This window comes from Rhizobium indicum (assembly GCF_005862305.2).
GTDB lineage: Bacteria > Pseudomonadota > Alphaproteobacteria > Rhizobiales > Rhizobiaceae > Rhizobium > Rhizobium indicum.
Genome location: NZ_CP054026.1, coordinates 55,642 through 113,312, shown reverse-complemented (window position 1 = coordinate 113,312; position 57,671 = coordinate 55,642). Strand labels below are relative to the sequence as shown.

Annotated in this window: 51 protein-coding genes and 1 pseudogene (2 of these 52 only partly in view); 26 read left to right on the top strand and 26 right to left on the bottom strand. The window is 60.5% G+C overall.

Annotation, left to right across the window (positions count from 1 at the left end; genetic code table 11):
* The 7 genes from FFM53_RS35345 to FFM53_RS35315 form a co-directional block, all read right to left on the bottom strand.
* Positions 1-1,138, bottom strand: the 5' portion of a protein-coding gene (locus FFM53_RS35345) for a GH39 family glycosyl hydrolase (protein ID WP_138390275.1). 728 nt of this gene lie to the left of the window's left edge; only the first 1,138 of its 1,866 coding nucleotides appear in the window; the start codon lies at positions 1,136-1,138; its stop codon lies beyond the left edge, outside the window.
* 69 nt (positions 1,139-1,207) lie between these two features.
* Complete coding sequence (locus FFM53_RS35340) at positions 1,208-2,041, bottom strand: 5-deoxy-glucuronate isomerase (RefSeq protein ID WP_138390273.1); 834 nt, start codon at positions 2,039-2,041, stop codon at positions 1,208-1,210.
* A complete protein-coding gene (locus tag FFM53_RS35335) occupies positions 2,041-3,099 on the bottom strand; it encodes an ABC transporter ATP-binding protein (protein ID WP_171599981.1) in 1,059 nt (352 codons plus the stop codon). Before FFM53_RS35335 ends, FFM53_RS35340 begins: the two co-directional genes overlap by 1 nt.
* Complete coding sequence (locus FFM53_RS35330; protein ID WP_138390269.1) at positions 3,099-4,148, bottom strand: ABC transporter ATP-binding protein; 1,050 nt, start codon at positions 4,146-4,148, stop codon at positions 3,099-3,101. The genes FFM53_RS35335 and FFM53_RS35330 overlap by 1 nt, the downstream gene beginning before the upstream one ends.
* The gene (locus FFM53_RS35325) at positions 4,138-5,271 is read right to left on the bottom strand and encodes an ABC transporter permease (protein ID WP_138390267.1); all 1,134 of its coding nucleotides are present in this window, start codon (positions 5,269-5,271) and stop codon (positions 4,138-4,140) included. Before FFM53_RS35325 ends, FFM53_RS35330 begins: the two co-directional genes overlap by 11 nt.
* A gap of 12 nt (positions 5,272-5,283) precedes the next feature.
* On the bottom strand, positions 5,284-6,270 hold the full coding sequence (locus tag FFM53_RS35320; RefSeq protein ID WP_138390265.1) for an ABC transporter permease: 987 nt from the start codon (positions 6,268-6,270) through the stop codon (positions 5,284-5,286).
* Between the two features lie 102 nt (positions 6,271-6,372).
* A complete protein-coding gene (locus FFM53_RS35315; protein WP_138390263.1) occupies positions 6,373-8,298 on the bottom strand; it encodes an ABC transporter substrate-binding protein in 1,926 nt (641 codons plus the stop codon).
* A 193-nt stretch (positions 8,299-8,491) separates the two neighbouring features.
* Between FFM53_RS35315 and FFM53_RS35310 the strand changes: the two genes are divergently transcribed.
* Both FFM53_RS35310 and FFM53_RS35305 read left to right on the top strand, forming a co-directional pair.
* Positions 8,492-9,499 (top strand): LacI family DNA-binding transcriptional regulator, encoded by a 1,008-nt coding sequence (locus FFM53_RS35310; protein WP_138390261.1) that lies wholly within the window; start codon positions 8,492-8,494, stop codon positions 9,497-9,499.
* A gap of 90 nt (positions 9,500-9,589) precedes the next feature.
* Complete coding sequence (locus tag FFM53_RS35305) at positions 9,590-10,927, top strand: alpha-L-fucosidase (RefSeq protein WP_138390259.1); 1,338 nt, start codon at positions 9,590-9,592, stop codon at positions 10,925-10,927.
* Between the two features lie 93 nt (positions 10,928-11,020).
* Here the strand turns inward: FFM53_RS35305 and FFM53_RS35300 are convergent, their stop codons facing one another.
* The 3 genes and pseudogenes from FFM53_RS35300 to FFM53_RS35290 form a co-directional block, all read right to left on the bottom strand.
* The gene (locus FFM53_RS35300; protein WP_171599983.1) at positions 11,021-11,761 is read right to left on the bottom strand and encodes a DUF4231 domain-containing protein; all 741 of its coding nucleotides are present in this window, start codon (positions 11,759-11,761) and stop codon (positions 11,021-11,023) included.
* A gap of 157 nt (positions 11,762-11,918) precedes the next feature.
* A pseudogene (locus tag FFM53_RS36980) lies at positions 11,919-12,074 on the bottom strand (hypothetical protein); the annotation flags it as partial.
* A gap of 55 nt (positions 12,075-12,129) precedes the next feature.
* On the bottom strand, positions 12,130-13,272 hold the full coding sequence (locus tag FFM53_RS35290) for a M24 family metallopeptidase (RefSeq protein ID WP_138390253.1): 1,143 nt from the start codon (positions 13,270-13,272) through the stop codon (positions 12,130-12,132).
* 122 nt (positions 13,273-13,394) lie between these two features.
* Here FFM53_RS35290 and FFM53_RS35285 point away from each other — a divergent pair, with 122 nt between their 5' ends.
* Positions 13,395-14,693: an alpha/beta fold hydrolase gene (locus FFM53_RS35285; RefSeq protein WP_138390251.1), complete on the top strand. Its 1,299-nt coding sequence runs from the start codon at positions 13,395-13,397 to the stop codon at positions 14,691-14,693.
* Positions 14,694-14,722: 29 nt separating this feature from the next.
* Here the strand turns inward: FFM53_RS35285 and FFM53_RS35280 are convergent, their stop codons facing one another.
* Positions 14,723-15,427, bottom strand: coding sequence for a GntR family transcriptional regulator (locus FFM53_RS35280; protein ID WP_138390249.1), 705 nt, complete (start codon positions 15,425-15,427; stop codon positions 14,723-14,725).
* A 151-nt stretch (positions 15,428-15,578) separates the two neighbouring features.
* On the opposite strand from FFM53_RS35280, the gene FFM53_RS35275 reads away from it, so the two are divergent.
* Positions 15,579-16,490, top strand: coding sequence for a dihydrodipicolinate synthase family protein (locus tag FFM53_RS35275; RefSeq protein ID WP_003538660.1), 912 nt, complete (start codon positions 15,579-15,581; stop codon positions 16,488-16,490).
* 50 nt (positions 16,491-16,540) lie between these two features.
* Here the strand turns inward: FFM53_RS35275 and FFM53_RS35270 are convergent, their stop codons facing one another.
* The 5 genes from FFM53_RS35270 to FFM53_RS35250 all read right to left on the bottom strand — a co-directional run bounded on the left by FFM53_RS35270 (position 16,541) and on the right by FFM53_RS35250 (position 22,744).
* Positions 16,541-17,641 carry an ABC transporter ATP-binding protein gene (locus FFM53_RS35270; RefSeq protein WP_138390247.1) on the bottom strand — a complete coding sequence of 367 codons (1,101 nt, stop codon included), beginning with the start codon at positions 17,639-17,641 and terminating at the stop codon, positions 16,541-16,543.
* Positions 17,642-17,650: 9 nt separating this feature from the next.
* The gene (locus tag FFM53_RS35265; RefSeq protein ID WP_138390245.1) at positions 17,651-19,594 is read right to left on the bottom strand and encodes a glycoside hydrolase family 127 protein; all 1,944 of its coding nucleotides are present in this window, start codon (positions 19,592-19,594) and stop codon (positions 17,651-17,653) included.
* Between the two features lie 27 nt (positions 19,595-19,621).
* Complete coding sequence (locus FFM53_RS35260; protein ID WP_131665702.1) at positions 19,622-20,491, bottom strand: carbohydrate ABC transporter permease; 870 nt, start codon at positions 20,489-20,491, stop codon at positions 19,622-19,624.
* Positions 20,491-21,414: a carbohydrate ABC transporter permease gene (locus FFM53_RS35255; protein WP_064654374.1), complete on the bottom strand. Its 924-nt coding sequence runs from the start codon at positions 21,412-21,414 to the stop codon at positions 20,491-20,493. The genes FFM53_RS35260 and FFM53_RS35255 overlap by 1 nt, the downstream gene beginning before the upstream one ends.
* 82 nt (positions 21,415-21,496) lie before the next feature.
* A complete protein-coding gene (locus FFM53_RS35250) occupies positions 21,497-22,744 on the bottom strand; it encodes an ABC transporter substrate-binding protein (protein ID WP_138390243.1) in 1,248 nt (415 codons plus the stop codon).
* A 179-nt stretch (positions 22,745-22,923) separates the two neighbouring features.
* On the opposite strand from FFM53_RS35250, the gene FFM53_RS35245 reads away from it, so the two are divergent.
* Positions 22,924-23,940 (top strand): LacI family DNA-binding transcriptional regulator, encoded by a 1,017-nt coding sequence (locus FFM53_RS35245; RefSeq protein WP_138390241.1) that lies wholly within the window; start codon positions 22,924-22,926, stop codon positions 23,938-23,940.
* A 41-nt stretch (positions 23,941-23,981) separates the two neighbouring features.
* Here the strand turns inward: FFM53_RS35245 and FFM53_RS35240 are convergent, their stop codons facing one another.
* Positions 23,982-25,040 carry a LacI family DNA-binding transcriptional regulator gene (locus FFM53_RS35240; RefSeq protein WP_138390239.1) on the bottom strand — a complete coding sequence of 353 codons (1,059 nt, stop codon included), beginning with the start codon at positions 25,038-25,040 and terminating at the stop codon, positions 23,982-23,984.
* Between the two features lie 140 nt (positions 25,041-25,180).
* Between FFM53_RS35240 and FFM53_RS35235 the strand changes: the two genes are divergently transcribed.
* The 5 genes from FFM53_RS35235 (at position 25,181) to FFM53_RS35215 (ending at position 31,572) form a co-directional block, all read left to right on the top strand.
* Entirely contained in the window at positions 25,181-27,502 is a 2,322-nt protein-coding gene (locus FFM53_RS35235; RefSeq protein ID WP_138390237.1) for an alpha-L-rhamnosidase, read from the top strand.
* Positions 27,503-27,539: 37 nt separating this feature from the next.
* Positions 27,540-28,823, top strand: coding sequence for an ABC transporter substrate-binding protein (locus tag FFM53_RS35230; RefSeq protein ID WP_138390235.1), 1,284 nt, complete (start codon positions 27,540-27,542; stop codon positions 28,821-28,823).
* A gap of 64 nt (positions 28,824-28,887) precedes the next feature.
* The gene (locus tag FFM53_RS35225) at positions 28,888-29,766 is read left to right on the top strand and encodes a carbohydrate ABC transporter permease (RefSeq protein WP_138390233.1); all 879 of its coding nucleotides are present in this window, start codon (positions 28,888-28,890) and stop codon (positions 29,764-29,766) included.
* Complete coding sequence (locus FFM53_RS35220; protein WP_138390231.1) at positions 29,763-30,590, top strand: carbohydrate ABC transporter permease; 828 nt, start codon at positions 29,763-29,765, stop codon at positions 30,588-30,590. The genes FFM53_RS35225 and FFM53_RS35220 overlap by 4 nt, the downstream gene beginning before the upstream one ends.
* A gap of 4 nt (positions 30,591-30,594) precedes the next feature.
* Positions 30,595-31,572: an ABC transporter ATP-binding protein gene (locus FFM53_RS35215; protein WP_138390229.1), complete on the top strand. Its 978-nt coding sequence runs from the start codon at positions 30,595-30,597 to the stop codon at positions 31,570-31,572.
* 87 nt (positions 31,573-31,659) lie between these two features.
* Here FFM53_RS35215 and FFM53_RS35210 read toward each other — a convergent pair whose 3' ends face one another.
* The 4 genes from FFM53_RS35210 to FFM53_RS35195 all read right to left on the bottom strand — a co-directional run bounded on the left by FFM53_RS35210 (position 31,660) and on the right by FFM53_RS35195 (position 35,161).
* On the bottom strand, positions 31,660-32,058 hold the full coding sequence (locus FFM53_RS35210; RefSeq protein WP_138390227.1) for a type II toxin-antitoxin system VapC family toxin: 399 nt from the start codon (positions 32,056-32,058) through the stop codon (positions 31,660-31,662).
* The gene (locus FFM53_RS35205; protein ID WP_128411101.1) at positions 32,055-32,306 is read right to left on the bottom strand and encodes an AbrB/MazE/SpoVT family DNA-binding domain-containing protein; all 252 of its coding nucleotides are present in this window, start codon (positions 32,304-32,306) and stop codon (positions 32,055-32,057) included. Before FFM53_RS35205 ends, FFM53_RS35210 begins: the two co-directional genes overlap by 4 nt.
* Positions 32,307-32,467: 161 nt before the next feature.
* Positions 32,468-33,760 (bottom strand): NAD(P)/FAD-dependent oxidoreductase, encoded by a 1,293-nt coding sequence (locus tag FFM53_RS35200; protein ID WP_138390225.1) that lies wholly within the window; start codon positions 33,758-33,760, stop codon positions 32,468-32,470.
* A 3-nt stretch (positions 33,761-33,763) separates the two neighbouring features.
* Positions 33,764-35,161 (bottom strand): aminotransferase-like domain-containing protein, encoded by a 1,398-nt coding sequence (locus FFM53_RS35195; RefSeq protein ID WP_138390223.1) that lies wholly within the window; start codon positions 35,159-35,161, stop codon positions 33,764-33,766.
* A 239-nt stretch (positions 35,162-35,400) separates the two neighbouring features.
* Here FFM53_RS35195 and FFM53_RS35190 point away from each other — a divergent pair, with 239 nt between their 5' ends.
* From FFM53_RS35190 to FFM53_RS35115, 16 genes are all read left to right on the top strand, one after another.
* Positions 35,401-36,483, top strand: coding sequence for an ABC transporter ATP-binding protein (locus tag FFM53_RS35190; protein WP_138390221.1), 1,083 nt, complete (start codon positions 35,401-35,403; stop codon positions 36,481-36,483).
* 48 nt (positions 36,484-36,531) lie between these two features.
* Complete coding sequence (locus FFM53_RS35185; RefSeq protein WP_138390220.1) at positions 36,532-37,581, top strand: ABC transporter substrate-binding protein; 1,050 nt, start codon at positions 36,532-36,534, stop codon at positions 37,579-37,581.
* Between the two features lie 69 nt (positions 37,582-37,650).
* Positions 37,651-38,907, top strand: coding sequence for an ABC transporter permease (locus tag FFM53_RS35180; protein WP_138390219.1), 1,257 nt, complete (start codon positions 37,651-37,653; stop codon positions 38,905-38,907).
* Entirely contained in the window at positions 38,907-39,728 is an 822-nt protein-coding gene (locus FFM53_RS35175; RefSeq protein WP_017958323.1) for an ABC transporter permease, read from the top strand. Before FFM53_RS35180 ends, FFM53_RS35175 begins: the two co-directional genes overlap by 1 nt.
* 15 nt (positions 39,729-39,743) lie before the next feature.
* Complete coding sequence (locus FFM53_RS35170) at positions 39,744-40,100, top strand: RidA family protein (protein WP_138390218.1); 357 nt, start codon at positions 39,744-39,746, stop codon at positions 40,098-40,100.
* A gap of 193 nt (positions 40,101-40,293) precedes the next feature.
* Positions 40,294-40,518, top strand: a complete 225-nt coding sequence (locus FFM53_RS36770; protein WP_246413417.1) for a phosphatase PAP2 family protein — start codon at positions 40,294-40,296, stop codon at positions 40,516-40,518.
* On the top strand, positions 40,446-40,736 hold the full coding sequence (locus FFM53_RS35160; protein ID WP_138390217.1) for a hypothetical protein: 291 nt from the start codon (positions 40,446-40,448) through the stop codon (positions 40,734-40,736). The genes FFM53_RS36770 and FFM53_RS35160 overlap by 73 nt, the downstream gene beginning before the upstream one ends.
* 48 nt (positions 40,737-40,784) lie before the next feature.
* Positions 40,785-41,411, top strand: coding sequence for an SIS domain-containing protein (locus FFM53_RS35155; protein ID WP_138390295.1), 627 nt, complete (start codon positions 40,785-40,787; stop codon positions 41,409-41,411).
* A 17-nt stretch (positions 41,412-41,428) separates the two neighbouring features.
* The gene (locus tag FFM53_RS35150) at positions 41,429-42,667 is read left to right on the top strand and encodes a glycosyltransferase family 2 protein (protein WP_138390216.1); all 1,239 of its coding nucleotides are present in this window, start codon (positions 41,429-41,431) and stop codon (positions 42,665-42,667) included.
* Positions 42,668-42,686: 19 nt separating this feature from the next.
* Positions 42,687-44,657, top strand: coding sequence for a hypothetical protein (locus FFM53_RS35145; RefSeq protein ID WP_138390215.1), 1,971 nt, complete (start codon positions 42,687-42,689; stop codon positions 44,655-44,657).
* Positions 44,654-45,598 carry a lysylphosphatidylglycerol synthase transmembrane domain-containing protein gene (locus FFM53_RS35140; protein WP_138390214.1) on the top strand — a complete coding sequence of 315 codons (945 nt, stop codon included), beginning with the start codon at positions 44,654-44,656 and terminating at the stop codon, positions 45,596-45,598. Before FFM53_RS35145 ends, FFM53_RS35140 begins: the two co-directional genes overlap by 4 nt.
* Positions 45,599-45,645: 47 nt before the next feature.
* The gene (locus tag FFM53_RS35135) at positions 45,646-46,587 is read left to right on the top strand and encodes an SDR family NAD(P)-dependent oxidoreductase (RefSeq protein WP_138390213.1); all 942 of its coding nucleotides are present in this window, start codon (positions 45,646-45,648) and stop codon (positions 46,585-46,587) included.
* Positions 46,577-48,526 (top strand): HAD-IIIA family hydrolase, encoded by a 1,950-nt coding sequence (locus FFM53_RS35130; RefSeq protein ID WP_138390212.1) that lies wholly within the window; start codon positions 46,577-46,579, stop codon positions 48,524-48,526. The genes FFM53_RS35135 and FFM53_RS35130 overlap by 11 nt, the downstream gene beginning before the upstream one ends.
* On the top strand, positions 48,523-49,503 hold the full coding sequence (locus FFM53_RS35125) for a GHMP family kinase ATP-binding protein (protein ID WP_138390211.1): 981 nt from the start codon (positions 48,523-48,525) through the stop codon (positions 49,501-49,503). The genes FFM53_RS35130 and FFM53_RS35125 overlap by 4 nt, the downstream gene beginning before the upstream one ends.
* A 9-nt stretch (positions 49,504-49,512) precedes the next feature.
* Positions 49,513-50,730 (top strand): NAD-dependent epimerase/dehydratase family protein, encoded by a 1,218-nt coding sequence (locus FFM53_RS35120; protein WP_138390210.1) that lies wholly within the window; start codon positions 49,513-49,515, stop codon positions 50,728-50,730.
* On the top strand, positions 50,727-52,256 hold the full coding sequence (locus FFM53_RS35115) for an FAD-dependent oxidoreductase (RefSeq protein ID WP_138390209.1): 1,530 nt from the start codon (positions 50,727-50,729) through the stop codon (positions 52,254-52,256). Before FFM53_RS35120 ends, FFM53_RS35115 begins: the two co-directional genes overlap by 4 nt.
* Positions 52,257-52,368: 112 nt before the next feature.
* On the opposite strand, the gene FFM53_RS35110 is transcribed toward FFM53_RS35115, so the two are convergent.
* From FFM53_RS35110 to FFM53_RS35090, 5 genes are all read right to left on the bottom strand, one after another.
* Positions 52,369-53,823: an NAD-dependent succinate-semialdehyde dehydrogenase gene (locus tag FFM53_RS35110; protein WP_138390208.1), complete on the bottom strand. Its 1,455-nt coding sequence runs from the start codon at positions 53,821-53,823 to the stop codon at positions 52,369-52,371.
* A gap of 10 nt (positions 53,824-53,833) precedes the next feature.
* Entirely contained in the window at positions 53,834-54,913 is a 1,080-nt protein-coding gene (locus FFM53_RS35105; RefSeq protein WP_138390207.1) for an ABC transporter ATP-binding protein, read from the bottom strand.
* A complete protein-coding gene (locus FFM53_RS35100; RefSeq protein ID WP_138390206.1) occupies positions 54,910-55,710 on the bottom strand; it encodes an ABC transporter permease in 801 nt (266 codons plus the stop codon). Before FFM53_RS35100 ends, FFM53_RS35105 begins: the two co-directional genes overlap by 4 nt.
* A 1-nt stretch (position 55,711) precedes the next feature.
* Entirely contained in the window at positions 55,712-56,584 is an 873-nt protein-coding gene (locus FFM53_RS35095; RefSeq protein WP_138390205.1) for an ABC transporter permease, read from the bottom strand.
* Between the two features lie 113 nt (positions 56,585-56,697).
* On the bottom strand, positions 56,698-57,671 hold the 3' portion of the coding sequence (locus FFM53_RS35090; protein WP_138390204.1) for an ABC transporter substrate-binding protein. Its footprint extends 37 nt past the window's final position; 974 of the gene's 1,011 nt are visible here — the last part of the coding sequence; its start codon lies off the right edge, out of view; the stop codon is at positions 56,698-56,700.

Sequence of the window (57,671 nt, the reverse complement as noted above, 5' to 3'; positions counted from 1 at the left end):
AAACGGTATCGCCAAGCGTTGCCAGCAGTTCCATCGATGTGAGGCCGGGCTTCTTGATGATGTCGAAGGGCGGCGCGCTGTCGACATCCGTGACCAGCATATCCAGATTGGTCTTGTGCTCCCACTGCGCCTTGGTGAAATTGCGCGAACCGAAATAGGCAAAGATCGTGCGCTGGCTCCAGCCGCCGATAAAGGCGTGGTCATTGCTGAGAAAGGTGAAATTCGCCGCTTTCGGGGCGATGATGCGCCGGTCGTGCTGTTCGATGATGCGGGCGATGATGCCGGCATAATAGGCTTTGCCGTGCCAGCTATGATGATCGCTCCAGCCGAGCTGCGGATCGCATTCATCGTTGATGATGGGCAGGCCCGCCAGGCGCGGGTGATGCTCCTTGAGATAGTCGACGACGAGCAACGTGCGGTCGACGATGGCGTTGGTTTTCGGAGTCAGGTCTTCCTTGCTGCCGTTGACGCCCTTTTCATGGATCGAGATGTAATCGATGCGCGGCGGGCCGTCACCGCTGAGGCAGCTCGTGCCGCTGTCGCAATGGGCCATGAGGGCGCGAAAGATCGGCGAGAGCGTGCGGGCGGTGCCAGGCCCGCCCATCGGCAGGCTGGGATCGATGGCATCGAGCCCGGCGACGCAGGCGTCGTAGTAGTTGGTGTAACCCTTGATCCCGTAGGTCCACCAGCCGGAGTCGGCCTCATTCGTCGTTTCGAAATACCATGTCCGCAACTCGTCCATGCCGTAACGCGCGCCATAACGGTCGACTGTTGCCGTCACGAGATCCCGCCAGCGCTTGACCTGATCCATGTCCTCATAATCGGTGAACAGGCCCGACGGGTTGCCCATCAGCTCGAAGAACGGCTTCAGCCGGTGTTCGATCATCACGTCGAGCGCGCGGTCGAGCAGCGACCAGTCGTAGCCGGCCTCGCCCTTCGCGCTCAGCAGGTTGTAGAGATAATGCACGCGCAGGAACCGGATGCCTTCATTCGGCAGGCCGCCAATATAGGCAAGCATCTGGCGCATCTCGGGCTCGAGCAGAAGCTCGGCGGGTGAAAAGCCGGTGCCCCGCCAGAAGCGGTTGAACGGGCGCACCGCTTCACTGGCATCAACGTTTATTCGCGTACGTTCACGCATGGGTCGTCTCTCCTTGGGCGGACGTTTGGCAGTGCGCCGCAATGCCGGCGCACGAGGCCAGGAGCCGGATTATTTGAACTTGTCGCGCATCGCATCGATGCCGGGGATGGTTTTGGTCAGATGCTGATGGGCGGGATCGAAGCGCTGGATCAGCCCCCGACGATGCTTGCCGACGAGAATGGTGAAGATATAGCCCCGGTGCCCCGGCGAGGTGACTGTCGGGTGGTAACCCCGGTCGACCAGGACAGTGTCGCCGTTGCGGGTCATGAGGATCTTGACCGGACCGTCTTCGTCATAGGTGATCTGGCTGCCGAAACCGGTCTCGGGCTGGAAGCGGTAGTGATACAGTTCTTCGTGCCGGGTCTCGACATCACCGTCTTCGGTATCGTGTTTGTGAGGGGGATAGCCGGACCAGCATCCCTCGCCGGCATAGAGTTCGCTCACCAGCAGGTTACCGCAGCGCCCGTTCTGCCGTTGGCCGAGCAGATGGACGATCCGCCGCTGGCTATGCGTGTCCGACGAGCCGACATTGACCGCGTCGACCTCATCCGGCGTGATGCGAAACGGGGCGTAGTGCGTGTCGCAGAGGCCGCCCGCGATGGCCACTTCCGCTGCCGCGCCACGAGCCGATATCCGGACATTGGCGCCGACGGGCGCGTAAACCGAGTCCGCATCGCCTCCCCAGATATCGGCTCGCCGGCCCACCGCTTCGAACATGATGCCATCCACCTCGATATCCACCTGACCCGACAGCACGACGTAGAGGCTTTCGTGCGCGGGCAGCAGCCGGATGTCCTGCTCGTTGGAGGCGAGCGTGACGAGATCGAAGTAGATGAGATCGAGCGTCGTGGAGGAGGTATCCACAATGGGACGCTGCTCGGAGCGTGGAATGAATTCGGGCATCAATTGAACTCCGGAACGGTACGGTCGGCGAAGGGATTAAGCGACAAGGATTCGGCATGATGGCAGGCCACTGCGTGCCCATCGGCCGTGACGGTGCGCAAGCCCGGCACCTCCTGCCTACACAGCTCGGTGGCGTAGCGGCAGCGCGGATGAAATGCGCAGCCGGGCGGCGGGTGGGCGGGATCGGCAACCTCGCCCGCCAGCCGGATGCGCTGGCCGTGGCGGCGCATCCTCGGATCGGCAATCGGCACCGCCGAGAGCAGCGCTTCGGTGTAGGGATGGAGCGGGCGCGAAAAGATCTGCTCCGTCGGCGCCTTTTCGACGACCCGACCGACATACATGACGGCGATATTGTCCGAGATATGCCGGACAACCGAGAGGTCGTGGGCGACGAAGAGATAGGTCAGACCGAACTGTTCCTGCAGGTCCTGCAGCAAGTTGATGGTTTGTGCCTGCACGCTGACATCGAGCGCCGAAACGGCCTCATCGGCGATCACCAGCCGCGGATTGGAGGCCAGCGCCCGGGCGATGCCGATGCGCTGCCGCTCGCCGCCGGAAAACGCATGCGGATAGCGGTGCATGTATTCGGGCCGCAGGCCGACGCTCTGCATGAGGTCGGCGACCCGGTGCTCGAGTTCCCGGCCCTTGGCGATGCCGTTGACACCAAGCACCTCGCCGATGATGTCGATGACGGGAAGGCGCGGATTGAGTGAGGATTGCGGATCCTGAAACACGATGCGCAGGTCGCGATGGATTTCGTCGAGGGCAGACCCCGACAAGGCCGCGAGATCGACCGTGCCGCCGCTGCGGTTGCGATAGCGGATTTCACCGCTCGTCGGCTGATAGATGCGCAGCACCGTGCGGGCAAGCGTGGACTTGCCGCAGCCCGATTCCCCGACAATGCCGAGTGTTTCGCCATCCTCGACACGAAGCGAGACACCATCGACCGCCTTGACGTGTCCGACCACACGCCGGAATGCGCCCTTGCGAATGGGGAAATGCATCCTGAGATCGGTCAGCTCGAGCAGCGGGCTTGGTTGGGTTATGGGATCAGCCATCATTGTCTTCCTTCGTAAAGCAGACAGCTGGCGACATGCCCGTCGCCGATCGTAACGGGCTGCGGATCCTTTTGGTCGCACAGGCCGGCCCTCGCCTCTTTGCATCGGGGATGAAAGCTGCAGCCCTGGGGCCGGTTGAAACGCGAGGGCACCATGCCATCGATGATCGCAAGCCGTTCGGTGGGTTGCCCGTGCATGCGCGGCACCGATTGCAGCAGCGCCTTGGTGTAGGGATGAACAGGCGCGTGGAAGATCGTGTCGACATCGCCTGCCTCCACGACCCGGCCGACATACATGACGACGACTTCGTCGGCGATTTCGGCCACCACACCGAGATCATGGGTCACGAACAGCACCGAGAGCCCGAATTCGGCCTGCAGCGAGGCCAGCAGATCGAGGATATTGGCCTGGGTGGTCACATCGAGCGCCGTGGTCGGTTCGTCGGCGATCAGCAGCTTGGGGCGGCAGGCGAGCGCCAAGGCGATACAGACGCGCTGGCGCATGCCACCGGAAAACTGGAAGGCATAGTTTTCCATACGCTCGGCCGGCCGCGGAATGCCGACCAGAGCCAATGTCTCGATGGCATGTTCGCGCGCCTCCTTCTTTCCCATCTTCAGATGCAGGCGGATCACTTCCACCATCTGGTTGCCGATCGTATGAACGGGGGAAAGTGCGGCCATCGGCTCCTGGCTGATCAGGCCGATCTGGGCACCGCGGATCGCCCGCATGTCGTGGCCGCGCGGATCGAGCGCCGCCAGGTCGACGGAGGGTGCTGCCGGATCCGGCCGGTAGCGGATTGCCCCCGAGACGATCCGCCCTCCCCTGGGAACCTGATTGAGGATCGAGCGGCCGGTGATGCTCTTGCCCGAACCGGATTCGCCGACGACACAGACCGTCTTGCCGCGCGGGATGGAAAAGGAGACGCCGTCGACCGCCTTGATGGTGCCCGCAACCCCGAAGAAATGGGTCCTGAGATCATCGACCTCGATCAGCGGGTCGCGATCCCTGTGCCGGCCGCCGGCTGCGGCAAAATTGGGATCAGTATTCATAGGGATCTGCAGCATCGCGTAATCCATCACCGAGGAAATTGAGGGCGAGCACGGTGACGATCACCGCGAGACCGGGAAGAAACAGCCAGGGTGCGCTCGAGACGGCAAGAATGTTCTGTGCCTCCTGAAGCAGCACGCCCCAGCTCACCACCGGCGGGCGCAGGCCGATGCCGAGGAAGGAGAGCGCGGTTTCTGCGAGGATCATCGTCGGAATGGCAAGCGTCACCGAGGCGATGATGTGGCTCATGAAGGACGGCACCATGTGCCGCCAGATGATGCGCATCTGCGAGCAGCCGTCGAGACGGGCGGCTATGACGAAGTCTTCCGTCTTGAGCGACAGGAAGCGCCCGCGCACCACCCGTGCCAGGTCGGTCCAGCCGATCAGCGACAGGATGATCGTGATCCAGAGATAGACCAGGAGCGGATCGGCGCTGATCGGAACGGCAGCCGCAAGGCCCATCCACAACGGGATGGTCGGGATAGAGTTGATGAGTTCGATGGAGCGCTGGATGACATCGTCCACCCAGCCGCCGTAGAGCCCCGAGATGCCGCCCAGGATGATGCCGAGGATGAGGCTGATTGCCACCCCGATCAGTCCGACGGACATAGAAACGCGGGTGCCGTGGACCGTCCGGCTGAAGACGTCGCGACCCAGCCGGTCGGCGCCGAACAGGTAGAATGGTTTGCCCATCTCGATCGGGCCGATCAGGTGCCGGTCGAAATTAAACAGCCCCCAGAGCCGGTAGGGTTCGCCCTTGACGAAGAAGCCGAGGGGGATGACGACGGCCGGATCGGGCACGTAATTGCGGCTGAGCGCGATCGGGTCAACCTTCATCGAATAACCGTTGACGTAGAGCGGATGAAACTGCCCGGCCGCGTCGTAGCCGGCGAACCTGATCTGCTGCGGCGGCGCATAGGTGTAGCGGGAATCGTAGGTCTGCGACGAAACCGGGGCGAGAACCTCGGCAAACAGGGCGACCAGGTAGATCAAAAAGATGACGACGCCGGCCGCCAGCGCCAGGCGATGGCGACGGAAGCGCCGCCAGATGAGCTTCCACTGCCCGGCGACCGCGTCGGAATTCTGGATCCGTTCGGGTGATAGCGCGATGGCTTGATCGGTCATTGGTCTCGTCCTTCAGCCGTTGCGAATGCGTGGATCGAGCCAGGCGAGCAGCAGGTCCGAAATCAGTGTGCCGATCAGCGTCAGCATGCTCATCAGCAGGATGAACGTGCCGGCCAGATACATGTCCTGGGCAAAGAGGGCGTTGAGCAGCAGTGGCCCGGTGATCGGCAGGCTGAGAACGATGGAGACCACCACCGAGCCGGAGACGAGGTGCGGCAGCACCCAGCCGACGGTCGAGACAAAGGGGTTGAGCGCCACCCGCACCGGATATTTCAACAGCAGCCGGATTTCACTCAAGCCCCGGGCGCGGGCCATGTCGACATAGGGCTTGTTGAGCTCGTCGAGCAGGTTGGCGCGCATGATACGGATCAGCGCTGCCGTCGCGCCGGTGCCGAGAACGACGACCGGGATCCACATATGCGACATGAGATCGCCGAGCTTGGCCCAGCTCCAGACCGCATTTATATAGGCGGGCGAAAACAGCCCGCCGGTACTTTGGCCGAAATATTGAGCCGAAACATACATCAGCACCAGCGCCAGCAGGAAGTTCGGGATGGCAAGGCCGAGGAAGCCGAAGAAGGTGGCGACGTAATCTCCCACCGAATATTGCCGCACGGCCGAATAGATGCCGATCGGAAAGGCCACCGCCCAGACGAAGAACAGTGTGGTGACCGAGACCACCATCGTCAGGCCCATGCGGCCCCAGATCAGCTCGCTGACCGGCTTGTTCCAATCGAGGGACTGGCCGAAATCGCCGCGCAGCAGGATGCCGCTGATCCATTTCCAGTATTGGACCGCCCAGGGCTGATCGAGGCCGTAACGTTCACGCAGGCCGGCGATGACGCCGGGATCGATCGTTTCGTTCTGGGAGGCCAGACGCGCCGTCATCGCGGTCAGGAAGTCGCCGGGCGGCAGCTGGATGATGATGAAGGTCACGACTGATATCGCGAACATCATCGGGATCATGTAAAGCAGACGTCTGATGATGAAGCCGGCCATGGTCAAGCTCCTTCAATCGGCGATCGCCGATCGGATGATTGGGACTGGGCTGGTGTTGATGGGGTGGCGCCCGTAGACGCCAGCCCTGTAGGTCGCGTTCCGTTATTGCTGGTAGTAGAAGGTCTCGGGCTTTGCCGGTCCCGGCGTCATGTAGAACGATGTGCTGGGAATGACCTTCGGGACATTGCGCATATTGGTCTTGACGATGCCGACGCGATCCGGCTCCAGGTTGGTGCCGATGACGTAGAATTCGTCACGGGTGATCGCCAGCAGTTCCTTCATCTCGGCCAACTGCTTTTCGAGCGTCGGCGCTTCCTGCACCTGCCGGTAGAGATCCATCTGCTTCTTGGCAGCGGGGCTCGGTTCTTGCGCGTTCGGATCCTTGGGGTTCTGGTAATAGAGGCCCCAGGCCGTCGCGAAGCTCGACTCGTATTCGTGCGGGAAATACCATTTGGGATCCAGCAGGCCGAGGAAGTCGTAGCCACCGCCGCCGACCCATCCAAGGCCGTCATTCTCGTTGTTCTGCAGGCGGGAGAAGATCAGCGAACGTTCGGCCGGGCGGGGCTGCATGTCGATGCCGACAGCCCGCCAGTAGCGCTGGATCATCTCGAGGGCATCCACCTGGATCGGGCTTCCGGTCAAGGCGTCGATCGCGAAGGTGATCCGCTTGCCGTCCTGACCGAGGCGATAGCCTTCGGCGTCATGTTTGGTAAGGCCGGCCTTGTCGAGATACTGATTGGCGAGATCGACATTATATTCCAGATACTGCGTCGCCATCTTCTCGTCATAGAGCGCGGTGCCTTCACGCGGTGCCGCCTGATAAGGCTTGGCCTGTCCGGCATAGATCAGCTGGTTGAGCTCTTCGCGGTTGATGGCGTAGCTGAGGCCGATGCGGAAATCCTTGTTGGAAAAGACAGCACGCAAGGCCGGATTCTTGTGGGTCTGATTGAGGGTGATCAGCAGGGCGTTCGACCACGCCGGCCGGGCAATGAACAGGCCGTAGCCTCCTTTCTCCTGGTTCTGCACGATCACCGTACGGGCGTCCGTCGTCTCGATGAAGCGGTTCTGCATGTCGATTTCGCCGCTGATCGCCTTCAGGATGATGGCCTGCGTATCCTGCATCACATCGATGGTGATCCGATCGAAGTAAGGCAGCTGGTTTCCTGCGGTATCCACCTTGGCATAGTATGGATTGCGTTCTCCAACGACCTGGGTGGTGCCGTTATAGGGCGCGGTCAACACCCAGGCATCGAGCGTTGGACGGCCGAGATCGCGCCAGCGGCCGGGAAACCCGATCTTGTTGTTGAAGAGCTGGACCCAGTCGGTTGCACCGGCTGCCTTCACCAGGGCATCGACGCCGTCGGGATTGAAATCCTTGTGGAATTGCTTGAGGTAATGGGCCGGTGCGGCTGCCAGAATATCGGAGCCGCGAACGGTCGCCATATTCATCAGGAACAGGCCGTTCGGCGCGGCAAATTTGAAGACGACCTTGTCGGCGGCGAGCTTTTCGACCTTGACGGTCTCTCCGCCTGCGGTCAGCCAGTCGGGTGCTGCAGGCGTGATCTTGGTGTTGCGCAGCACGTTCTCGTTCCACCACACCAGATCGTCCGCGGTAAAGGGCTCGCCGTCCGACCAGCGTGTGCCTTCACGCAAGGTGAAGGTATATTCGGTGGCATTGGCATTGACCTCGACGCTCTTGGCGAGATCGGGGATCACTTCGGTCCATTCCGGATTCCAGCGGACCAGTCTCGTATAGCCGATTGAACGTTCGATCTCGCTGTCGCCACCGCCAAAGGTGGCCGTGCGCCAGGTGCCGCCATAGGTACCAACCGATTCAAGCGGCGTGAGTACCAGCGGCTCCTTGGGCAGCCGCTTTTCGACCGGCGGCAGCTTGCCGGCATCGACCAGCGCCTTCAGTTCCGGCGACTCCTCAAAGCCGAATGCGGCACCGGCCCAGCCGGCACCCATGAGGATCGCCGCGGCAACGGTCGAGACAACCTGCCGTCTTAAGATTCTGACGTGTTGCATTCTTTCCTCCCAATGTTCCGCTCTAGGTTATCGTTAACGTATTCTCCTCTTTTGTGAACGTTATCGTTACCGTTCAATCTTGTCAAAAAGATTCTTGGCGCCTCATCTTTACCCATAGCAGCCTTGGCTTCCCCGGAAATTGTGTTAGTTATCGTTATCGTAAATTCCCGCAAATTTTAATGAGACGATCCAATTGAGCCGCTCCAAAGAGCCAGAATCCAAAATAACCATCGCCGATGTCGCCCGCGCCGCAGGGGTGTCGCCGATGACGGTATCGCGCGTGCTCAATGATCGGGGCGGAGCCAGTGCGGAGACCAGTCAGCGGATTATCTTAGCGGCGAGCGAACTCAACTACCGGCCCAATCCCTTTGCGCGCGGATTGCGGTCCGATCGATCGAAGGCCATCGGCCTTCTCGTTCCCGACATCACCAATCCGTTCTTTCCAGAAGTCATCAGGGGAGCCGAGGATGCCGCGAGCGCTGCCGGCTACAACCTGCTTCTGTCCAATGTCGTCGAGAACAGCAAGCGGGAGGAAGAACTCATCGAAACGCTGCTGCGGCATCGGGTCGACGGGATCATCGTCTGCAGCCCGCGACTGCCCGACGCTGCGCTTCACAAGGCGCTTGCGCCACACCGTGCCGTGGTGCTCATCAACCGCGAGGCGCCCAACGAGGTCGCGGGGACGATCGTCACCGACTACGAGACGGGCGCGTCGCGTGCCATCGACCATCTGGTCGAGCGCGGGCGCCGCAAGATAGCGATCATCGCCGGGCCGCGCAGTTCGTTTGGCGGCAAGAGCCGTCTTGTCGGCTTTCGCAAGACGCTGGCCGCCCACGGGCTCAAAGCGCAAGGCATCGTTTATTGCGATCCGACCGCGGCAGGCGGGCAAACAGCGGCCGCGCAATTGCTGGCGGAGACGCCCGGCATCGATGCCCTTGTCTGCTACAACGATCTCAATGCGATCGGCGCCATGAAGGCCTGCAGGGCCGCCGGCATTTCTATCCCCGGGCAAATCGCCTTGATCGGTTTCGACGATATTCCGACTGCCGAACTGCTGTCCCCGGCGCTCACCACCCTGCGGGTGCAAAAACGCGAAATGGGGGAGGAAGCCGTGCGCCTGCTGCTCAGCCGCATCGCCACCAGAAACCGCCAGCACGGCATCGTCATCGTGCCGGAGCTCATCATCCGCGAAACGACCTGAACGCCCCGGAGCATGATGCCGAAAAGTGTGAGCGGTTTTCGGACGACATCATGCTCCAACTCTTAAAGTTTGGAACAGGAGGAATATCCGATGGATATCAACAATCTGCAGTCGCTGGCCCTGCCTGAGGAGAAGAAGGCCTGGTTCGTTCACGACCGGTTCGGCATGTTCGTGCACTGGGGGCTTTATGCGCTGCCGGCACGCCATGAATGGGTCAAGAGTCGCGAAGAGCTGAACGACGCCGACTACCAGAAATATTTCGATCATTTCGATCCCGATCTCTACGACCCGCGAGAATGGGCCAGACGCGCGAAAGCTGCGGGCATGAAATATGTCGTGCTGACGACCAAGCACCATGAAGGCTTCTGCCTCTGGGATACCAAGGCGACCGACTTCAAGGTGACCAACACGCCTTATGGGCGGGATCTGGTGGGTCCATTCGTCGACGCCTTCCGTGCGGAGGGCCTGAGGATCGGGTTCTACTATTCGCTGATCGACTGGCATCATCCGGACTTCACGGTCGATCCACGCCATCCGCAGCGCAATCATCCAGATGCGCTGAAAATCAATGAAGGCCGGGACGTGCAGCGCTATGCCGCCTTCATGCGCGAGCAGGTCCGCGAACTGCTGACGGACTTCGGCCAGATCGACATCATGTGGTTCGACTTCAGCTATCCGCAATGGAAGCTCGGAGAACTGGTCGGAAAGGGCCATCAGGATTGGGAAAGCGAGAAACTCGTGCGCCTGGTGCGCGAACTCGCCCCCGACATCATCATCAACAACCGGCTCGATCTCGCCGGCTTGCAGCCCGATATCGTCACGCCGGAGCAATATATGCCGCGCGCCCGGCCACTCCGCGATGGCAGGCGCGTCGTCTGGGAAGCGTGCCACACGCTCAGCGGTTCCTGGGGCTATCACCGCGACGAGGACACCTGGAAAAGCACAGAACAACTGGTCCAGATGCTTGTCGGCACCGTTGCCATGGGTGGTAATCTGCTGATGAATGTCGGGCCGACGGCGCGCGGCACACTCGACCACCGCGCGATTGCAGCCCTTGCCGCTTATGAGGAGTGGATGGCACTGCACGAGCGCAGCATCGTCGGCTGCACCCAGTCCGACTTCACCGCTCCGGCCGACTGCCGCCTGACCCAGAATGGCGATCGTCTCTATATCCACCTCTTCAACTGGCCCTATCGCCATCTGCATTTCGATGCGCTGGCGGGGAAAGTCGAATATGCGCAATTCCTGCATGATGGCAGCGAGGTCACCTGGCTGCGCCCGTCCGCCAATACCTTGTGGGCGAACACCCAGTTCCCCGTCGGTGATGATCAAATGACATTCGTCCTGCCGGTGCGCCGACCTCAGATCGTCGTCCCGGTCATCGAAGTTAAGCTCAAGGCGGGGAGCACCTCCGGCATTCAGGATTAAAGGGCGGCGGATGATTGCGCAGCTGAGATAGATTGCCTGAGCGGGCGGGGCATATGCCCGCTCTGATAAACCCCGCCATATGCCGACAGTGGCTTACGGATTGGCTTCGGTGGTTTCCACGAAGAGCTGGTTGAGCTGTTTCATCTCGAGCGCATGGGCGCGCTTTCTGAGGGCGGCTGCCTGTTTGAGCGTTGCAAGATTGTCTGTTGTCTCGATGAGGTGAGCATCGGCGACGAGCACCTCCGCTTCAATCCTTCCCTGCTCTCTCAATTGCCAGACATCCCTGACGCGAAATTGAACCATTATCACGCCGAAAAGTGCCACGAGCGCGGAAGCTGTCATTGGCAGCCAATTGGGGACAACCGGGCCATAGGCGGAAAACAACGATGCGAGACCGCTCAAAACGATGATCCCCAATGTGAGAAAATTCCAGAGATATTGATTGACCTTGGAGGAGCGCGCATAGCCGTTTCGATGTGTTCGAAGGTCACGCAAAGCCTGCCTTTTGATCTCGGCTGCGTCCGACGGAAGCATGCTTTCGGCCGTCTCTTGCTCGATCTCCCGCCTTGCCGCCAAAATCACGTTGATGACGGCGATCGTGATCCCGAAGGTAATCATGAACCAGGCGATGTAGTGCAAAGGGACGTCATCGAGAATGACGTTTGACAAAAACGCAGGTTGAAAAAACTCAATTAAAGCGCCAATCGATATCAAGAATATAGACAGGGCAACCACTGCTATCGAAAGCATCGCCGCTATATTTCTATATCTGCCATTCAGTGTCATTTTCTTCAGTTGAGCGTGGTCATCCCCCTCCCTTCTGAACAAATCCATCATCCTATCCTCGAGACTATGGGGTTAACCATAGTCAACCTTTTACCACGCCAGAAAGCAAGTAACGTTTGTGAAGTAATACTTGACGGATCGAATTTCCGGCACCCCTCGCCAATGTGCGGGCCGGGGCAGCCTCCGCCTCTTCAATCCAGTCGCTTCAGGCTATGCTGATCGCCAGCGGCCGGCCGAGATCGCGGGCAATATAGTCCTGGTTCTGTCGGACGATCTGCGCGGCGTGAGCGATCGTCAGCCGGTGGGCCTGCTCGGCGTCGCCAGCCTTGATCGCGGCGATGATCTCCTCATGCTCGTCCAGCCTGACAGCCACTTGAAAACCGGCGCGGCCTGATCGGGCAGGAGATGGTGACCGCTCAGGAGAAAGGCTCGGTCGGTCCCGCCGCCGGATTGGTCAGCCAGCACGGTCCCTCGGCGGTCATGTACATATGGTCTTCCAGCCGGATCCCGAATTTCCCGGGGAAGACGATCATCGGTTCGTTGGAAAAACACATGCCGGCGGCAAGCGGCGCGTCGTTGCTGCGAACGATGTAAGGTTCCTCATGAATCTCGAGCCCGAGGCCATGACCGGCGCGATGCGGCAAACCTGGCAAGCGATAGTCGGGGCCGAGGGAGTGTTTGGCAAGCACCTTTCGGGCCGCATCGTCGAGGCTCGAGCAGGCGGCGCCGATCCGGGCTGCGTCGAAGACGGCCTGTTGCGCCTCGCGCTCGATCCACCAGGCCCGTTCGAACGCGCTTTCGCCGCCCTCCAGCATATAGGTCCTGGTGATATCGGAATGATAACCGTCGATCCGGCAGCCGGTATCGATGAGAATGACGTCGTCGCGACCAAGGACCTGATCGCCGTCGGCGCCATGCGGAAGCGAGGTCGCCGCGCCGAAGGAGACGATGCAGAATGTCGAGCCGGCATCGGCGCCGGCCTGGCGATGCTGCCGGTCGATGAAATCGACCACCTCGGATGATTTGATGCCCGGCTTCAAAAGCCCATGCACTTGCCTGTGGACGTTAAGCGTCAGGTCCATCGCATACTGAATGAGGGCAATCTCCGCGGCCGATTTGATGCAACGCAGGTCGCGGATCAGCCGCCCGCCATCGGCAAGCCTCGCCGCGCCCATCTCCGCTGCCAATGCATGATAGAAGAAAAGCGGCAAACCATCGTCAAGGGCAAGTCTGCCGCCCTGGGCAACAAGGCGGGCGATGAGAGCGGCGCTGCTCTCCTCCTCTTCCCAGACCAGGATTTCCCCCGGCAGATGCGGCAGCGTTTCGACACGGCTGCGCTCGAACCCTGGAACGATGTAGGAAATGGTCGCAGGCGTGACGAGCGCGCCGAGGAACCTCTCGCTCGGATGCCAGACCAGCCCCGTGAAGTAATGCAGGCTTTCGGTCGGCCCAAGAAGCACGGCAGCCAATCCTTCGGCTTCGATCATTTTGCGAAGCCTGGCGAGGCGTGTCTGCCGTTCGTCCTCAGTGATGCGGGGTACGGGGTGCTGCCATGACATGTTGTTTTCCTGCTTTTCCTGCGCTTCCAGATCGATGAACCCCTCGCCTTGCAGCGGGGATCTTGAACCGACACTAATGCCGCTGTAGGCAATATGTCGACATGAAAAATGAGGAGATAGCGATGGCGGTCGAATACACCATACCGGGCATGCTGATACGCGATCATATGGTCGACGCTCCCCTGGATTGGTCGAAGCCGGAGGGGGAGTCGATCCGGATTTTTGCACGTGAAGTGTGCGATCCCGCCCGCCGTCGCGAAACACTGCCGTTGCTAGCTTTCCTTCAAGGCGGTCCTGGCGGAAAATCGCCGCGGCCGAGCAACGGCGGGCCGCCTTGGCTTGCCGAAGCCCTGAAGACGCACCGCGTTATCCTGATCGACCAGCGCGGCACCGGGCGCAGCAGCCGGATCGAAAGTGCGACGATGGCGCGTTTTGCGGACGGCCGGGCCGCAGCCGACTATCTCAGCCTCTTTCGTGCCGACAGCATCGTTGCCGATTGCGAACATCTGCGGAAAACCGTCTTCGGCGGCGGGCGCTGGCAAACGCTTGGCCAGAGCTATGGCGGCTTCCTGACACTCACTTATCTCTCGAAGGCGCCGGAGGGACTTTCCGCCTGTTATGTCACCGGCGGCCTTGCCGGCCTTGGGGCGACGGCCGATGATGTCTATCGGCGCACCTACCCGCGCGTCACCGAAAAGAACGCCGCCTATTACCGCCGCTACCCCGGGGATGCCGAGCGCATCGGCCGGATCGCCGACTATATCGATACCAATGAGGTGCGGTTGCCCGATGGCGATCGCCTCTCCGTTCGCCGCTTTCAGACTATCGGCATCGATTTCGGCATGGCGCCGGGTTACGAGAACATCCATTGGTTGGTTGACGAGGCTTTCTCCGGTCCCAATGAAGACCGTCTCTCCGATCGCTTCCTCGCGTCGGTGATGTCGCTGACCTCCTATGACGACAATCCGCTCTTCGCCGTTCTGCAGGAAAGCATCTATGGCCAGGCCGGGACGCCGACTGCCTGGGCGGCCGAACGCATCCGCGCCGAGCATCCGGCCTTTGCCGGCGACCGGCGGCCGCTGCTGTTGACGGGGGAGATGATGTATCCCTGGATGTTCGAGGAAATTCGCTCGCTCAGGGCCTTCAGGGCGGGTGTCGAGGTATTGGCCACGCATGAGCGCTACGTGCCGCTCTATGCCCCGGCACGTCTCGCCGCAAACGAGGTGCCGGTCGCCGCCGTCATCTATCATGACGATATGTATGTCGATGCCGGGCTTTCGCTCGAAACAGCGCGCCACGTCGCCAACCTGCAGGCATGGGTGACCAACGAATTCGAGCACGACGGTGTTCGCCAATCAGCGGCTGTCCTGCGCAGGCTGATGACCTTGGTCAGGGAGCAGGGCGGCCCCCTCGCCTCCTGAGGCTCGAATGGTTCATTGCTCTCGTCGCATCAGGACATGCTGATCGCCACCGGCCGGTCCAGATCGCGGGCGATATATTCCTGGATCTGGCGAACGATCTGCCCGGCGTGGGCGATCGCCAGGCGGTCGGCCCGCTCGACGTCACCGGCCTCGATCGCGGTGATGATCTCCTCGTGTTCGTCGACATACTGGCGCGGCAGACGGTCGTCGAATGTCGAGTAGTAAAGGCGCAGGATCCGGCGGCCCTCGTCGAGCAGCCTGGCGAAGAAGGCCGTGTAATAGGAATTGCCCGCAAGTTCGGCGATCGCGACGTGAAATTCGCGGTTCGCCTCGATCATCGCATAAGCATCGCGCGCGGCAACGGCATCGGCGAAGTCCTTCTGATGCCGGCGGACGGTCTTCATGATCTCGCCGTTGCGCCGTTGCGCCGCGCCGCGGGTCGTCACCCGGTACATCAGCGTCAGCGCTTCGAAATAGGTGGGCAGGCTTGCGAAATCGATGGTCGCGACGATCGTATTCCTGTTCGGCAGCGTCGTGACCAGCCCGTCGGCGGCGAGCCGCAACAGCGCCTCTCGAATGGGAGTCCGCGACATCCGGAAACGCTCCGACAGCCGCACTTCGTCGAGCGGACTGCCGGGTTCCAGCGCCATCGACAGGATTTCCTGCCTGAGCGTCACATAGACGCTCTGCGTGCCAGAGCCGCGCACCCGCACATTTTCCGCGTCGTTCCGCATTCGTCCACCCTCTTTCGTTAGAGCCTTGTATTTCGTTTCGGCCGATTCTCGCAAATGTCGGTCTTCGGGGGCCTCAAATTTGTAAACTCACATCATTGAATCTTGTCGACAGTTTGTATATAAGGCAACCAGTTTCAACGAGGCTCGATCAATGACCACAGGATGGAAGGGCGTATTTCCCGCCGTAACGACACAGTTCAACGATGATCTTTCCGTTGATTTGCCCTCGACCCAGCGCGTCCAGGACGCGCTTGTAAACGATGGCGTCAACGGACTGATCGTCATGGGCACATGCGGCGAGAACAATTCGCTGGACCCCGAGGAGAAGCGCACGATCTTGAAAGCTGCCGTCGAGGTCGTTAACGGCCGCGTTCCGGTGGTGACGGGCGTGTCCGAATTCGACACGCGCCGTGCCGTCGCCTATGCTCGCGACGCCGAAAAGCTCGGCGCCGACGGCCTGATGCTGCTGCCGGCCATGGTTTATGTACCGAAGCCCGAAGAGCTGATCGCGCATTTCCGCACCGTCGCCGAAGCGACCTCGCTACCGATCATGCTCTACAACAATCCGCCGGCCTACCGCGTCAACATCGGCGCCGACGTGCTGAAGGTGCTTGCCGACGTGCCGAACATCAAGGCGGTCAAGGAAAGTGCGCCGGATCCACGCCGCTTCACCGATCTCATCAATGAATTCGGCGATCGTTTCGATATCTTCGCCGGTCTCGACGACGTCGCGCTCGAAGGCCTGATGCTCGGTGCCAAGGGCTGGGTCTCGGGCTTGACCAGCGCCTTCCCGGAGGAATCCGTGCAGCTCGTTGCCGCCGCCGAACGCGGCGACTGGGAAGAGGCCCGCAAGATCTATCGCTGGTTCATGCCGCTTCTGCACCTCGATGCCGAACACGACCTCGTGCAGTCGATCAAGCTTGCCGAGCAGATCATGGGCCGCGGCTCCGAGCGCGTTCGCATGCCGCGCCTGCCGCTTTCGGGCGCCCGCCGCGCCGAGGTCACCGCGATGGTCGAAAAGGCCGCCGCCACGCGTCCCTCGAAGATCCGCCAGGCCGCCTGATAAAACGAGGCCGGCGACCCCGCGGTTGCCGGCCTTTCCGTGTTTGCTCTTCAGGCGAGCGCCAGCGACCGGCCGCTCGCCGGATCGAACAGATGCATCTGGTTCATGTTGAACGAGAGCGGCATCGTCGACATCGGCCTGGGTCCGCTCTCGGGATCGATGCAGGCGCAAAGGCTTGCCTCGCCGATGCCGAAATAAACCATGGTCTCCGGCCCGAGTGGTTCCACCAGATCGATCTTCGCTTCGATGTCGGCATAACCAGGACGGGCCTGGCGGTCGGTGATCGATTCCGGCCTGATCCCGAACACGACTGATTTGCCGGCATGGCTGGCATAGTCGCCGGCGCGCGCCTCCGGCACTGGAAGCTCGCTACCGTCAGTTAGTTTGACGACGAGACCCTTGTCTCCTGATAGCAGCGTCGCGGACAGGAAGTTCATCGACGGTGAGCCGATGAATCCGGCGACGAACTGGCTGACCGGCCGATGATAGAGCGCCTGCGGCGGTCCCGCCTGTTCGATGATGCCACCATTCATCACCACGACACGATCCGCCATGGTCATCGCCTCGACTTGGTCGTGCGTGACGTAGACGGTCGTCGTCGGCAACAGCTGGTGCAGCCGCTTGATCTCCGTGCGCATCTGCACGCGAAGCTTGGCATCGAGGTTGGACAACGGCTCGTCGAAGAGAAAGACTTTCGGGTTTCGCACAATGGCGCGCCCCATCGCGACGCGCTGGCGCTGACCGCCCGAAAGCTGGCCCGGACGCCGGCCGAGCAGCTCGCTGATATGTAAGGTTTCGGCTGCCCTGATGATACGGGCGTCAATCTCGCTCTTGGCGAGCTTCTGCTGCTCCAGGCAGAACGAAATATTCTCCCGCACCGTCATGTGCGGATAGAGCGCGTAGTTCTGAAAGACCATGGCGATATCGCGTTTGCCCGGGCCAAGCCGGTTGACGACCTGGTCGCCGATCACGATCTCACCGCCGGTAATGTGTTCGAGACCGGCGATCATGCGCAATGTCGTCGATTTTCCGCATCCTGACGGGCCTACGAAAACGACGAATTCATTGTCTTCGATGTCAAGGCTGATGCCGCGCACGGCCTCGTAGATGCCATAGGATTTGACGATGCTCTTGAGTTCCAGCCGTGCCATGGTTTTCTCCTAGATCTCCTGCAACCAGATCGCCATCGCTCCGGGCTCGCGATTGGCCCAGAGGTGATAGGGGATCGCCGTGAAAGGCCGCTCCTTCAGCGAGGGGCGCGCGGTGCGATAGAGCGCATTCTGCCAATCGGATATATCGGTTTCGAGCGCAGTGCCTTCGAGGACGGTCGCTCCGCCGAGAAGCGCGGCATCGTAACGGGCAGAAATTTCCTCAGATGCCGGCAGGCGGAGCCGCTGCGGCTCGCCGCCGAAGTCCGTCTCCTCGATGCAATAGACGACAGGCCCGCGCCGCAGCGCGACGCGTCCGCCGTCTTCGGAGACGGCAGGATGCGCGTAGATGCGCTCGACCGGCATCGAGAAGCCGATGCGGACCTCGTCACCATTGCGCCATTCCCTTGATATTGCCGCATATCCCTTCGTCACGCATTGATCGAGATCGACGGCAGCGCCGTTGACCGAGATCTGCGCCTGCCTGCACCATCCGGGGATGCGAAGACGAAGCTGAAACCGGCTTGGCCGCTCGACGGCGAACCGCAGGCTGATGTCGCCATCCCAGGGATATTGCGTCTCCTGGATCAGGCGCACGAAGCTGTCGCCGACTGTCAGCTCGGCGGAATTGGTGCCGTAGAGATGGACGGCGAGCTCATGATCATCAGTCGAATAGAAATATTGGCCGAGCGACGTAATGAAACGGGCAATGTTGGTCGGGCAGCAGGGGCAATAGTGCCATTTCCACCGGCGGTGCTGCCCGTGGCTTTCAAGGACGTTCTCATAGAAATAATGCTCGCCGTCGCGCGAGATGCCGGAAAGCGCGCCGTTGTAGAGCACCGTTTCCAGTCTGTCGGTGAACTTGCTGTCGAGATCGACCTGCGCCATGCGATGGCTCCAGAAGCCGAGCGCGACGGCTGCGCATGTCTCAGCATAGGCCGTCTCGTTCGGCAGGTCGAATTCCCGGGTGAACCCTTCATTGGATGCCGACGGGCCAAGGCCGCCGGTCACGTAGAGCTGGCGGCTGACCAGATTGTCGAAAAGCCGGTCGCAGGCTTCCTTCAATGTCGGGTCGTCGTTTTCATGGGAGAGATCCGCCATCGCAGAAAACAGGTACATGGCGCGAACCGCATGGCCGACGACCTGGTGCTGGTCGCGCACCGGCATATGGGCCTGGCTATAGGCATATGTCTTGTAGACGTAATCATCAGGGCTCTCGCCGCGCTTACGGGCCTCCTCGTCGTAATATGAGGGCATCCGGCCACGTTCGTCGACGAAGTAGGTCGCAAGCTTCAGATGCCGCGGATCGCGCGTCACGCGATAGAGCCTGACCAGCGCCAGCTCGATTTCCTCATGGGCGTCATAACCTCTGAGCTTTCCGGGCTCCGCGCCGAAGGTTTCGATGATATGGTCGACGGCGCGGATCATTACATCGAGGAAGCGACGCTTTCCCGTCGCCTCGTAGTAGGCGACAGCCCCTTCCAGCAGGTGGCCCATCGAATACATCTCGTGCAGGTCGCGCAGGTTGGTCCAGCGCCTGTCCGGCTCGCGGCGAATGAACCAGCTGTTGAGGTAGCCATCCGCCATCTGCCCTTTTTCGAGCTTTTCGACGATAGCATCGATCTTCGTTTCGAGCACCGCATTCGGGTGAGCCTTCAGCGTGTAACTTGCGGCCTCGATCCATTTGCCGAAATCGGAATCGAAGAAATGCTGCATCGACAGTCCGCTCGGCTGGATCGGGCGCACCAGCGGCCCGGCCGGCTTGTCAAAATCGAGCACCTCGAGGAAGCCCTCTTCTTCCAACCGCTTGTGCTGCATCGGGATGGTGACGTTGCGGACCGTCTCCGTCCAGCTCTGCCAGAAACCGCCATGGAAGACGACACTGGAATGGTCGGCGGGCCTGTATCGCTGCCGTCCCGCAGCGCGTGCCGGTTGAAAACGAGGTGAGCTGGTCATGAGGACTCCTGAGCGGAACGAGCGCTGTTACTTCACGGCGCCGGCCGTCAGGCCGCGCACGTAATATCGTTGCAAGAGAAGGAAAAGCAGGATGCAGGGGACCATGGTCACGGCTATGCCGGCCTGCAGCGCACCCCAGTCGATGATGCCATAGATGCCCGACGAAACGTTCACCAGCATGATCGGCAGCGTGAACTTGTTCTGGTCGGACAGGAAAATGAGGGCGGCGAGGAATTCGTTCCAGGAATTCAGGAAGGCGAACATCGCAACGGTGGCAACACCGGGAAGCGCGATCGGCAGCATGATCCGGCGCAGGATCGTCGCCTGCGACGCACCGTCTATCCGGGCCGCTTCGATCAGCGCCTTCGGCACCGCATCGAAGGCGTTGCGCATCATGAAAACGGAAAAAGGAAGCTGGAAGGTCACGTAGATCAGCACCAGGCCGAAAAGATTGTTTTGCAGCCGGAAGACTTTCAGGATCAGGAAAAGCGGCGTTAGGATCGACTGGAACGGGATCATCATCGTCGCCATGATCAGCACGAAGAGCAGCGACTGACCGGGAAAACGGAATTTCGAAAAGCCGTATCCCGCCGGCACCGAGACGAGCACCGTCAGGATCACCGTTCCGGCAGCGATCAGCACCGAATTGCCGGCATAGACGTACCAGCCTGCACCGACATGTTCGAGGCGGCGGTAATTTTCAAGCGAGAAGGCTTTCGAGAAAAGTGCTGCCGGATCGGCAAGTGCTGCGGCCGCGGGCTTGAAGGAATTGGCGAAGGACCAGACGATGGGCATCACGAAGAAGACGGCAAAGACGCATGCCGTCAGAACGAAGGCGAGATAACCGAGCCGCTCGCTCGCCGGCTTCGCTGCGAGATTATGGTTGAGCCGCTCCATCAACCCTCCTCCGGCCGCTGGCGCAGCAGGACGAACTGGATCGCGCTGATCGCCACCAGGACGACGAGCAGGGCAAAGGAGATCGCCGAGCCATAACCGAGACGGTAGGATGAGAACGAGGCGAGATAGATCGAGAACACCGCGGAGATCGTGCTGTTCTCAGGGCCGCCCTGGGTGATGATGAAGAACTGGTCGAAGGCCAGCATCGACGAGGTGACGTTGAGGACGAGCGCCAGCACGACCGAGTTCCTCATCAAGGGCAGCGTGATGCGCCGAAACCGGCTCCAGACGCTGGCGCCGTCGATCCTGGCGGCTTCGATGACGTCGTTGGATATGCTCTGCAAGCCGGTCAGAAGGATGATCATCGTGAAGCCTGCTGTCTTCCAGACGACCATCAGGATGACGACGCCGAGTGCCGGCCAGAAACTTTCGAGCGGCCTCGGGGCGCTGTCGATGATGCCTGCTCCGCGCAGCAACTGCGCAAAGACGCCGCTATCGGGATTGAGCAGCCACATCCACAATGTCGAGGCCGCCCCGAAGCCGATGACAACAGGCATGAAATAGATCGTGCGGAAAAAGCCGGCGATGCGCAGCGGCCGGTCGACGAGCAGCGCCAGAGGAAAGGCCACCAGGAAGATCGCAGCCGTGACCAGCACCGTGTAGAGCAGCGTGAAGCCCAGGGAATGCCAGAGCTGGGTATCGCCGATCAGCTCGGCATAGTTGGACAGGCCGATGAATTTGGTCCGGCCTAGAAGCGGCCAATTGTAGAAACTCATCCAGACCGTCATGACAAGCGGCACGAGGAAAAGCACGACGATGAACAGCAAGCCCGGCAGGATGAAGGCAAGGCCAAGCCAACCCTTTGGCTCCGGTTCTCCGGTCGCGACTGCGCGCCTCCGGCTGCGAAGTGTCGAGGATATCACCGCAACTCCTCCTTCCGCTTGAAAGTCGAGATGTGAAAGGGACGGCAGGGCATCCGCGGATACCCTGCCGAAACGCGTCGGCTTAGTTCGGATTGGTGCGTTCGAGGATACGGGTGAAGTCGCCCTGCGTCTTGGCGATCGTTGCGTCGACATCGTCACCGAAGATCGTGCCCTGAATCAGATTGAGGAAGGGTCCGGTGCGGCTGACGAAGAGTTCGTCGGACGAAAATGTGTAGGGCGTGCGCGCCTTGGCGAGGATATTGTAGGCGACGAGATTGCGCTGGTCGAACTTCGCATAGGCTTCCGCTGCGAGGTCGGTGCGCGACGGCATCCCCGATTCCTGGGTGATGTAGACCTGCTGCTCGGGCTGCATGTAGAAATTGACGAAGTCGAGCGCGACTTTCTTCTTCTCTTCGCTGATACCCTTGATCAGGGAAAGCGTATCGCCGCCGGCAAAGCTCGATTCACCGCCCTTCGGCCCCGGGATCGGTGCGACGGCGAATTTCACGTCGGGATATTTGCTGGTCAGCAGATTGACGATGTAGGAGCCGGTCATCAGGATGCCGACCTTGCCCGAGGCGAAGGCCTCGACGGCATTGTTGCCGTTGCCGGAACGCGAGGTCGGATGGATCGCACCGGCCTTCCACATATCGCGATAGGCTGCGATGGTCTCACGCAGCGCCGGCGTATCGACCGTGGCGCTGCGGCCGTCATCGCTCAGCACATCGGCATTGGCGGCCCAGAGATGCGGCAGGAAATCGTAGATCAGCCAGCTTCCCGAATTAGCCACGAAATAGAAGCCATAGGTCTCGTTGCCGAGCGCGGCGATCTTCTTCGCGTCGGCGGCAATCTCCTCCATCGACGCCGGCGCCTTGTTGGGGTCGAGGCCGGCCTTGGTGAAGAGATCGGTGTTATAAGCGATGATCGAGGCATCCGGCAGGGCCGGCACGCCATAGATCTTGCCGTCATAGGTGGCAAGGCGGATGTGAGACGGGCTCATCGCCGCGGAATAAGGTAAGCCCTTCACGAAGTCGGAGATATCCTCGAGACCGTCCGCGGCGGCAAAGGTCGGGAGATAGATCAGGTCGAGCACGGCGCCATCAGGAGCCGCGCTGCCGGCAATCGCCGCGCCCAGCTTCGGCACCATCTGCTCCGCCGTGATCTGGGTGACATTGACCTTGTCGGAGTGCGAGGCGTTGTATTTGTCGGCCAGGCCCTGAAGGACGGCGCCGGACGACGTGCGCACCCATAGGGTGATTTCTTCGGCGCTGGCGAGAGAAGAGCTTGCCAACAGCGCGAGAGCGGTGATCGTCGTTTTCAGTCGAAGCATGCTTGTTCCCCTTTTTCTCGTTCAGGCCTAAGGCCATCGGACGAAATGGACGTTAGATCAGAAATTTTTTGGTGTCGACAGTCTGTGTGCAAAATTCTGATGCGCGTTTGATAAAACCTTTTAACAGCACATTTTTTTCTGCTAAAAGCTTTTATCATGAATCGACTACGAGGCGGCACTTGAAGAATACGGGCGATCGAAGACGGACGATTTATGACGTGGCGAAGGCTGCAGGCGTCAGCATTTCGACGGCGTCGAACGCACTGAACGACACCGGCCGGACGAATGCCGAAACACGCGAGCGGGTCCGGCGCGTGGCGGAGGAGATCGGATTTCGGCCCAATGCACTCGCCCGTGGGTTGCTAAGCAAGCGAAGCCATGCGATCGGCATGCTGACGAACGACACCTATGGCAGACTGACGCTGCCGATGGCGGCCGGGGTATCGGAGGTGCTGGTCGATCACGGCGTTTCCGTCTTCCTCTGTGCCACGAACAATGATCCAAGGCTCGCCCAGCTTCATCTGGAGGCGCTTCTTGACCGGCAGGTCGACGGCATCATATTCACCGCGACCCGCCTCGATCTCACGCCGCCGGTCCAGCTGTCTCGCTTGCCGATACCCGTCGTCTACGTCTTTGCCGAGGGACCGGCCGACAGCGTCACTTTCTTTCCGGATGACGAACAGGGCGCCCGCCTCGCCGTCGATCACCTGAAAGAGCTCGGTCGATCGCGGATCCTCCACATCACCGGGCCGCGGGATTATCTGGCCGCTCGCATCCGTGCCCAATCCTATCTCGACGCCTGCGGCGACGGTGCCGAAGCGATGTTCGGCGACTGGTCGGAGGAATGGGGTCACGAAGCAGTTCAGACGGTGTTTGCCCGGCCCGGCGCAAAGCCCGACGCCATCTTCTGCGGCAGCGACGAGATCGCCCGCGGGGTCATCGACGCGCTACGCGACCTTAATGTGGAGATTCCCACGGATGTCGCCGTGGTCGGCTTCGACAATTGGGAGGTCGTCGCACGGCAAACGCGCCCGCCGCTGACCACCATCGACATGGAGTTGAAGGAACTGGGCCATCGCGCCGGCCTGGCAATCCTCAGCCTCTCCAAGGGTGAACCGGTACCTGCCGGCATCACCAGATTGCCGTGTCGCCTGGTCGTGCGGCAGTCGTGCGGCAGCCCCCTTCGATCCGACTGAAAACGACGGCAACGAACATAGACAAGGCGGCGCCGTCGCTATTATCTGTCCGTGCCATTGCCGGAACGGATCAGGCTGTCGCGGCTGACCAGCGACGGTATCTGGAAAATATGCTCGGCGCTGGCGCGGCCTTCTATTCTGGAAATGAGGGCCCGGGTTGCGACCTGACCGAGTTCCCTGCCCGACTGATCGATGCTTGCGAGATTGACGAGGCCGAGTGCTGCGGTCGGCGAATTGTCGTATCCGATGACGGCGAGATCTTCGGGGACGCGCACGCCCATCTCCATAGCCAGGCTGAGAAGGGTGATCGCGTCGAGATCGCTCCAGCAGAATACGGCGCGCGGCCTGTCCTTCCTCGATAGGAATTTTCGCATCGCCTCCTCCCGCTTTGGCGAGGCTATCGGAATTTTGCCGATCGCTGGCGAGGAGCCGAGCCCGCCGCGCTGCATCGCCCGGCGAAACCCGATCTCACGCTGGCGGACGACGGAGACCGCGTGCCCCTGGCGCTCGCCAAGGCTGAGCATTTCGATATCGCGATAGCCGCAGGCAAGAAGCGCTTCGACGGCGATCTCGGCGCCGCGCTGATCATCTGCGTTGACGGTATCGAAGGCCGTAGCGCTGGCATCGTGGTAGCCGACCGCGACGATCGGTATCTGGACTGCGAACTTTGCGAGGATCTCCGAAGGCAAGCGCGGCGCAACGAGGACAAGGCCGTCCATCTTGTAGTCGATCATCGACTCGATCAACGACGTCTCCAGTTGCACGCGCGCATCGCTGACGCCGATCATCGCCTGATAGTGCGAGGGCGCCAGTACCCCGTTTACGCCGGCAATCACCTCCGGAAGGAAAGGATTGCGGATATCGATCAGGAGCACACCGATGGTGAAACTCCGGCCACGCAGCCCTCTAGCTGCCCGCGAGGGGCGATATGCGAGTGCGTCGATGGCATCCGTCACCCTTGCGCGCAGCGCATCACTGACGCCATAGGCATTTCGCATCACCTTGGAAACCGCTGCGACCGATACGCCTGCGTGAGTTGCCACGGTCCGGATCGTCACGCGATCGTTTCGTTGCGGCTTTTGTTTTTCTTCGATTGACATGAAATCTCTAGCTTGCTGCGGATCGTCAACATCGCCCGCAGAACCACCATGGCAGACTGACAACGAAAATTCTATTGCGCTTCCGAAGAAAATGTAGAACGTTATATGGAGAACGTTCTACAAATCGTCGGGAGGACTTGATGAACTTTCAGCCGGCAGCCATCAGCGGCAACCTCGTTTCGCGCGTCTGGTCTGGGGACATGATCGCGCCGCTATCGGATGGCGGTCAGGGAACGGCCGCAAGCTTCGTCTCCAAGACTTTCGAACATGATGGCGCCAAGCTTCCCGTCGAGCTCTTTATCTCCGCACTTGGCCTCTACCGCTGCTTCATCAACGGCGTTCGCGTCGGCAGCGACCTGTTGACCCCAGGTTGGACGAACTACGACGATCGCCTTGCCTATCAGCGATACGACATCTCGAACCTGCTCAAGCCGGGCCTCAACCGCATCGAGATCTGGCTTGCCGACGGATGGTACCGATCGCCTTTGATGTGGGGCGCCCAGGCGATCCCGAATTGCTGGGGCGACAGGATCGGCGCCATTGCGGATCTGATCGGAGCTGATGGCACCGTTCTTTCCACCGACACCACATGGCGAAGCGGTGTTCTGCCGATCCTGAAGTCAGGGATCTATTTCGGCGAAGTCTACGACGCCCGCCAGGAAAACTACGTCGAGACCCACGGCACCGAGAGATTGCCCTTCGACAGAGAGCTGCTCGTCGCGCATGAAACTGCTGCGGTGCGCGAGATGCGGCCACTCGCCGCGGTCGAAAACTGGACCGACGATGAGGGCAGGAAGATCTATGATTTCGGCCAGAATGCCGGCGGCTACATCAGATATACGGTCCGGGGCACTGCCGGTGCCGAAGTCCGGGTGGAGCATTCGGAAGTTCTCGGTCCCAACCGTCATTTCGACAATCGCAACTATCGCACGGCCGCCGCACATACCGTCTACACGCTGCGGGGAGACGGCGACGAGACCTACGCGCCGCATTTCACCTTCCACGGCTTCCGTTATGCCAGGGTGACGATCAAGGGCGATGCGAAGATTCTTGTAATCGCGTCCATCCCGATCTCGTCGGTGCCCGAGCCTGCCGGCGGTTTCACCTCTGGCAATGCACTGGTCAATCGCCTCGTCGAAAATACCATCTGGTCGCAGCGCGCCAATTTCGTCGAAGTGCCGACCGATTGCCCGCAGCGCGACGAACGCCTGGGCTGGACGGGCGACGCCCAGGTCTTTGCCGCAACCGCATGCTGGCTGAGCGACAGCCAATCCTTCCTAAGGAAGTATCTGCGCGATGTGATGGCCGATCAGCGCGAGGATGGCGCCGTCTCACATTTTTCGCCGGATCCGACGCGCTTGCATCCGGCCAATTTCCCGGGCTATGCCGGCTCGACCGGCTGGGGCGACGCGATCGTCGTCATCCCCTGGGTACTCTATACCCATTACGGCGACCGGGCCGTTCTGTCGGAGTGCCTGGATTCGATGGTGCGCTGGGTCGATTTCGTCTGGTCAATCTCGGATGGTCCGCTCGTGCGTCCGCCCTCGCGTTGGGGCGACCGAGGTTTCACCTTCGGCGACTGGCTGCAGCCGGTCGGCGACAACAGGAAGCCTCGTCCGACGATCGCCGACGACTGCGCGGCCACGCTCTATCACTTCATCTCGACCGACCTTCTGGCAAGGATCGCAGCCACTCTCGGCGAGCATGCCCTTGAAGAAAAGATGAAACAGCGCGCAAACGAGATCCGGCTGACATTTTCCAACGAGTTCATCACGCCCGCGGGACGGCTTGCCCACAACGACCAGACATCCTACGCCCTGGCCTTCCTTCACAACCTGATACCGGCAGAGCACAGGCAAGCTGCACAGCAGCATTTCCGGCAGGTGATCATCGATGCCGACTACAAGATCGGCACCGGTTTCATCGGCACGCCCGCCCTGCTGCCGGCGCTGACGAAGCTCGGCATGGACGATCTGGCAGAAAAGGTCTTCTTGCAGGAGGATGTGCCGGGCTGGCTCTACCAGGTGTCAAAAGGGGCGACGACGATCTGGGAGCGCTGGGATTCCATGGCGCCTGACGGCACCATCTACGAACCCGACATGAACAGCTACAACCATTATGCCTATGGCGCTGTCTGCCAATGGCTGTTCGAAAGCGTCGCCGGAATTTCGCCGAACCCGAGCGCACCCGGATTTGCCGAGGTGATCGTCGATCCGGCGCCGATTCCGTCGCTTTCGCCGGTATCGGCCCATCATGATATCAGCCAGGGGCGCATCGAGGCCGGCTGGCAGTGCGACGGCAACAAGGTCACCTATGTGCTGACCCTTCCGGAGGGCTGCATCGGCCGGTTCCGGCCCGGAAAACGGCATCAAAACCCGTCGCTCAACGGAGAGCCTGTTGTCGAGGAAGCCATTCTTCCCTCTGGGACGCACCGACTGGTCTTTTCCCTACCCACTTCCTGAGGAGCATACACGTCACACCGTTCAGAGGAGGAACGTCATGACACATCGGATAAAGCTCATTCTTGCGGGCGCGTCCGCGCTTTTGGCGCTGGTCGCGGCCGGTCCGTCGCATGCAGAAACCACGCTGTCATTCCTGATCGACAATAACCCGGACACGGTCGCGGCGGCCGAGGCACTGGTTGCCGCCTATCAGACAAAGGCGCCTGACGTGACGATCGAAATCGAGCCGCGGGCAGGAGGTGGCGAGGGTGACAACATCATCAAGACGCGCCTGGCGACGGGCGAGATGTCCGACGTGTTTCTCTATAATTCCGGCTCGCTGCTCCAGGCGCTGAAACCCGCGCAGACGCTTGTCGATCTGAGCGGTCTTGCGTCGCAGGCGAAGGTGGACGAAGGCTTCAAGTCGGTCGTCCGCGCCGACGGCAAGCTCTACGGTGTTCCCTTCGGCACGGCGATGGCGGGGGGCATCCTCTACAACAGGAAAATCTACCAGGACCTCGGCCTGTCAGTCCCTAAGACATGGGCGGACTTCATGGCGAACAACGCAAAGGTCAAGGCATCAGGCAAGGTCGCCGTGGCGCAGACCTATCGCGATACCTGGACCTCGCAGTTATTCGTTCTGGCGGACTATTACAACCTCCATGCCGCCGTGCCGAACTTCGCCGCCGACTACACTGCCAACAAGGCGAAATACGCAGAGACGCCGGCGGCCATGAAAGGCTTCGAACGGCTGAAGGACGTTCACGACGCTGGCCTGATGAACGAGGATTTCGGCGCGGCAAGCTATGACGATGGCCTCAGAATGGTGGCAACGGGCGAGGCAGCGCATTATCCAATGCTGAGCTTCGCAATCGGCGCGCTCAAGCAGAATTATCCCGAGAACCTCGCAGATGTCGGTTTCTTCGCGCAGCCGAGCGACGACGCGGCGACGAATGGCCTGACGGTCTGGATGCCGCCCGCCCTCTACATTCCCCTTACCAGTCAGCACGCAGAGGAAGCGAAGAAATTCGTGGATTTCGCAGGAAGCGCCGAAGGCTGCAAGATCATGGTGGAAACCAACACCGTGCAAGGGCCTCCCTTGATCGACGGCTGCGGTTTGCCTGCCGACGTACCGCCCGCGGTGAAGGACATGCTTCCCTATTTCGAGGCCAAGGACAAGACGACCCCGGCGCTGGAATTTGTTTCGCCGGTCAAGGGGCCGGCTCTCGAGCAGATCACCGTCGAGGTTGGCTCCGGTATTCGCCAGCCTGCCGACGCGGCAAAACTCTATGACGACGATGTGCGCAAACAGGCCAAGCAACTCGGCCTGCCCAACTGGTAGCGGTCTATCGGGCTAGTTGACCTCGCTCCGAGGGGCGAGGTTCCACCCGATCGAAGAGGTAGTCATGACAGAGACACGCCCCCGCTCGCGCAAATCGCCCTACCCGCTGTGGTTTTTCATTCCGGCCGCAATCATCTACGGCGTGCTGTTTCTGGTTCCCACGGTCTCGTCACTCTGGTTCAGCCTGACGCGATGGGACCTTTCGACGGCTGAATTCATCGGACTCGAGAACTTCCGGCAATTCTTTTCCGAACCCTTCCTAGTCAAGGGGCTCGTCAACACACTGATCTACGCGGTGACGACCTGCGGCCTGAAGACGGTCTGCGGGCTGCTGCTTGCCGTGCTGCTGACCAGCAATATCTTCGCCCGCGGCTTCCTGCGCACGCTGGTCTTCTTTCCCGTCCTGGTCTCGACGATCGGCATCGGCATCACCTTCACGGTGATGATGCATCCGACCAGGGGCATCATCAATGTCACGCTCGAAACGCTCGGCATTCCGGGACCTGGATGGCTCACCAATCCGGCGCTGGCGCTTTTTTCGGTGGCTTTGGTCGACGTCTGGAAGGGTGTCGGCCTCGCCACCTTGATCTTCATCGCCGGGCTTGCCGCGATCCGCCCCGATTATTATGAGGCCGCGAGGATTGACGGCGCCACGCGTCTCCAGCAATTTTTCCGGATCACCCTGCCGCTCGTGCGTCCCGCCACTGTCATCGTAGTGACATTGTCGCTGATCGGCGGGCTTCGATCCTTTGACCTGATATGGGCGATGACCCGCGGCGGGCCTGGTTTCTCCTCCGATGTGATCGCCTCGGTCATCTACAAACAGTACCAGGCGGGTTTCTACGGCCTGTCGACGGCCGGAAACGTTATCCTGTTTGCGCTGATCGCCGTAATCATCCTGCCATTCACCCTGTGGTTCAACCGGCGCGAGGTCGAGGAATGAGGAGCGTCCGCCCTTACGTGACCGGCGCGATAGCCCTTGCGGTGGCGGCCGTCATCTTCGTCATGCCCTTCGTTTTCGTCGCTCTCCAGGCGGTCAAATCGAAATCCGAAGCCTCTCGCCTCGATTTCGAATTGCCCGAGTATTGGCTGTTCTGGGATAATCTGATCGCCGTCTTCAAGGCGCGCGACTACCAGCTCGCACTCGCCTATTTCAACTCCACGCTGATCACCGTGGCCTCCGTCACGATCCTGATCCTGCTGTCGGCGATGGTCGGATATGTGATGCAGCGTCGCAAGACCGTCTGGAACAAGGTGGCCTCCATTGCCCTGTTCATGGGTCTGATGATGCCGCCAGCCGTCGTGCCCACCATCGGCCTCTTGCAGGAGATCGGTCTCTTCAAGACCATGACCGGGATGATCCTGATCCAGGTCGCCTATAATCTCTCTTTCTCGACATTGCTCTACCGGTCGTTCATTTCGACCATACCACGCGACCTCGACGAGGCGGCGCTGATCGACGGCGCCAAGCCGCGGCAGATTTTCTTCAGGGTGATCCTGCCGCTTTTGAAGCCGGTGACCGTCACCAACATCGTCGTCCAGTCGATCGCGATCTTCAACGATTTCACCAACCCGCTCTACTATCTTCCAGGCAAGGAGAACGTGACGGTGCAGCTGACGCTCTATAACTTCCAGAGCATGTACACGAGCCAGTACAATCTCCTGTTCATGAACATCCTCCTCGTGACGATCCCGCCGCTGATCGTCTTCATCTTCTTCAACCGGCAGATCGTCGCGGGCATGACGGCCGGCGCAGTCAAAGGGTAGCAGAATGGCTGAGCTCACTCTCAAACAGGTTCGCAAGAGCTTTGGCGCCCTCGAAGTCATCAAGGGGATCGATCTGGAGGTTGCCTCCGGCGAGTTCGTCGTTTTCGTCGGCCCGTCTGGATGCGGAAAGTCGACGCTGCTGCGGATCATCGCCGGCCTGGAGGAAACGACGTCAGGCGCGCTGACCATCGGCGGCAAGGACGTGACCTATGCCGAACCCTCGGAGCGCGGCATTGCCATGGTATTCCAGAGCTACGCGCTTTACCCACACATGACCGTGGCAGAGAATATCGGCTTCGGCCTTTCACTCGCCCGCCGCCCAAAGGCGGAAATCGCCGCCAAGGTTGCGGCGACGGCTGAAACCCTGCAGCTCACCCAGTTGCTGGAGAGAAAGCCGAAGGCACTCTCCGGCGGCCAGAGGCAGCGCGTCGCCATCGGCCGCGCGATCATCCGCGATCCCAAGGTCTTCCTGTTCGACGAGCCACTATCCAATCTGGACGCTTCGCTCAGAGCCCAGATGCGCCTTGAGATCGCCGATCTGCACGCCCGCCTGAAATCGACGATGATCTATGTCACCCACGACCAAGTCGAAGCCATGACGATGGCGGATAAGATCGTTGTCCTGAAGGGCGGCGCGGTCGAACAGATCGGCAGTCCAATGGAACTCTACCGCAATCCCGCGACACCATTCGTCGCCGGCTTCATCGGCAGCCCGAAGATGAACCTCTATGGCGGCGAGATAGCGCGGCGATTGAACTGCACGACCTATGGCATCCGCCCTGAGCATATCAGGCTTTCGGAAAGTGCCGGGCAATGGCAGGGCAGGATTCGGCATCTCGAGCGGCTTGGCGCTGACGCGATCCTCTACCTCGACGTTCCCGAACTCGGCGAGATGGTGGTGCGCGCCGAAGGCGAGACGCCGTTTGCGCCTGGAATGACGGTCTGGGCAAATCCGGTCGAAGGAGCGGAACATCGGTTCTGAGGCGAGCGCACGCCGTTCGGCATCGGCCCGATCAGCATCAGACGAAAAGCGCCCGGGCCAACATCTCGCTGATAAGCCTGTGGAGTGTCAGGCGAGAAGACGCGCGGGTTGGCCTTGGCGAATTACCAGTTCGACCGCCTGCTTGTCGAAAGACACGAAGCTCTCGCCGCCAAGCCATGCTCCTTCATGGGCAATCACACCATCCGCGAAATCGCCACCCGCCTCCAGCATGGCCAGTCCTGCTTCGACCGCAGGGCGGTTCATTGCCACATTGCCCGCGTTGAGTAGATCGTGGATCGTCTGTGAAACATCTTCCTTTGATAGCCTGGCTCCTCGACGCAGTATCCAGACCAGTTCACACAAGCTCGACAGGGAAACCGCGATCAGCGATGCTTCCTTGAGAAGTTTTGCCGCTGCCCTCCCCTGCTCAGCATCATCCTGCAGGACTGCCCGAACAAGAATGTTGGTATCGACTGAGACTTTCACTCCTCTCCGGCCCAGCCCGAAGCCGCGATTTCGTTCATCTCTTCGATGGTCAACGGCTTTTTCGTCTTGCCAGCATGCCGACCAATAAAATCGTCGATTGTCCCCGTTGGACGAGCGGCCTTTACCCGCAGCTCGCCCCCAGGCAGCTTGTCGAATTCGATCCGCTCCCCCGGTTTGACCCCAAGGTGCGTCAGCAAGTCCCGTCTCAGCGTGATTTGCCCTTTCATTGTGACGGCAAGGGAAGCCATGGAAAATCTCCTACTTTAAACCAATACAAAAGTAATGGAATTTTTCCTTACATTCAAGGTTCGAGTGATAGGGACTTTGCCTTCACATGCCTGTTCGTGTGTGGCTCAGTCCAACCGAAGAAAAGAGCGCCGACGCATGAGCCGCCTTCTATGCACCCGGTTTAGAACCGGTCGGGACGCAGGGGCGTCAGATCGACAGCCGGGGTCTGTCCCGCGACCAGCTGGGAAACGAGATAGCCGGTCAGAGCCGACAGCGTCAGGCCGAGATGGCCGTGGCCGAAGGCGTAGGTGACGCGGGGCAAGTGCCGGGATCTGCCGATCACCGGAAGTGAATCCGGCATGGACGGGCGAAAACCCAACCACTCGTCGCTGCCCTGTCCGGCCGCCGGCAGGAGCATTTTCACGCCGTCACGGATCATCGCGGTCCGTTTGGGGTTCAACGGAGCGGCAAGCCCGCCGAGTTCGACGGTTCCGGCCGCGCGCAATCCATCTGCCATCGGCACCATGTAGAAGCCGTGTTCGGGATAGCAGACCGGGCGCGACAGCAGATGGCCCGCTTGCGGGAACAAGACGTGATAACCGCGCTCGGTGTCGAGCAGGACACGATCGCCTGTCGATGCGGTCAGCTTGCGCGAATGGGCGCCGGCGGCCACGAGGGCGTGGTCCGTCAGGATTTGCTTGTCCGCGATCCGCAGGCAGATGCCATTGTCACACGGCTCAATGGCCGAGACCTCGCCGCGGACGATCTCCCCGCCGCCGCTTATAACAGCCTGGGCGAGCGCGAAAGCGAGTTGCCTGGGGCTGGAAAACACATAGGCGTCACGGAACAGCACGCCCTTGTGGTACAGCGGCGCAAGATTGGGCTCCATACCCTGGATATCGGCTCGGTCCAGCCGGTCCATGGCGACGCCATGGCGTTCACGCAGCCCGTTCTCGGCGTCAGCCGCCCGGAATTGCGCTTCGCTCTTGTAGAGATACAGGCAGCCGTCATGCCGCTTCAGCCGTTCGGCGCCTGCCTGCGTCACAAGCGGTTGCCAGGCAGCATCGGCGTGGGAAAGCAGCACCGCCAGGGTGCCGGCGATCCGCTCGACCTCGGCTTTCGTGCTCGATGCCAGGAAGGCGCGCAGCCACGGGACCAGTTGCGGCAGGTATCTCCAGACGATCGCCAGCGGACCGAGGGGATTGAGTAGCATGCCAGGCACTCGCCAGATGACGCCTGACGTCGCGACGGGAACGACGCCGTGCGGGGCAAAGGTGCAGGCGTTCCCATAGGAACAGGCCTGCCTGTAGGATGTATCGCCCAAGGGCGGCGCCGGATCGACAATCGTGATCCGATGCCCCATTCTTTGCAGCCAGAGGGCCGAACAGAGGCCGACCAGTCCTGCACCGACAACGGCCACATGCCGACGCTCGGCGTCGGGCAAGGGCTGAAGCTCCGGCAACGGCTTGTTCATCGGCTAGACCAGGCCCGCCAGAGCGCGGGGACGATCGTTCAGCGTGGCGGCGATGATGCGTAGCGCCGTTGCAAGTTCGTCCCGCGACGATGCGCAGCCGACATTGACGCGAACGGCATGCTCGACCGGCTGGCGGTCACAGGCAAAGGCGGTGGCGGCCATGACGGCAACGCCATGGGCACGCAGATTGGCGGCAAAATCCTCGCATCGCCAAGGGGCCGGCAACCTCAGCCATAAAAACATGCAGCGCGGATCGGCGGAGAACGAATGGCCGGCAAGGATCGTCGTGACGATCGCATGGCGCGCGCGCAGCTCCGCAAGCTGGGCCTTCAGGATCGCTTCGGCCGTGCCGTCTTCCAGCCAGCGGGTCGCAAGCAGCAGCGGTAGCGGAGAGGGCATCCAGGCGGTTGTGCGGACCGCCTCGGCAGACAGCAGCGCCCGGCCGGGCGGGCACAAGAGATAGCCGACGCGCAGACCCGGCGCCAGCGCCTTGGAGAGTGCCGATATATGGTAGGTTCTGGTTGGAGCAAGCGTGATCAGGGCGCTTGCGCGGGTCCCGAGCATCGGTCCATAGACATCGTCCTCGATGATGACGAGATCGTGCTTCTCCGCGACGTCGACCAATTCCCGCCGGCGAGCCTCGCTCATGGTGACGACGGTCGGATTGTGCATCGAGGGAACCGTGAAGACGGCGCGCACGCTCTCCCGGCGGCAGATATCGTCGAGCTCCGCCGCCGACATCCCCTGATCGTCACTTCCGATGCCGATGATGCGGAAGCGGAACATCTGGGCAAGCGCGATCAGGCCGTAGTAGGTCAGCCTATCGCAGACGATGGTGTCGCCGGGCTCTATCAGGCTGCTGATCACCGCCAGTAAAGCATGCTGGGCACCACTGGTGACGACGATATCGTCTTCGGACGGATCGAAGCCGTTGAGCGATATCCATTTTCGCGCGGCGTGGCGCGCCCAGGCAGGACCTTCCGGCGGCTGATACTCCTGCATCTGGCGGAAGCGCCGGTCCGATGAAAGGTCCGGCAGGGATTGGGCGAGGCGCTGTTGGAAATCGTCGACGGCCGGCCGGTTGACCGTCAGGTCTATGACACCGGTCGGGCTCGCTGCCCGGTCAACCCGCGGCATGGCGCCGTCGCCGATGACGATCGTGCCGCGCCGGGTGCTGCCCATTACAAGGTTGAGGTTTTGCAATTCGCGGTAGGCGCGCGTGACGGTGGAGACGTTGAGCGACCGCTCTCGCGCCAGGTCGCGCTGCGGCGGGAGCTGACTGCCGGGAGGCAAGGCGCCCGAGCGGATCTTCGCCTCGAGCTCGCTTGCGAGCTCCAGATAGGCGGGTATCCGCATTTCCCGCTCCTGATTTGTCCGGGTCACTTCCGATCTTTCAGACATACAATTCCCGTAACAGCGGCGTAAATTCCATAAGCCGGACGCACACATCAATCCCCGAGGCGCTGCGATTCAGCTCGCTTTCGTGCGACATACCACGCTTTCCCAATGTTTTCGAGAGCCTGCCGCCACTACCACACAAAATTATTTGTGTGGCTTGACAAGCCGAAGTAGACCGAGACAATATAACTCAGCATCGAGACAAAGAGGCAGGGACCCGCCGATGCAAACAGGAGGACTTCATGAGCGAGCGCTTCATTGCTTTCGAAGGTGTGCGTAAATCCTATGATGGCGTCAGCTATGTCGTGCGCGGCCTGGACCTCGACGTCGCCAAAGGGGAATTTCTGACCCTTCTCGGTCCGTCCGGATCCGGCAAGACCACGACGCTGATGATGCTGGCCGGTTTCGAGGCGCCGACCGACGGGACGATCACCCTTGCCGACAACAGGATCGACAGTGTCCCGCCGCATCGCCGCAATATTGGTGTCGTGTTCCAGAATTACGCGCTCTTCCCGCACATGACCGTCGGCGAGAATGTCGCCTTCCCGCTGAAAATGCGCCGGCTCGGCAAGGCTGAGATCACCGAGCGGGTGCGCCGCGCGCTCGACATGGTGCGCATGGCGAGCTTCGAAATGCGGCGGCCCAACCAGCTTTCCGGCGGACAGCAACAGCGCATCGCGCTTGCCCGCGCCCTCGTCTTCGAGCCGCAGCTGGTGCTGATGGACGAGCCGCTCGGTGCGCTCGACAAGCAGCTTCGCGAGCATATGCAGCTCGAGATCAAGCACCTGCATGCCCGCCTCGGCATCAACGTCGTCTACGTCACCCACGACCAGAGCGAGGCGCTGACCATGTCGGATCGGATCGGCGTGTTCAATGACGGCATCCTGCAGCAGATCGCGCCGCCGCATGAGCTTTACGAGACGCCGGCAAACCCCTTCGTCGCAACCTTCATCGGCGAGAACAATGCGATATCGGGCGAAGTCGTCGTGATCGAAAATGCCGTCTGCCGGATTCGCGCCCCCGATGGTTCGATCATCACCGGCCATGCCGGAGAGGGGTTGAAGGAAGGCGCGCGGGCAACGCTGGTCTTGCGGCCCGAGCGGATTCAGCTGGCGCCCGCAGCGGAGATTCCCAACCGGTTCACCGCGACGCTCAAGGAAATCATCTATCACGGCGACCATGTCAGGTTGCGCGTCTCGGCCTGCGGCTGTGACGACATCTTCATCAAAGTCGCCGCGGCTCAGGACATTCCGGTTCAATCGCTAGACTCCACTGCCGTCATCGGCTGGGCGCCGGAGGATTGCCGCGCGCTCGCGCTCTCCTGACCGGGCGCTCATTCTTTCGCAAACGCAGCAACAAAAAGGGGAACCACCATGATGCGTTTAAACTGCATGCTTCTCAGTTCCGTCATGACTCTTGCCATCGCAGGAGCGGCATTTGCCGAGGATACGCTGACCGTCACATCCTGGGGCGGCGCCTATACGAAGAGCCAGGAGGAGGCCTTTTTCAAGCCCTTCGCCAAGGAAACCGGCACCAAGATTCTCCAGGATGAATGGGACGGCTCGACCGCCAAGCTGAAGGGCATGGTCGAAACCGGCCAGGTGACTTGGGATGTCGTCGATGTCGAACCCAGCCATGCGCTGCAAGGCTGCGACGAAGGCTGGCTTGAGCCGATCGACTATTCGAAGCTTGGCGGCAAGGACGCCTTCATCGACGGCGCCGCGATGGATTGTGCGGTCGCGACGATCGTCTTCGGCACCATCTATGCCTATGATGCCGCCAAGTTCCCGAATGGCGGGCCGACCACCATGGCCGATCTGTTCGATACGACCAAGTTCCCCGGGCCGCGCGCCTTGCGCAAGTCGCCGAAGACCACGCTGGAATTCGCGCTGATTGCCGACGGCGTCAAACCCGCCGAGGTCTACGACGTGCTCGGGACGCCGGAGGGCGTCGACCGCGCCTTCAAGAAGCTCGACACGATCAAGAAGGATGTGAAGGTCTGGTGGACGGCCGGTGCACAGCCGCCGCAGCTTCTCGCCGACGGCGAAGTCGTGATGACCACGGCATGGAACGGCCGTATCTACGATGCCGTCAAGAACAGCGGCAAGAACTTCAAGATCGTCTGGGACGGCCAGGGAATGGACTTCAATCTCTGGGCCGAGCCGAAAGGCTCGAAGAACAAGGAACTGGCGGACAAATTCGTCGCCTTCACCGTCAATCCCGACGTGATGGCGCAGCAGTCCAAATATATTTCCTATGGCCCGACCCTGAAAGCGGCCATCGCCAAGGTTCCGGCGGATATTCTTGTCGATCTGCCGACCGCGCCTGAGAACACGAAGACCGCCTTTGTCGTCTCCTCCGAGTTCTGGGCCGACCATGATGAAGAGTTGACCGAACGCTTCAACAAGTGGCTCGCACAGTAACCTCTTCGGGCGGGCGAGTGTCTCCCTGGCTCCGTCCGCCCCCTTCTCTACCGCAGGAAGGCATGAGCGATGGTGATCGCGACAATGAATGAAAGCGACGGCTCTATGATTGCCGCCCGCACGCGGGTGAAAAGCCTCGGCAGTGCGAAAAGCAAGGCGCAGCTGAGAGCGCTGCTCCTGGTCGCGCCTCTGTTGATCTTCCTGCTGCTCGTTTTCGTCCTGCCCATTGCTCTGTTGTTGACACGCGCGGTCGACAACAGGGCGGCTTCCGCCGCCCTGCCCTACACGATGTCGGCCCTTTCCGGCTGGGATGAAAAATCCCCGCCCGACGAAGCGCTGTTTGCTGCCTTTGCCACCGATCTGAAGCAATCGCCGCGCGACCAGATCGCCGAAGTGGCCAAGCGTCTCAACTATTACGAGACGGGCATGCGCTCGATGCTGCTGAAAACTGCGCGCACGATCCGCAACGCGAAGCCGCCCTACAAGGCCGCTTTTGTCGCCATCGATTCCAAGTGGGAGACGCCGCACTACTGGACGCTCATCAAGAATGCGTCGCCGCCCTTCACCGACTATTACCTGCTCGCCTCGCTCGACCTGGAGCGCGACGCCTCAGGCGCCATCGGCAGGGTCTCGGCGGAGAATGCAGTGCATGTCGATGTGCTGATCCGCACATTCGTCGTCAGCGCTTCGGTCACGGTGATCTGCCTGTTCCTCGGCTATCCCCTCGCCGCGCTGATCGCCCGGTCGAAAGGGGCGGTTGCCAATACGCTGCTGATCCTGGTGCTCCTGCCGTTCTGGACCTCTCTCCTGGTCCGCACCAGCGCCTGGGTCGTCCTGCTGCAGGGACGCGGCGTCATCAACTCGGCGCTCATCTGGCTGGGCCTCATCGACCCCGCACATCCCCTCGACCTGATCTACAATCGCATCGGCGTGCTGATCGCCATGACCCATATTCTGCTGCCCTTCATGCTGCTGCCGATCTACAGCGTCATGAAGGGCATACCTCCGGTCTATCTGCGTGCCGCCTCGTCACTTGGCGCACCGCCGATGTCGGCCTTCTTCCGCATATACCTGCCGATGAGCATGCCTGGTGTTAGCGCCGGCGGGCTGCTCGTCTTCATCCTGGCGCTTGGCTACTACATCACGCCGGCTCTGGTCGGCGGGCCGGGAGACCAGATGGTGAGCTATTTCATCGCCTATTACTCCAACCAGGTCACGAACTGGGGCATGGCGGCGGCTTTGAGCACGATTCTGCTGGTGGCGGTGCTGATCCTCTATGCCGTCTACAATCGCATTGTCGGCATCGACAGGCTGAGGATAGGTTGATGACGAACTTCCTTTCTTTCCCGCGGCTGTTTTCGATCCTCTTGTGGCTGGCTGGCGGCCTCGTAATCCTGTTCCTGATCGCGCCGATCGTGGCGATCGTGCCGCTCTCCTTCAATGCCGAGCCGTTCTTCACCTATCCCATGCCCGGCCTGTCGCTCCGCTGGTATCGCGAGTTCTTCGATTCCAACGTCTGGCAGCTAGCGCTGAAGAACAGCATCATCGTCGCCGTCTTCGCCACGCTTCTGTCGACCTTTCTCGGCACGCTGGCCGCGATCGGCCTCAGCCGGCCCTCCTGCCCGGCGCGGGCAACGCTGACCGCCATTCTGATTTCGCCGATGATCGTGCCGGTCATCGTTTCGGCGGTCGGTATCTATTATGCCTTCGCGGCGGTCGGGCTGCTCAACAGCCTGACCGGGCTGGTGCTGGCGCATACGGCGATCGGCGCCCCCTTCGTGGTGATCACCGTGACCGCGACACTCGCAAGCTTCGATCACAATCTGATGCGGGCGGCATCCAGTCTCGGCGCCGCCCCGGTCGAAGCGACATTGCGCATCATGCTGCCCGTCATCGCGCCGGGGGTGGCGTCGGGCGCGCTCTTTGCCTTCGTGACGTCGTTCGACGAAGTGGTGATTGCGCTCTTCATCGCCGGCTCAGAGGAGCGCACGCTGCCGCGCCAGATGTGGAGCGGCGTGCGCGAAACGCTGAGCCCGACGATCGCCGCCGTCGCCACGCTCCTCATCCTGTTTTCGACGCTGTTCCTTGCCACGATTCAATGGCTGCAGCGGCGTGCCGAACGTCAGAAGATTGCGCATAGAGATTAATTCAGGGGGTTGAGCATGCAGATCGAACGCTACGAAACCGGAAAGCGGATGAGCCAGGCCGTGACCTATGGCGGCTTTGTCTTTCTCGCAGGCCAGGTCGCCATCGATGTGCCGGGCGCCTCCGTCCGCGAACAGACGACCAACATCCTGGCGCGGATCACCCGGCTTCTGGAAGGCGCAGGCAGCAATCCGACACGGATCCTCAGCGCGACGATCTGGCTTAGCGATATGTCTAGGTTCGAAGACATGAATGCCGTCTGGGACGCCTGGGTGCCTTCGGGTCATGCGCCGGCGCGCGCCACAGTCGAAGCAAGGCTCGCCGGACCGGAATTCACAGTCGAGATCGGCATCATCGCAGCGGTCGGGAACTGAGGGTCCGCGCCTGTCGTCATCTCGCCAGCGCGGGTAGGATAAAAACTGACGCACCGAGCTCGCGCGTATTAGGTCGTCGGGACATACGGCCTGATTTGCGTCATCGCGAGTATCATCACCATTTGGTATCCCGCGCTCGGGGACCTACACTGATTTTGCCGTCAGTCCCGGCGATCTCAGAAACATCAATGGCATGCTCGGCTTGGAATATGTTCCGCAAATCCTAGCAGTCAGGGATGACCCCAATTTTGTCCTGCAATTGGAGCATGCAAGCGGCATCATCTCGTTCCCATCGATCCATGCGGCGGTAGCGATGTTGTGCAGTTGGGGTGCGTGGACAATACGATGGATAAGATTTCCGACGATCTTCATAAATACGCTAATGCTGCTGTCGCCATCACCGAAGGCGGGTACTTGAGTTCGATATATTCGTCCAACCCGTGCCTGCACCTTTCACGACCGAGGCCCGACATCTCCGCGCCGCAGCCAGTTTCAAAGCTGAAGCAATTGCTCGGATCTGTAAAAGCACCAATTGACAAATGGGAAAATTTCCCATTTAAGCGCCCTGCTAATCTCGGCGTCGGTAGATGGAACGATCTTCCGTTGCTGGAAAACCGATCGCCTTCCGCTATGTAACCCAATTGGTGGCGCTCGTGTCGCGTGAAATATGAGGGCTCAATGAGCATGTCGCATAACGAGAACAGGTCTTCGGAGCTTCGTGTGACAAACAGCGATCTGGATCGCTACTTCACATTTCTCCGCCATGTTCTTGTGAATACAACCGCTACGCGGGCAGCCGGAGAGAGCCTGGGCTATGCAGCAGCGGTGACAGAGTCCATGCAACTGGCTCGCGCCACGCACGATGCCGGACGGAAGATCATGTTCATTGGCAACGGCGGCAGCGCGGCAATCGCCAGCCACATGGCGACGGACTATTCCAAAAACGGTGGGCTGCGCGCCATGGCGATGAACGACGGCGCGACGCTGACATGCCTCTCAAACGATCTTGGATATGAGAACGTGTTCTCTACGCAAATCGCCATGCACGCGAACGAAGGTGACTTGCTGGTGGCAATCAGCAGTTCGGGGAGATCGGAAAGCATTACCAAGGCCGCCCGCGCGGCCCGGGAAAAAGGCTGCGCCGTCATGACTTTGAGCGGATTCGCGCCGGGCAATCCGCTGCGTGATCTCGGTGACCTGAACTTTTATGTGGCTTCCGATCAATATGGCTATGTGGAGATCGCACATCTGGCGATTTGCCATGCCGTATTGGATTTTTCCTGCGGACTTGTCCCGCCCACTCTTTCCTAACGAGCCGTTTCACGCGCATGAATTTCCCCAGCATTCACGATCCGGAATTGTCGCTCCTTACGCCCGACGATGATGTCGCCAACCCTGAAGTGACGATCCTCGTCCCGTCTCTTAACGAGGAATTGACGATCGGAACCTTCGTCGACTGGTGCCGCGAGGGTATCGCGGCAAGCGGTGCCGCCGTGGAGATCCTGATCGTCGACAGTTCGACCGATCGCACACCCGAAATCGCGCGCGACAGGGGGGCCCGCGTGTTGCGGACGCCGAAGCGCGGTTTGGGCAGGGCTTACATCGATGCCATTCCATTCGTCCGCGGCAAGTTCATCATCATGGGCGATGCGGACTGCACCTATGACTTTCGGCAGATTGCGCCGTTTATCGAGGCCTTTCGGAAGGGCTACGACTTCGTGATGGGCTCGCGGTTCAAGGGCTCGATCGAAGACAATGCGATGCCGCCCCTGCATCGCTATTTCGGAACGCCACTGACGACGTGGATTCTCAATCGGATGTTTGCCAGCCGCTTTTCCGACATCCATTGCGGCATGCGGGGCATCAGCGTCGATGCCTTGCTGCGCATGGATCTTCGGTCGCAAGGCTGGGAATATGCGTCGGAAATGGTGTTGAAGTCCGTGCATATGGAGCTTCCGACCACCGAAGTACCGATCCACTTCCTGAAAGATCCGGATGGACGGCTCAGCCACATGAAGCGGCGGGGTTGGATGGAGCCGTGGCGCGCAGGCTGGCGTAATCTTCAGGCGATGTTTGTCTACGGGTTCGATTTCTTTCTCATCTGGCCGGGCTTCCTGCTTCTGGCCCTCGGCCTGATCATCATGCTGCCGCTGCTGGCTGGACCTATGTCTATTGCCGGTGTGCGGTTCTCGTCCAACGCCATGCTTTTTGCCATGGCCCTGGCCGTCCTTGGTCAATCAATGCTGGTTTCGGCCGCGATCGGCCGGGTTATCTTCGACTATTCCGGACGCGTGCAACCTCGTTTCGAGCGGCTCCTGCCCTACAACGCAACGATTTGGGGAACGGTCGTGGCTGTTCTTGCAGGCGTTTTGTTGGCGTTTCCACTCTTCGATTCCTATGTCGGGAATGGATACGTGCTGCCTGAGATTGGTATCGAAACGAACTGGGCCATCTTCGGGCTCTGGCTTATCACGACAGCATTTCAGATCTTTATTTCAGGCCTCATGATACGAGCGCTTGGGGTCATGCTGCCAATCAAGAAGCCTGCGCCGCCTCTCGCGGGATAAGAGCCACGAAAGGGCTATAATGATAGTAGGCTGGTGCACGGTTCTCTCCATAATATTATGGGGCCTCGTGATGGACAGGGGTCTCGTTGCTTGGCTCAACCGACGTTGCGATCAGCCATTTCGAGATAGTTTCGATTTTCTATTCAGCGGTATTTTGCCGGCTCTGGCGATATCAGGCGGCGCGGCTACCGTCCTTGGCGCATTTCACGGACTACGATGGGAAATCGTTCTTCCTATCGTGGCTGTTTCGATGATCTGGCGCCGTCGCGATCTCGTTGCCGTTCTTTGCGACCTGGGTTCGCTGTTTCGTAAAATCGCCGCTGAAACGAAAATCGGAAATCCGTTTCCGGTGCTTGCAGCACTCACATGCATCTTACTTTGCTATGCGTGGAGCGTTCTGGCCCTATTTCCGCCCGGTATTGACGACGTGTGGGTTTTCCACGTGCCGCTTGCGAACAGCATCATCGAGCACGCCGGCTTCGTGTCTCCGCAGATCGACCATCCGTTCTACGGCAATATTCCACTCTTCTTCAATCTGCTGTTTGCGCTCGTCATGATGGCCAGCGGTCACTGGACCGGCGCGGCGACCATGAATATCGCAATTTTCTTCGGATTTCTGTTCCTGCTTTCAAGCTGCGCAAGTCGTTGGCGGGCATGCGGTTTTTTCCTGGTGGCAGCTCTGATCCTCAGCATCCCTTTCTTCAGGGGAAGCGTCGGCGAACCAATGACGGATCTGGCCCGCTCGTGTTTCTCAGTCGCAGCCGTGCTTTTTCTGTGGCGCTATTTGGAAACCCGGCGTCCGGCGGAGCTTTTTCATTGTGCGCTCGTCTTAGGGGGAGCGGTCGGAGGAAAATATACAGAACTGCAAATGGTTGGCCTTATAGGGCTGGCATTGATGCCGGCGCTCATCAAAGGAAGAGTATCGCTGCCGCTCTTCCTGTCATGCATCTGCGCATTTCTCGCCGTCGCGGGCTATTGGTATGCGAAAAATCTCATCATTCTCGGCAATCCGATCTATCCCTTCCTGTTCGGTCATCCGGGCCTCACCGACGCTTGGATGGCGGATTACACGCTGGAATTGGGCCGGGCTTTCGATCCTGCCAACCGACGTTTCGTGACAAACCTCGCATCTCTGCAAGGTTGGCACGACTTCCTCTATATTCTTTACGAATGGTTCCTCGCTCGCAAGCCGAACACTTTCGTCGCTCTTGCTTTGATACTGGCCGGTCTGGCAGTGGCTTTCCGGCGCATCGCATTTCTGGCAGCGATTGTCGCTACAATGTTTGTGATATGGTACACCGTTATGTTCAATCACATACGGTGGGCAACGCCAGCCTATCTGCTCTTCTTCTCCACCGGGTTTATCGGCGCCTCCCTGGTTCGCGAGCGGCTGGATAAATGGCTCGACCGGCGAGTCCTGCCGCAGATAGCCCCACTTGCGAAAATTGTCTCTTCGCCAGCATGCATGGTCGCTAGCCCGGTGGTCATCAGCTTGCTGGCCGGCGGACTCTGGATTTCCCGCTGGCACCGGGTGGGCGGCGGCGACCTGGATCCCGCCAAGGCGGAACAGCTTGACGTCATGCTCGGGATGATAAGCGTCGAAAGATATCTGGAGGGACACCGCAAAGCTTATTTCATGTACCGCTACATCGCGGATCATGACCTGCGGACCGTTTTTCAACCTTTCGACACTGCTAACACACTATTGTCCACGGCCTACAACGACGGCCGCGACGGCGGCTGGCAATTGCCACGCCACGTGCTGCCTGCACCCGGGTCGGATGTCGGCGCATTCATCAGGGACAATCATATAGGCTACTTCATAGTCCCGCCCGATGCCGGTAGTGCGTTCCTCGCCGAACGCCTTGGAGAAGACAAAATCCTGATGGCCAACAGCGTCATAGCGCACATGATGCCCCGTTCCTCGGTGATATTGACGGATCGGTTCGGCTGGACGCTCTACCGTTTTGACGCGGGTCGGACACCGTGACTACTGCGTCCTCCCCAGCGTTGCTTCGCATCGGCATACCGGTTCTGAAAGTAGCTGTCGCGCTTGGCCTCGTCATATGGATCGCGCGCAGGGTAGATTTTTCGGAAGGGTGGGCTGCCGTCCAGACCCTGTCGGCGACGACCATCTGGGGCAGCATCTTGCTTCTGCTCCTGCAGGCTCTGCTTTCGGCGTGGCGGTGGTGCCTTCTGTCGGACATGATAGGGCAAAGGCTGAAGCTATCGGGCGCCATGAAACTCTTCATGCAAAGCCTCTTTTACAATCAAGCTCTTCCAAGTCCCATTCCAGGTGATGCCGCTCGCATATTTGGTGCCGTCAAATATGGCCTGACGATCGGAGAAGCCACGCTAGGCGTCGTCATGGACCGCATCCTTACTCTTTTCGGACTGGCGGTCGTTGCGCTGATCGGACTGATCATCCTGCGCGCTGTTTACGGGCACGACTTTCCCATCCCCTATCTGACAGAACTCACGGCGCTTGGCGTTGCGGGTTCTATCGCATCAGCCCTGGTGTTCAGTTGGCGCCGCCACTTATTCGTCCGGTTCTTTCCGGCAAAGCTGCATGCGTTGACCGACGCGTTGCGGGCTTTGGTCACCCACCAAAGAATGGTCGGCGTCTTTCTATTGACCCTCGCCATTCACGGGTTGAGCGTCGTCTCGCTGGAGATCCTCGTTCTCGGCCTTGGTCTCCCGCTCGATTGGGGTCAGGCTGCAGCCGCTTTCCCGCCGGTGCTCTTGATCGCGATGGTTCCCATTTCCATTGGAGGATGGGGACTCCGGGAGGGTGGTATGATCATTTCACTTGCCGTGTTCGGCATAGGCACAACGGACGCGGCAACGCTATCGGTGGTTTTCGGCCTGCTGCAGCTTGTGGTCGGGTTAGCCGGTGGTGTATTCGTCCTTTCGCGTCCTCATTCGGGATAGATCAAAGCGCTCTGATGAGCCTTAACAGATCATATGGAGCCGCCGACATGCATGCCTTGGTAACAGGAGGGGCCGGATTTATCGGCAGCCATCTCTGCGATCGCCTTTTGGAAAAGGGCTATCGGGTCACCGCGATCGACAATCTTCATCTTGGCCGCATGCAGAACATAGATCACCTGCTGGAGCGATCGGATTTTCGTTTCCACGAACTGGATATGCTTGATCGGGAAGGCATGGATCAGCTCATTGCGGCGGATCGCCCCGACGCTGTTTTTCATCTCGCCGCCAATTCCGATATTGCCGCAGGCAATGCCAATGCGGAACTGGACCTGCAGCTGAACCAGCTGACGACGACAACGCTGCTTGCCATCATGCGCAAGCATAAGATCGACAAGCTCTTTTTCGCCAGCACGTCGGCTGTGTTCGGCGAAGCTGAAGGCAACATCCGCGAGAATCATGGTCCTTTGCGGCCGATCTCATTCTATGGCGCCAGCAAGCTTGCCGCCGAAGCCTATCTGTCTGTCTATGCGCTGTCATTCGGCATCAAGACATTGGTGCTGCGTTTTCCGAATGTCATTGGAGAACGCTCCACGCATGGAGCGATCTACGATTTCATCAACAGGTTGAAGGCTGATCCGACGAGACTTCAGGTGCTCGGCAACGGAATGCAGACAAAGCCCTATCTCTATGTCGGAGATCTGGTGGATGCGATTCTCCTTGCATGGGACAAGGCACCCGGCGCCTATGAAGTATTTCATGCCAGCGGCATCGGCGAAACGTCCGTCCGCGATATCGCCGAGATCGTGGTCTCCAAGGTCGCAGCCGGAGCCGCTATCGAATACGGAAGCGAGGACCGCGGCTGGCTGGGCGATGTGCCGCGCTTCAGCTACGACATAAGCCGGCTCGTCGCGCTGGGCTGGTCTCCAAAGCGAAAATCAACCGAGGCCGTTGAACTTGCCGTCGAGCGGATCCTGGCGAATGGGTTCTGAAGGCGCTATCCGCCAGGCCGTCATTATTGCCGGGGGCCTTGGAACGCGTGCTCGCAGCATGACAGGCGATGCCATTCCGAAGGCTCTTTTGCCGCTTGGCGGCGTGCCGATCATTCTCAGGCAGATTCGTGTGCTGGCCCGCGAAGGTGTTCAGCATGTGCGCGTGCTCGGTGGTCACCTCGGCAGCCAGCTGGAACCTGCTCTTGGCCCGGAAGCTGAAAAGCTCGGCATCACGATCGACGTCTTCGTCGAGACGTCTCCGCTCGGCACGGCAGGCTGCTTGACGACTTTGGACACGACATTAGGTGACGTCCTGATCGTCTACGGCGACATGCTTTTTGACATCGATCTGGCGGCACTGGCACGTCATCGTCATCAATTTCCAGCCGCTCTGACCATCATCGTTCACCCCAACGATCATCCCCGCACATCCGATCTCGTCGTCCAGAAGAGCGGTTATCTCCAGCGCCTGTTACCTCGCAAAACGCCCCGCGATGCTGATTGGCGCAATCTCGTACCGGCCGGTTTGTACGTGGCTTCCAACCAGTTTTTCGAGACGCTCCTGCCGGGGCGGCCGGCCGACATGATCCATGATGTCATTCCCGGTCTCCTCGAACGTTCCATCCCGGTCGCAATCTATGACACGCCGGAATATATGAAGGATACCGGGTCTCCGAGCCGACATGCTGCCGCGGCGGAGGATCTTCGGCAGGAACGGGTTCATGCGGTCCATCTGTCCGTTAGAAGACCAGCGGTGTTTTTCGATTGCGATGGCGTACTCAACGAAGATGTCGGCGGCCATGGCGTCATACATCCCGACCAGGTGAAGCTGATCGGCCGAGCCGGCGAAGCGGTGCGGCTCGCCCGCGAGGCCGGTTTCCTGGCGATTGCCGTCACCAACAGGCCGCAGGTCGCCAAAGGCCTGCTCGATGAATCCGGCCTGGATCATGTTCTTGGTCGCCTGGAGGCCGAGCTGGCCGAAGATGGCGGCGTCCTGGACCGTATTTACTTTTGTCCGCACCATCCGGACAAAGGATTTCCCAATGAGATCCCCGAACTCAAGATCAATTGTGCATGCCGCAAACCGGGCGATCTGATGATCCGCCAGGCAATGACCGAGTTGCCGGTCGAAAAATCGAAATCCGTCCTCATCGGAGACAGCCTGCGCGACATAGGTGCGGCCCGTAAGGCAGGCATCTGGGCCTATGGCGTCCGGACGGGTTATGGCCTGCGGGATGAGAAGAGCTATCCTGCTGCGGAAACAGATATTCCGCGTGCCGATCTTGTCTTCGACACGGTCTATGACGCCGTTCGCTTTCAATGCGGTTATCAAGATATCGGAAAAGAGCTTTCCGGAGCCATTCATCAACGACTTCAAAGTAAAGCAAGTCCGCTGCTCGTCAGCGTCTGCGGCCGTTCCCGTTCCGGGAAAAGCACGTTTGCGCATGCGGTCGAGCGTATGCTCTCGGAATCAGGACGCCGGGTGCTGAGGCTGGAACTCGATCGCTGGATACTGCCGCTCGAATATCGCCGTCCTGATATGACCGCGGAGGAACGCAACAGGGTCGAGCTCTATCCCGAGATCGTCAGCAGGCTGCGCCAATCCGGACAGGTCGAGGCGCCCAGCTATGACGCGGCAAGCCGTAGTCAGGGCAAGGATACGACCACCTATGATGCGCGTGATGCCGAGGTCATTCTGCTGGACGGCATCTTTGCCGGACACAGGTCGATCCGCGAAGATGTCGATATGGCTGTCTTCGTCGAGGCATCACAGCAGACACTGCTCAACCGCTTTCACAATTTTTACGCCTGGAAAGGCCTTACGGCAGCCGCGGCCGACGGGCTCTGGGCATCGCGAATTCAAGAGGAGTGGCCGAGGATCGATCTACAGCGGACATCGGCCGATATCGTCATCAATCTCGAGGAGGCCATCCTTTGATCGTTTCATCCGCACCTTTTCGGGTCAGCTTCGCCGGAGGCGGCTCGGACATAGCGTCCTACTACCGTCGTCAAGCGGGCGCGGTATTGTCCTGCGCGATCGCCAAGTACAGCTTCGTTATCGTGCATAACTACTTCAATGAAAACAAATATCATCTCAAATATACGCGCACCGAGCTCGCCGATACGCTTGAGGAGATCGCGCATCCGCTGCTGCGCGAGGCCCTGCGAATGCACCGGGTCGAGCCCGGCATCGAAGTTGCTTCGGTCGCCGACATTCCCTCGGGAACCGGGCTGGGATCATCCAGTTCCTTTTCCGTGGCGCTGATCAATGCGCTCTACGCCCACCGGTCGCGCTTTGCCTCCAAGGATCAGCTGGCGGAAGAAGCGTGCAAACTCGAAATCGATATCCTGAAGGAGCCGATCGGCAAGCAGGACCAATATGCGGCCGCCCATGGCGGCCTGAACTTCATCGAATTCAATCCCAACGGCGGCGTCAACGTTCAGCCCGTCGTCCTCGGCTCCGAAAAGATGGCAGAACTCGAGAGCAACATCCTGTTGTTTTTCACAGGAAGCCAGCGCGACACGCGCTCAGTGCTGTCGACGCAGGTGCAAGCCATGGAAGCGGACGAAGAAAAATTCCGGACCGTCGAGCGCATGGTACAGTTGAGCTACGAAATGCGCGACATCCTGATGGCTGGAGATCTCAGTGCGTTCGGCGAAGCGCTGCACCGCGGATGGATGATGAAAAGATCGCTGACGTCGAAGATTACCAACAATGCGATCGACGAGTGTTACGAGGCAGCCCGTGCCGCCGGCGCTATCGGTGGCAAGCTTGCGGGTGCAGGCGGAGGGGGATTCCTCGTTCTCTATTGCCCTAGAGATCGTCAGGAAAAAGTCCGGCAAGCGCTGTCGCAGCTCAAGGAAATCGAGTTTCGTTTTGACTGGAGCGGCGCGCGCATCGCCTTTGCGCAGTAGAGAGTGTGAATGGCACCACGTCTCATCATCACGGGATCGACCGGCTATATCGGTGCAAGACTTGTCGCGATGGCGCGTGAGCGCGGCTTCGACGTGGTTGAACTCGGCCGCCGGCTCGGCCCGGCGTGGCGCATTGGCGATGAGCCTGCCGCGTCCGATCTGGAGGGAGCGATTGGGCTCGTCCATCTCGCGCATTCCTGGGCTACTCCGCCGGAGGCGGCCGAAGAAGAAAACGTCAATATATCAGGCACATTGAAGCTGGCGGAAGCGGCAAAGGCAGCCGGCGTGCCGCGCTTCGTTTTTGCCTCGTCCACCTCGTCCAGAAGAGAAGCGCTCAATGTCTACGGCCGGACCAAGTTCAGGATCGAAGAGCATTTGGCTGCCTGCAAGGCGGCACCGATCGTCAGAATTGCGCGAATAGGGTTGGTTTATGGCGGCCCGCGCACAGCGATGTACGGCCTGATGGCGAAATTGGCGGCGCTCAGCCCAATCCTGCCGATGATCGGGCTCAGCCGAAAAGTTCAGCCCATTCATCTCGACGAAGTCGCCGCAGGCCTGCTGGCGCTGGCGACCGGAGAGAACCAGCCGCTGAAGACATTTGTGCTGGCGCCGGAAAAGCCCATAAGCTTTGCCGCCTGGCTCAGAATTCTCCGCCGCGGCCAGGGTAAGGGCAACCTTCATTTCATACCGGTTCCCCTGACCGCCGCACTCCTCGCCTGCCGAATGACGAAGCTTCTCCCGTTGATTCCCACGGTCGATCCGGAGCGCGTCCTGGGGCTTGCAGGCGCCGCACCGATGGAGAGTAGCGAGAGCCTCAGGCTCCTGAAGTTGAACCTGGCTGACCCAGCGCCTACGCTTGCCGGAGAATTCGGCCAGACACACGAGGAGCCATCGCGACGTGAGGCACAGGCTCTGCTGCGATATCTAGGCATCGCGCCCACCGAAATACAGCTGCAACGGCTTTGTGAAGGGCTGCGGCGTGAAGGGTTATCGCCGCTCGGCCTTTCCCCGGCAATGATCAGGCATCCTGGTTTGCTGGCGCTCTTTGAACCGCCGGCCAATCGAACACGGCATCGCCTCGCGCAGGCCCTCTATTTGGCCGACCTCGCGAGCGAACCGGAAAGGGCCTCGGGCAAAAAGGTCGGATTTTTCGGCGCGATGCTGGCGATTTCGAGCGATGTTTTGCTCTTTCCGCTCCGCGTGCTTTTAGCGGGGAGATATCGATGAATGGGCCGGACGCCGACTTCATCATCATCGGCAGTGGACCTGCCGGTGTCTCCGCTGCGTTTCCCCTGATAGCGGCCGGACGCCGCGTTCTGATGCTGGATGGCGGGGATGATGCCGGATCGCAAGAGGAAAGCCGCAGCGTCCGCGTCCTGGGAAGCAATCTGGAATCGCTGCGAACGGACGACGGAAGTTCGCCGAAATTGCAGACCCCTGCAGCACGAGGAATTCTCGAACCTTTTCGACGCCAATCCGGCATAACCGGCGACGGTTTCATCCCAATCGGCAGCCTTGCCCGCGGCGGGCTCTCCAACATTTGGGGAGCGCAAATCAGCTATCTCGATGCCGAAGACATCGCGAATTGGCCAATAGACATCGCCTCCTTGCAGAGGTCCTACGAGCATGTCGCCAAGCGCATCGGCATCAGCAGGAATGCGGATGTTGCGATAGACGCTGACGGCGAGCCCGTCCTGCCGCTTGGAGCGACAGCGGCCCATGTTCTCCATCGACACCAGGCCGTAAAGCCGGCTGATGGGTCGTTCCGGCTTTTTCCGGCCGTCAATGCCATACTTTCGGCGGCGCGGCCCGGGCGGGCGGCATGCGATCTGCGCGACGACTGTCTCTATGGCTGCCCGACCGGCGCGATCTATAACAGCAGGCGGGATCTGCTTCTGTTGCGAAAGTCTCCGCATTTTCGTTTGCTCGATAACATGCAGGCGATCTCGCTGACACACAGCTCGGGCTGGACAGTCGGAACGGCAGACGGATCGTCATTTTCCGCGCCGAGGATCATTCTTGCCGCTGGGGTTCTCGGAACAGCCGCCCTGCTGGCCGATCTCCTGCCGTTTGGCGAGCAAGGGCTGCGTCTCCTGAACAGCCCCACACTGGCCGTCCCTCTGCTCTGTCCCCCACGTTTGTTGCGTTCCCCGACGCCGACGCACAGCCTTGCGCAGCTTGGCTTATCTCTGCGCTACGGCAGCGGCGCATCCGATTACGTGACGGGAGCGATCTATGAAGTTGGTACTCTGCCGGCGCAGAGTTTTATCAACAGGATGCCGCTCGGTCGAAAAGCCGGGCGCGCGGCGTTCGAGCTTATCGGCAGCAGTCTCCTCGTCGGGACGATCTATTATCCCGGCGATCAGAGCCACAGCTACATCCGTCGGGATGAAACGGCAGGAAAGCGTCTGACCGTCCGCGGCGGCTTCGCAGACGGTTTTGGCCTTCGCGACGAGACTTTGAAAAAAATGCTCCGCCGTGAATGGAAACGGTTGGGACTGATACAGCTCCCGGGCGCATCGCTGGCGGAACCTGGCATCGATGCACATTTCGCCGGCACTCTGCCTATGGGCGCGGCCGGCCCGTTCGGCACTTCTTCCGATGGCGAGCTGAATCTCCATCCCGGTCTTTACGTCGTCGATGGTTCGATTCTTCCCGATCTTTCCTCGAAATACGTCACGATGACGATCATGGCCAATGCCGACCGCATCGCTCACCGCCTCGCCGAAACGGAAGCAAACTCGGCACTTTAGCAGTTTGAATTTCACCCCAGAGCTTTGGCGATTAACGGAATGCATCGGCAAAAATCCGTTTGCCAATGCATTCTCGGTCTTTCTTTGCGGCAAAGCGCAAGCATCGACCAGGTCAGGCAATGCCGCCGAGGCATACATATTTAAGTTCCGTATATTCGTCCAATCCGTGCCGCGACCCTTCGCGACCGAGGCCCGACATTTTCACGCCGCCGAACGGAGCCTCAGCCGTCGAGACGAGACCGGTATTGACGCCGACCATCCCATATTCGAGCGCTTCGGCCACGCGAAATACCCGCGACAGATCGCGGGCATAAAAATACGAAGCGAGCCCGAACTCGGTGTCGTTTGCCTGTTCGATGACGTCCTGCTCGTCGCGGAAACGGAAAAGCGGTGCGAGCGGCCCGAAGGTTTCCTCGCGCGCGACCTGCATGCCGGCAGCAACATCGCGTAGGATCGTCGGCTCGAAGAAATGGCCGCCGAGCGCGTGGCGTTTGCCGCCTAAGACGATCCCGGCACCCTTTGAAACGGCATCGCTGATATGGCTTTCGACCTTGGCGACGGCATTGTCATCGATCAGCGGACCAAGCACGACGTCACGGTCGAGACCGTTGCCGACCTTCAAGCCCGAAACGGCTGCGGCCAGCTTGGCGGCAAACGCTTCGTAGACGCCGTCCTGAACATAAAGCCGATTGGCGCAGACGCAGGTCTGGCCGTTGTTGCGGAACTTGGCGATGAGCGCGCCTTCGACGGCAGCGTCGAGATCGGCGTCGTCGAACACGATGAAGGGTGCATTGCCGCCAAGCTCAAGGCCGAGCTTTTTGATCGTCGGCGCGCATTGCCGGTAAAGCAGTTCGCCCGTCCGGGTGGACCCGGTGAAGGTCAGGACGCGAACGTCACGGCTTGCCGTCAGCGCCCCGCCAATTGCCGCTGCGTCACCCGTGACGATGTTGAGAAGCCCCGGCGGCAGGCCGGCACGCTCACCGAGAACGGCGATCGCTATGGCGGAGAATGGCGTCTGCAGCGCCGGCTTGAGAACCACGGCACAGCCGGCGGCAAGCGCGGGGCCGATCTTGCGGGTGATCATCGCGTTCGGAAAGTTCCAGGGCGTGATCGCCGCCACCACGCCTGCAGGCTGGCGCAGGACGAGGATCCGCTTGTCCGGCTGATGTCCCGGTACGACCTCGCCGTTGATGCGTCTCGCCTCTTCGGCGAACCATTCGATGAAGCTCGCGCCATAGGTGATCTCCCCCTTGGCCTCGGCGAGCGGCTTTCCCTGCTCCAGCGTCAGGATCATCGCCAGATCATCGCGGTTTTCGATCATCAGGCGGTGCCATGCCTTGAGAATGGCGGCGCGCTCCCCGGCGGTCTTCTTCGCCCAAAGCTTCTGGGCGATGACGGCGGCGCGGATGGCATCTTCCGTTTCCGCGGCGCCGAGGTCAGGGACCACCCCCAGCACCTCACCTGTCGCCGGATTGCGGACCGTCGCCGCCTTGCGGCCTTCCGCTTCGATCCAGCGATCGGCGATGGGGCATGCCTGACGGAACAGCGAGGGATCATTGAGCTTCATAGGACAACTTTCAGCAGAATACGTGAGCGGCGCCGGGATCGAAATCCAGATGGACTATATCTCCACGATTGAGCCCGGCAATAGCCTCATGACCGAATGGCAAGCGGACCGAAAGCGCCTCGCCGGCCGCCGTCTCCGTCGAGACGTGGATATTGTTGCCGAGAAAGGTAATGTCGCTGACCGTCGCGGCAAGACCCACGCCGGCCGCCCGGACGCGCGACAGGCGAATGCGCTCAGGCCGCAGCATCAGAGCTGCCCTGGCGCCGGAGGTCCCTTTTCCATGCACCGGAATTTGATTGAAGATGGTCCCGCCTCCGAGCGCAATGGTGGCTTGTCCGTCGGAGGATGACACCAGGTCGCACGAAATGAAGTCGCTGTCGCCGATGAATTCGGCAACGAAGCGGGTCTTGGGATTGGCATAGAGTTCGGGGCCTGTTCCGATCTGGTCGATGACGCCCTTGGAAAAGACGGCGATGCGGTCGGAGAGCCGCAGCGCCTCCTCCTGGTCGTGCGTGACATAGAGGATCGTCACTTCGGTCTGCTGATGGATCCGGCGTATCTCATGCTGGATTTCCTCGCGCAGCTTCTTGTCGAGCGCCGACAGCGGCTCGTCCATCAGAAGCACCGGCGGATCATAGGCAAGGGCTCTGGCAAGGGCGACACGCTGCTGCTGGCCGCCGGACATTTGTGCGGGCTTGCGATCCTCGAAGCCTTCGAGCCTGACGAGGCGCAGCATCTCCTTCACCTTGCTGTCGACCTCGGCCTTGGACTTGCGCCGGACCTTCAGCGGGAAGGCGATGTTTTCGCCCACCGTCAAATGCGGAAACAAGGTGTAGCGCTGGAACACCATGCCGATGTTGCGTTTGTGCGACGGCGTGTCGAGCAAGGTCTTGCCCTCCAGCGTGATGTCGCCTTTCGTCGGAGTTTCAAAACCGGCCAGGATGTAGAGGGTCGTGCTTTTCCCGGATCCGGACGGTCCGAGAAAGGTCAGGAACTCCCCGCGTCGAACGTCGAGATTGACGTCGTGGACGGCGACGACAGGGCCGTATTCCTTGCGTATTCCGCTGATCTGAAGGAATGGTTCTTTCATTGTTTCAGTACCTTACGCACGACGGCAACCAGCGCCATCAAGATGATCGTCAAAAGGATGAGAAGGGTCGATGCCGCAGCGACAACGGGCGTCAGGTCCTGCCGCAACGTCGCCCAGACCTTGACGGGCAGCGTCTGCAGGGTCGGGCTGGACATGAAGATCGCCACCACCACCTCGTCCCAGGATGTCAGGAACGAGAAGACGGCAGCCGAAAACAGCCCATGGCTGATCGCCGGCAGGGTGACCCTGATCTTTGCTTCCAGAGGCGAGGCACCGCACAGAACCGCCGCATCTTCGATCGATTTGTCGAAGCCCTCCAGCGCACTGGATATGGACAGGATCGAGAAAGGCAGCGCGAGAACGAGGTGGGAAATGACGAAACCTATCAACGTGCCGCCAAGGCCGATCCTCAGGAAGAAGGCATAAAGGGCAACCGCAAGAACCACGACGGGAAGGATCATCGGCGTCAGGAACAGCGCTTTCAGCGCATCGCGGAACAGGAACGAACCGCGCACCAGCCCGAAGGAAGTCACAAGCCCGAGCAGCACCGACAGAACAGTCACGATGACCGCGATCTTGAAGCTCGTCCAGGCCGATTCCAGCCAGCGCGGATCGGCAAAGAGCTCGCTGTACCATTGAAGCGTCCATCCGGGCGGCGGAAAGATCAGCCACTGCGAGGAGCCGAAGGACAGTGCGGCGATAAAGACGATCGGCAGCAGCAGAAAGGCCGCAGTCAGAAGCGTGATCGTCAGCAGGATATATTTCCACCAGCCGAGGCGGTCGAAATTGAGCAACATGTCAACGCCCTCCCGGGTTCTGGTTGCCGACGAAGCGCAACTGCACGGCGTAGAGCGACAGGGTCACCACGAGGAGCACCAGCGCCGCGGCACCGCCCATTCCCCAGTTGACCAGCGACTGCACGAATTGCGCGATCAGCTCTGCGAGCATCATGTTCGCAGTGCCGCCGAGCAGCGACGGCGTGACGAAATAACCAAGGGACATGACGAAGACCATGAGGGCGCCAGCCGCCATGCCGGGCATGGCCAAGGGCAGCAGGACACGGGTCAGGCACTGCCACCGGTTGGCGCCGCAAAGTGCTGCCGCCTGCAGGGTCGACGGGTCGATCTTCCTGATCACGCCGTAGAGCGGCAGGATGATGAAGGGCAACATGATATAGGTCATGCCGATCGTGACCCCGGTCAGGTTGTTGACCAGTGCCAAAGGTTTGTCGATCAGCCCCATTCCGATCAGCATCTTGTTGATCAGTCCCGTCCGCTGCAAAAGCACCATCCAAGCATAGGTGCGGGCAAGCAGGTTGGTCCACATCGACAGGAGCAGGATGGCAAAGATCACCGAGGTCAGCCGCCCGGGCATGATTGCCAGTGCCCAGGCAACGGGAAATCCGATCAGCAGCGAAATCGCCGTGACGAGACCCGAGACGATGAAGGTGTTGGCGAAAATCTTGAGATAGGTCGCGGACCCGATCAGCTGCGCATAGTTTCCAAAGCCCGGCACCGGTTCCAGCACGCTGCGCAGCAAGAGTACCGCCACCGGCGCGATGAAAAAGATCGCCACGAAGGCGAGCGCCGGAAGGACCCCGCCAAACCCTGTTGCCCTGCGCGCCTTTGGCAGGGGCGCAATTGCAGCGGAGGCATCGCTATATGTCGACATGACAGTCCTTCCCACCCGTCAAATTCCGCAGGCGCCGAGGTCCGACAAATCGGCTCCGACGCTGCGGGAGGCACGGCGCACATTCGCCGTGCCCATCCGTCTCAAGTTTCAGACTATTTCGCCTGCCAGGCGTACCACTTCTCGCCGATGGCATCGCGATTGTCCGCCCAGTAGTTCATGTCGGCATTCACCTGGCTGGCCGTCTGCTGATCCGGCAGGGTCTTGGCCGTTTCCGGATCCATCAGCTTGGCCGAGTCAACGTTGATTGGCGCATATCCGGTGGCTTTTGCAAGGGCGGCCTGCGGTTCGGCCGAGGTCGCCATCGCAATGAACTTCATAGCGGCTTCCACGTTCGGCGAACCCTTCGGCACGACGAGCGAATCCGCAGCGGTGATGTTCTGTTCCCACGAGGTCTCGGTCTTGATGCCGCTCGCCGCAAGCGCGGTCATGCGGCCATTCCAGACACTGCCGAAAGGAGCCTCGGCGGATGCCAGAAGCTGCTGCGACTGTGCGCCGCCCGACCACCAGACGATATCCGATTTGATCGTATCGAGCTTCTTGAAGGCGCGGTCGAGATCAAGCGGATAGAGCTTGTCGGCGGCCACGCCGTCGGCAAGCAGCGCCGCTTCGATCACGCCGGGAGCCGACCACTTGTAGAATGTGCGCTTTCCCGGAAATTTTGCCGTGTCGAACAGGTCAGCCCATGTCTTCGGGCAGGCGCTGACGGCATCGGCATTGCAGCCGATCACGAAGGAATAATAGAAGCTGCCGACCGAATAATCGGTCACGAAGCGCGGATCGAGCTTGGATTTGTCGATGACGGAGAAATCGAGTTTCTCGAGCTGGCCATTCTTGCCGGCCTGGGCGGCATAGTCGCCTTCGACGTCGACAACGTCCCAGGTAACCTGGCCAGCCTCGACCATCGCCTTGAGCTTGCCGTAGTCCGTCGGTCCGTCCTGTACGACGGTGATCCCGGTCTTCTCCGTGAACGGGCTAGCCCATGCGGCCTTCTGCGCGTCCTGGGTCGTTCCTCCCCAGCTCGAAAAGACCATGTTGTCGGCGTGCGCCGGTACGGACACAGCCACAA

Excerpts from the sequence above, each read along its gene's own strand:
- FFM53_RS35320 (WP_138390265.1), bottom strand. The coding sequence starts at position 6,270 with ATGGCCGGCTTCATCATCAGACGTCTGCTTTACATGATCCCGATGATG.
- FFM53_RS35335 (WP_171599981.1), bottom strand. The coding sequence starts at position 3,099 with ATGGCTGATCCCATAACCCAACCAAGCCCGCTGCTCGAGCTGACCGAT.
- FFM53_RS35280 (WP_138390249.1), bottom strand. The coding sequence starts at position 15,427 with ATGCGGAACGACGCGGAAAATGTGCGGGTGCGCGGCTCTGGCACGCAG.
- FFM53_RS35270 (WP_138390247.1), bottom strand. The coding sequence starts at position 17,641 with ATGGCACGGCTGGAACTCAAGAGCATCGTCAAATCCTATGGCATCTAC.
- FFM53_RS35185 (WP_138390220.1), top strand. The coding sequence starts at position 36,532 with ATGATGCGTTTAAACTGCATGCTTCTCAGTTCCGTCATGACTCTTGCC.
- FFM53_RS35325 (WP_138390267.1), bottom strand. The coding sequence starts at position 5,271 with ATGACCGATCAAGCCATCGCGCTATCACCCGAACGGATCCAGAATTCC.
- FFM53_RS35160 (WP_138390217.1), top strand. The coding sequence starts at position 40,446 with ATGGATAAGATTTCCGACGATCTTCATAAATACGCTAATGCTGCTGTC.
- FFM53_RS35195 (WP_138390223.1), bottom strand. The coding sequence starts at position 35,161 with ATGTCTGAAAGATCGGAAGTGACCCGGACAAATCAGGAGCGGGAAATG.
- FFM53_RS35215 (WP_138390229.1), top strand. The coding sequence starts at position 30,595 with ATGGCTGAGCTCACTCTCAAACAGGTTCGCAAGAGCTTTGGCGCCCTC.
- FFM53_RS35150 (WP_138390216.1), top strand. The coding sequence starts at position 41,429 with ATGAATTTCCCCAGCATTCACGATCCGGAATTGTCGCTCCTTACGCCC.
- FFM53_RS35170 (WP_138390218.1), top strand. The coding sequence starts at position 39,744 with ATGCAGATCGAACGCTACGAAACCGGAAAGCGGATGAGCCAGGCCGTG.
- FFM53_RS35145 (WP_138390215.1), top strand. The coding sequence starts at position 42,687 with ATGATAGTAGGCTGGTGCACGGTTCTCTCCATAATATTATGGGGCCTC.
- FFM53_RS35285 (WP_138390251.1), top strand. The coding sequence starts at position 13,395 with ATGGCGGTCGAATACACCATACCGGGCATGCTGATACGCGATCATATG.
- FFM53_RS35175 (WP_017958323.1), top strand. The coding sequence starts at position 38,907 with ATGACGAACTTCCTTTCTTTCCCGCGGCTGTTTTCGATCCTCTTGTGG.
- FFM53_RS35205 (WP_128411101.1), bottom strand. The coding sequence starts at position 32,306 with ATGGCTTCCCTTGCCGTCACAATGAAAGGGCAAATCACGCTGAGACGG.
- FFM53_RS35155 (WP_138390295.1), top strand. The coding sequence starts at position 40,785 with ATGTCGCATAACGAGAACAGGTCTTCGGAGCTTCGTGTGACAAACAGC.
- FFM53_RS35330 (WP_138390269.1), bottom strand. The coding sequence starts at position 4,148 with ATGAATACTGATCCCAATTTTGCCGCAGCCGGCGGCCGGCACAGGGAT.
- FFM53_RS35340 (WP_138390273.1), bottom strand. The coding sequence starts at position 2,041 with ATGCCCGAATTCATTCCACGCTCCGAGCAGCGTCCCATTGTGGATACC.
- FFM53_RS35190 (WP_138390221.1), top strand. The coding sequence starts at position 35,401 with ATGAGCGAGCGCTTCATTGCTTTCGAAGGTGTGCGTAAATCCTATGAT.
- FFM53_RS35250 (WP_138390243.1), bottom strand. The coding sequence starts at position 22,744 with ATGCTTCGACTGAAAACGACGATCACCGCTCTCGCGCTGTTGGCAAGC.
- FFM53_RS35305 (WP_138390259.1), top strand. The coding sequence starts at position 9,590 with ATGGATATCAACAATCTGCAGTCGCTGGCCCTGCCTGAGGAGAAGAAG.
- FFM53_RS35100 (WP_138390206.1), bottom strand. The coding sequence starts at position 55,710 with ATGTTGCTCAATTTCGACCGCCTCGGCTGGTGGAAATATATCCTGCTG.
- FFM53_RS35115 (WP_138390209.1), top strand. The coding sequence starts at position 50,727 with ATGAATGGGCCGGACGCCGACTTCATCATCATCGGCAGTGGACCTGCC.
- FFM53_RS36770 (WP_246413417.1), top strand. The coding sequence starts at position 40,294 with ATGCTCGGCTTGGAATATGTTCCGCAAATCCTAGCAGTCAGGGATGAC.
- FFM53_RS35135 (WP_138390213.1), top strand. The coding sequence starts at position 45,646 with ATGCATGCCTTGGTAACAGGAGGGGCCGGATTTATCGGCAGCCATCTC.
- FFM53_RS35275 (WP_003538660.1), top strand. The coding sequence starts at position 15,579 with ATGACCACAGGATGGAAGGGCGTATTTCCCGCCGTAACGACACAGTTC.
- FFM53_RS35200 (WP_138390225.1), bottom strand. The coding sequence starts at position 33,760 with ATGAACAAGCCGTTGCCGGAGCTTCAGCCCTTGCCCGACGCCGAGCGT.
- FFM53_RS35230 (WP_138390235.1), top strand. The coding sequence starts at position 27,540 with ATGACACATCGGATAAAGCTCATTCTTGCGGGCGCGTCCGCGCTTTTG.
- FFM53_RS35240 (WP_138390239.1), bottom strand. The coding sequence starts at position 25,040 with ATGTCAATCGAAGAAAAACAAAAGCCGCAACGAAACGATCGCGTGACG.
- FFM53_RS35315 (WP_138390263.1), bottom strand. The coding sequence starts at position 8,298 with ATGCAACACGTCAGAATCTTAAGACGGCAGGTTGTCTCGACCGTTGCC.
- FFM53_RS35110 (WP_138390208.1), bottom strand. The coding sequence starts at position 53,823 with ATGAAGCTCAATGATCCCTCGCTGTTCCGTCAGGCATGCCCCATCGCC.
- FFM53_RS35265 (WP_138390245.1), bottom strand. The coding sequence starts at position 19,594 with ATGACCAGCTCACCTCGTTTTCAACCGGCACGCGCTGCGGGACGGCAG.
- FFM53_RS35235 (WP_138390237.1), top strand. The coding sequence starts at position 25,181 with ATGAACTTTCAGCCGGCAGCCATCAGCGGCAACCTCGTTTCGCGCGTC.
- FFM53_RS35300 (WP_171599983.1), bottom strand. The coding sequence starts at position 11,761 with ATGGATTTGTTCAGAAGGGAGGGGGATGACCACGCTCAACTGAAGAAA.
- FFM53_RS35225 (WP_138390233.1), top strand. The coding sequence starts at position 28,888 with ATGACAGAGACACGCCCCCGCTCGCGCAAATCGCCCTACCCGCTGTGG.
- FFM53_RS35130 (WP_138390212.1), top strand. The coding sequence starts at position 46,577 with ATGGGTTCTGAAGGCGCTATCCGCCAGGCCGTCATTATTGCCGGGGGC.
- FFM53_RS35180 (WP_138390219.1), top strand. The coding sequence starts at position 37,651 with ATGGTGATCGCGACAATGAATGAAAGCGACGGCTCTATGATTGCCGCC.
- FFM53_RS35120 (WP_138390210.1), top strand. The coding sequence starts at position 49,513 with ATGGCACCACGTCTCATCATCACGGGATCGACCGGCTATATCGGTGCA.
- FFM53_RS35220 (WP_138390231.1), top strand. The coding sequence starts at position 29,763 with ATGAGGAGCGTCCGCCCTTACGTGACCGGCGCGATAGCCCTTGCGGTG.
- FFM53_RS35290 (WP_138390253.1), bottom strand. The coding sequence starts at position 13,272 with ATGTCATGGCAGCACCCCGTACCCCGCATCACTGAGGACGAACGGCAG.
- FFM53_RS35260 (WP_131665702.1), bottom strand. The coding sequence starts at position 20,491 with ATGGAGCGGCTCAACCATAATCTCGCAGCGAAGCCGGCGAGCGAGCGG.
- FFM53_RS35095 (WP_138390205.1), bottom strand. The coding sequence starts at position 56,584 with ATGTCGACATATAGCGATGCCTCCGCTGCAATTGCGCCCCTGCCAAAG.
- FFM53_RS35105 (WP_138390207.1), bottom strand. The coding sequence starts at position 54,913 with ATGAAAGAACCATTCCTTCAGATCAGCGGAATACGCAAGGAATACGGC.